The organism is Saccharopolyspora aridisoli, from assembly GCF_004348445.1.
Classification (GTDB): Bacteria; Actinomycetota; Actinomycetes; order Mycobacteriales; family Pseudonocardiaceae; genus Saccharopolyspora; species Saccharopolyspora aridisoli.
In genome coordinates, this window is sequence record NZ_SMKV01000044.1 from 1 (window position 1) to 42,113 (window position 42,113).

A 42,113-nucleotide genomic window follows, 5' to 3' on the forward strand; every position below is an offset into this window, starting at 1 on the left:
GCGTGGCCCCCACCCCGCCGTCGGTTCCCCGGCCGCTGGCGGGGTCCCCGCAGCCCCGGTCGCAGCCGTGGATCCCGCCGCAGCAGGTGCGAGCCGCGCAGCCGAACCTGCCCGCGCAGTCCGGCTCGTGGCACGGGCGGCAGGCACCGAGCTCCGCCAACACGTCGCCGGAGCAGCCCGCGTCCAAGCGCCGCGTCGGTCGGACTGCGGTCATCGCGGGTGCGGTGACGCTGGTGCTGGTCGCAGGTGCGGCGGTGTTCGGTTACGCGGTCGGCAACGGGGACGACACTCGATCGACCGTCCAGCGAGGCCGCTCGGCCGGCAGCGCTTACCAAGCGCTGCAGGCCGAGCTCGCCGGTTGGGCGGACCGCTCGTTCACCACCTCCACCTACCAGGGCACCACCTTCGCCGGTCCTCTGATGGCGGGCCACGTGCTGCGGTTCGACCAGGTGGACTTCGGGCCCTTGCCCGCCACCGAGGTCGCCGCGCGGTTCCGCACCGCGGTGGCGCCCTCGGCCCACGCGACGATCTCGATCCGGCTGGTCAGCCCCAACGGCGAGGAGGTCGGCCGAATCAACGTGGCCGACCTCGGCCGCGACAGCGCTTGGAAGACCGTGCCCGTCGAGCTCGAGCGCGGTGTGACGGGAAAGCACACGGTCTACCTGGTCATCAGCTCGGAGGTCGGCGGCGAGGCGCTGCAGCTGGACTGGGTCCAGTTCCGCCACTGAACCCCGGGCAGATACCCTGACCAGCGATGTTGGTGTTGACCGAGCAGGAGTGGCGCGAGCGCCAGACAGCCCACCGCGAGCGGGTGGCCCGGTGGACCTCGCCGCACCGCCGACGTCAGCACCACCAGCGCAAGCATCCGGTGTTGGACTTCCTGTTCACCTACTACTCGTTCCGCCCGGCCCGTCTGGAGCGCTGGCAGCCTGGGGTCGGCGTGGTGCTGGAGAACGGCCAGCAGTTCCTTTCCCGCAAGGGCTTCACCGAAGCGCCCGGCGGTGTCGCGCTGGACCGGGCGGCGCTGACCGACAAGCGGCGCGACTCGGCGGAGTTCATCCTCGGCCTGCTCAGCGCGACCGCGTCCCGCCCGGCCCGGCTGGGCTGCTTCGGGCTGCACGAGTGGGCGATGGTCTACCGCACGGAGCCGGGCGACGTCCGGCACAGCGGCTGGCCGCTGCGGTTGGGGCACGAGGGCACCGATGAGGTCGTGGAGTCGATGCCGATCAGCTGCACCCACCACGACGCCTTCCGGTTCTTCACCCCGCAGGCCCGTCCGCTCAACGAGCTGCAACCCTCGCGATCCGACCAGGTCAGGTTGGAGCAGCCGGGCTGCCTCCACGCGAACATGGACCTGTTCAAGTGGGCCTACAAGCTCGACCCGTTCGTGCCCGGGGAGCTCATCGCCGACTGCTTCGCACTGGCGGTGCGGGTGCGCGAGCTGGACATGTGCGCGAGCCCCTACGACCTCTCGGAGCTCGGCTACGAGCCCGTGCCGATCGAGACCCCGCAGGGACGCGCCGACTACGTCCGGCGGCAGCGCGAGTTCGCCGAGGAGGCCGCGGGATTGCGGCAACGGCTCATCGACACCTGCCGCGACATCCTCACCTGGGCTGCGCCGAGTTCGGTTTGAACGATCCTCTGGGGTTTTCGGCCCGGTCGCTAGTGCTCGGCGGCCAGGGTGCCGACGGCGCCCGCTGGGGTTCCCGTGTTCCGGGTGCCGTGGAGGACCGGCTCAGCGCCCACGCCATGCCGACGGCCACCGTCAGCCCCGCGAGCGCCTGCGCGGCGACCGCGGCGGCCACCGGCTCGGCCGGTGATGCCAGCACCGCCACCAGGACCACCGCTCCCGCCAACCAGGACGCCGCGACCTCCCGATGCCGGCCGCGCGCGACCAGTGCCGCGTGCAGCACCTGCGCTCCCATCAGCAGCACCGTGCTGCCGACCAGGCACACCAGGGTCAGCGTCGACAGGGGAACCCGCGTTCCGAACAGCTCTCGCAAGGCCCAACCGCCGAGGCCGAGAACGCCCAGGAGCCCGGCCGCTCCGAAGGCGAGCGCCACCGCCATGCCCTTTCTCACCGCCGCCCGGAAGCGACGTCGTTCCGCGCGCGCCTGCGCATCGGTCAGCGCCGTCAGCAGGAACGCCTGCACGGGCGAGAACACGAACATCGGCATCCTCGTCAACAGGAGTCCGGCGGCGAAGGCCGCCGCCAGCGCGGCGTCGTGCAAGCGCGTCGTCACGATCACGACCGACAGGTTGGCGATCACGTAGGACAGCAGCGTCGCCACCGCCAGCGAAGGCAACCCACCGGACATCTCCGGCCTCGAACCGGCGTTGACGGCGGCATCTCCCAGGCTAGGGCGCACCATCGCACGCCTCCGCCTCACGACGAACAGCCCGCCGATGAGCGCGCTGCACCCGGTCCCGGCCGCGAAGGTGGCCGCGTACCACGTCACCGGAACCGGGCCCGCGACCCACGCGGAACCCACGAGCAGGAGACGTCCGATCCCCTCGGCTCCCAATGAGGCCGCGTAGCCGCCGGCATCGTCCAAGCCTGCCAGCACGCCGCGCACCAGCGACATCATCGCGGTGAGCGCGGTGTTGGCAGCGGCCACGGCCAGCAGCCCGCTGTGGCCCGCCAGCGCGTCCTCGACCAGGAGCGGTGCGCAAGCCACGAGTGCGAGCAGTCCCGCGGCCAGCAAACCGGTTCCGCGAATCGACGTCCGCACCAACGACTCTCGCAACGACCGACCCAACGCGACCGCGTGCGCGGTGCGGCGGCTGGCCTCTTGCTCCAAGGCGAGGAAGACACCCGGACCGAGGATGTTGACGACCATGTACAACGCGGACACCGCCGCCGCCTCGGACGGGACGAACAGGTGGCCCGCCAACGCGACGAACGCGTAGCCCGCCGCTCCGACCAGAACGGTTCCCACCGCGAGCGCCACTGCCCCCGACTGCTCACCTCCGGTCACGGGTTCGCACGCTACGCGCGCAAGCACGTCCCCGCAGAACTCGCGCGCCTTCCGCGGTTCCGGCATCCCCCGCTCGACTCACCGCTCGACCGCACCGCTTTACACCTTCCTCGTTCGAGTCGCTGCGCGGCGTTCGGGAGCATCACGTGTTTAGGTGGTGTGCCACCTCCCGGTTTGCGGCTCGCGCTCGGCGCCACCCACGCTCGCAAGTACCAGGCGGCAGCGGTCGAGCGGAAAACCCTGGTATCGGAATTAGTTTCGTTTTTTCTCGGAGGCAACTCGTGCGCGCTTTGGTGACAGGCGGGGCCGGTTTCATCGGCTCGCACCTCGTGGATCAGCTCGTTCGCAACGGCGATGAGGTGTGCGTGGTCGACGACCTCAGCCGGGGAAGCGCGGACAACCTGGCTGAATCACTCGACACCGGCAGGATCAGCCTGCACCGCGTCGACGTCTGCTCTCCCGAAGTCGTTTCCCTGGCACGAGAACATCGCCCGGAGGTCGTCTACCACCTCGCCGCGCAGATCGACGTCCGCGCCAGCGTCGCCGACCCGATCGCGGACGCTCGCGCCAACGTCCTCGGCGTCGTCAACGTCGCCGAGGCGGCTCGGGCATCAGGCGCGCGCAAGGTCGTCTACGCGACCTCCGGCGGCTCCATCTACGGGCACGCCAAGTCCATTCCGACCGACGAATCCGCTCCTGTGCAACCGTTCTCACCGTACGCGGCGTCGAAGTTCGCTGGCGAGCTTTACTTCGACACCTACCGGAGGTTGCACGGCGTGGAGTGCACGCACCTGGCGATGGCCAACGTGTACGGACCCCGACAGCTCTCGCTCGGCGAGGCGGGAGTCGTCGCCGTGTTCGCCGGCGCGATGCTCGACGGCGCGCCGACCGCGATCTACGGCGACGGCCGCAACACCCGCGACTACGTGCACGTCCACGACGTCATCCCCGCGTTCATCGCCGCCTCGGGAGAGCGGGGTTCGGGAAAGCGCTACAACGTCAGCACCGGCGTGCCGACCTCCGACCGCGAACTTCACTCCATCGTCGCCGAGGCGACCGGTGCTTCCGACGAACCGGCGTTCCTGCCCGCGCGGCAGGGCGACGTGCGGGCCTCCGTGCTCGACTGGTCCCGCATCGGCCGCGAACTCGGCTGGAAGCCGCAGATCGACCTCGTCACCGGCGTCGGCAGCGTCGTGGAGCACCTGCTGTCGCAGAGCGACATCGCGGTTCCGGGACCCCGGCACCGCCTGTCCGAAGACGTCTCGCGCGACGCTTCAGGAGGTCCGATCGCGCTCTTCGTCGAGGGCGACCGCTCGCGCCAGCCGCGAGAACCGCACCCGTAGTTCCTTGAACCGCAGGTAGGTGTTGAGCGAGAAGAACGCGAACGCCGTCACCAACCCGTACAACAGCAGGTCCGAGCCCCGGCCCACGCCGACGGCGGCTGCCAGCAAAGTCAGCGTGTCCGGGCGCAGCACGGCGAACACGCCGAACGCCAGGAACATGATGAAGCCGATTCGGACCGCGGCCGTCACGTACGTCGTTCCGTGGTGCCGGAGGAAGAACACCAGCAGCGCCGTCACGGCGACGACCAGTATCACCTGAATTGTCATCTGAATTGCTCCGTCTTGGTCCGCACCACCGTCTCGAACGCGATGTTGACCGCGTTGAGCAGTGACTGTCCCTTCGCCATGGAATAGGCCGTGTACCGAATCGTCACCGGGCTCTCGGCAACCCGCCAGCCCAGACGCCGGATCATGCCGATGATCTCGGAGGCGTGGCCCATGCCGTCGCAGGTGATCTCCATCGTGTCGGCGACCGATCGGTTGAACGCTCGCAACCCGTTGTGCGCGTCGGAGAGCCGCAGGCGTCGCAGGCTCGGGCTGAACCGCACGACCGTGCGCAGGACCAGTCGTTTGAGGATCGGTACGGACGCTGAGCCATCGCCGAACCGGGTGCCGATGACGATGTCCCAGTCGCCCGCTGCCAACTCGTCGAGCAACCGGACCGCGTCGGACACCTGGTGCTGACCGTCGGCGTCGAAGGTCAGGAACCACCGGGCGCCCGGCCGCGTTCGCGCGAACTCGACCCCCGTCTGCAGCGCGGCACCCTGCCCGAGGTTCACCGGATGCCGCACCACCACGGCGCCGGACTCGCGGGCCAGGGCGGCCGAATCGTCGGCGCTTCCGTCGTCGACGCACACCACGTTCGGGAACGTCTTCCTGAGCTCGGTGACCACCTCGTGGATGACGGTCGCCTCGTTGTACATCGGGATGATCACCCAGATGTCGTCCCGTGCAGTCATCGCGTTCCCCTCCGTCCGTCGGGCGGCAGCGCCGACGAATCCAGGTTGGAGCTTTCAGAGCAGGACGACAGCGCGAACAAGGCCAGTCCACCCTGCCGTTCGACCAATCGAAAACCGGGCAGTCGTCCTGGATCTCGAACCCCGGGGTAGTCATCGACCCTGGGATCGGTCGGCCAGAAGTGCACCTCGCCCACGAGCAGGTAGCGCACTCCCAGCTTCGCCGCGATCTGGCACGCGCGGGGGTCGGATGCGGCGAAGACGAGGTTCTGCGCCAGGTAGTCCTGCTCGGCGGTCTGCTTCCGGCCGTCCAGCTGTCCGAACAGGACGCGACGGCCCTGCAGCGGCCACAGCAGCGCGCTGCCGTCCCACGGGTTGTTGGCGACCACGGCGTCCGGCTCGATGCGGTGGCGGATCCGTGCGAAGAACTCCGCTTCCTCGGGGCTGACCAGGTTGGTCGCCGGTGCGTCCTCGGGCGCGAAGCTGCTGTGCACGACCAGCGCGGTGCGGCCGAGGTGCATGCCCTTGGTGGCGCCCGCGAGCACCAGCGCGATCAGCAACGTGGTGGCGCCGACCGGCACCGCGACCCGGAGGTCGATCCGCTCCCGGAGCCGCTCGGCGATCACGACGGTGCCCAACACCGCCAGCGGCACACCGGTGATCGGCAGCATCGCCGCGATCCGCCACGAGTCGCTGTACCAGAAGCCGGTCAGCACCATCGTCCACGGCGACTGGACCGACGCGGCCATCACGAACAGCGCCGCTGACACGGCGTGGGCCGCCGTCAGCCACCGCAGCGCCGGGTCGCGGAGCGACCGCGCGACCCCCACCAGGACGACGGCCGCTAGCAGCCACTCCGCAGGACGTCCGTGCGTGGCGTGCAGCAGCACCTCGCCGACGGCTCCGGTCGTGGTGGTGGTCGGCGCCCACCACACGGCCGCGACCTCCCGCCCCAGCGGCGTCGCGCGCAACCCGGTCAGCAGCAGCACCGGCACGACCACCGCAGCGGCCACGGTCCACCCGGCGCGAACGACGCGGCCGTGCGCGCCGTGCTCGCGCGCCCGCTGCGCGGTCGACACCAGGACCAGGACTGATGCCAGCACGACCAGGCACACCACCGTGTTCGGGTGGGCGAGCGCCATCCCCACGAGCGTCACGGGGAGCAGCACGAGCGCGCGAGGCCGGCCGACCGCGTCGTCGACCGCGCGGCCCGTCACCGCCAGCACCAGTCCCAGCGCCACCGGGACGAGGCTCATCCCCAGCAAGTTCGGCCACAGCACTCCCCACTTGAGCAAGCCCCACGGGAACGCGGTGAAACCCACCGAGTAGAGCCCCGTGACGGCCAACGTCCCCGGTCTCGGACCGAACACCTGGCGCGCCAGGAAGACGCACGCCAGCGGCCACACCACGACGGCGACCACCCCGGCGACCGCGTTCGCCCCGGCCGGGACCGCTCCACCGACCGTGGCGAGCACCAGAGCGGTGACGTCGTGCCACGCGGCCGGGTAGAACCGGGGCGGTGCCCCCGGCACGCCCAGCGCGCCCAGCGTCAGCGACGACGCGGCACCGGAGTCCCGGATCGCGGCGAGCGCGGTGTAGTGGAACACCGCGTCGAAGCTCTGCGACAACGCCGCCGGGGTCCGCAACGCCAGCACGAGCGCGATCCCGCCCAGCAGGGCCGCGGCCAGCACACCTCCGGCAGCGCAGGCACGCACCGTTCTCCGCTCCGGTGCGGGGCGTCGGCCGACCAGCCCGTTCACCGCGAGCGCGAGCAGCGTCGCGAGCACGACCGCACCCAGCGCCACGACCGGCGACCACCGCACCGACGCGGCCTCGGCGACGACCGCAGCCACCGACAGCGTCGCCACCGCCAGAGCCGGTGCCGCAGCCCACACCGCGCATCCCCGCAGTCCGATCGCCGAGGCGATCGGCAAGCCCGTCGGCACCAACCACACCACCGCCGCTGCCCAGAGCGGAGCCGCGTGCAACCAAGCGTCGGTCATCCTCACCTCGTCGAGTTCACGTCGACGGGAGGTCGTCCGGCCGGCGGGCCCGCGTCGAGGGCGCGGATCGCGTTCAGGTCCACCGAGTACACGGCGACCGTGCCGCTGCGGAACGCGGGACGGACCTCGGGCAGCGTCTCCAGGTTCAGCAAGCCCGGTGCCAGCCCGTACGGCGGCGCGGAAACCCAGTTATCGGGCGCTCCCGCCGAACTGATCGTCGGTGTCTTGGTGTCCACGTAGACCCAGGCGATCTCGAGGTCGGTCAGAACGCGCCGGATGTCGCGCTCGGTCCGATACCGGTTGAAGTCCTCCAGCAGCGCGTAGCTCGGCGGCCAAGCGGCCGCGCCCAGCGTCAGCACGTTCACCACCGGCACCCCGCCGAGGACGTAGAGGTAGGTCGACCCGTCGTTCGCGGAGTTCAGCACGCGCTGGCCGGGGAGCACGCGAGGAGCGAGCCACCGGATCGCGGCGAGATCGTCCGGCGACACCCGCACGTACGGCGTCGGACTGCTGAACCGGCTGGCGACCGTGGACTGGGCGATGCGCAGGTAACCCGGCAGGACGGTCGTTGCGTAGACCGCCGCCAGCGCCGTCACCAGCGCGACCGCTGCCCACCGCCCCGCCGAGGGGCGCAGCAACGGCAACCGGGGCAGCCGACGCACCACCACCGCCGCCGTGAACACCACTCCCAGCGCCGCGATGACCGGTACGAACAAGTTCAGGTGGCTGGAGATCCGGAACGTCGCGTTGTAGAAGTAGCGGGTGATCCCGGCTTCCCAGCCGCGACCGGGACTGACGTACATGGCCACGACGACGACCGCCCACACCCCCCACGTCGTCACCAGCCCCCACGGCGCACCCCTGACCAGGATCGCCACCAGGCCGGCCAGCAACAGCAGCATCACCGCGAACTGCCCGGTGCCGAACGGCACCGCGTCACCCGGGAACCCGTCGTAGGGGACCGCGAAAACCCGTCCCACCGCCTGCGTCACCGACTCGGCCGGCTTCTCCGGTGGGAAGGTGGTCACGGTCGCGCGCTGCGACAGCACCGCGGCGAGTCCCGGCAGCGACAGGACCCCCGCCACCACGACGGCAGCCCCCACCGCGCGCACCCGGTCCAGAGCGAAACTCGCTCCGCCCCGGACGAACGACTCGCCCGCGCACCAGGCCACCACGCTCACCCCCACGGTCACGCCGGCGCTCGGGTGGACCGCCACCGCGCCCGCGCACGCGAGACCGGCCACGAGCACCGGCGCCACCGCCCGCCGCATCGTCACGAGGACGGTGAGGATGCCCGGCGCCATCGCCAGCGCGGTCGCGTTCGGCAGCATCCCGCCGACGTGGTTGAGCAGGAACATCGGCTGCTGCAGGCCGATCGCCACGACCGCGGCCATCCCCCCGGCGACCATCGCGAGTCCGAAGCCCATTCGCGCGCGTCGGGCTGCCAGCACGGTCAGCGTCGCCACCGAGACCGGCCACACCACGGCGCAGACCACGACGGCCACCGCGTTCAACCCGACCACGGCATCCCCGGCGAACCGGGCCACGGTTGCCGAAAGCAGGTGCAACCCGGCCGGATACGGCTGGGCGGGTGATCCGGTGAGCAGGTCAGCCGGAAGCAGCTGCCAGGGCGCGCCCCGACCCGTGCGTTCGATGAACGCCGTCAGCATCGTGTGCACGACCATGTCGTGCTCCTGCGGCACGGTGCGGAGCGAACCCATGCCCGCCAACCACGACCGCATCCCGGCCGCTATCGCGGCCGCGACCAGCACGACGCCGCACGCCGCTCCGACCACCTCGACCGGCCGACGCCGCAGGTGCCCGGTCGACGACCTGCGAGGGCTCCGCCACCACACCACCACGCCGATCAGCGCCACCAGCCCGACGACCAGGCCGAGCGGACCCGGTCCGAACGGCACGCCGATCAAGGCGCAGCCCATCGCGGTCACCGATGCGATCACGCACGAGATCGGCGGCGCCACCCCGGCGAACCAGCTCACCCGCCTCACCCGGGCCGCCAGCAGCACGATCGCGCCGGGAGCGAACAGCACCAACGTCGCGACCGCGAGCACCCACAAGCTCTCCACCGTGGCCCACCTGCGTTGGCTGCGTCGCCGGGTGACTCCCGGCGACGTACGTAGCACGTCACCGCAATCGATGACGGCTCTGAACACGGCGCGGGCAAGCTAGGTCAGAGCACTCATGATCGCAGTCTGAAAACCGGTGCCCGGACGAGTGATCGTGCTTTCGCGGGCACCACGGTCCGAAACTAGCGTCGCGACGGAGGCGCCGCGCAAGGAAGTTCCGTTCACTACTCCAAAGAGTGATCGAGCGTTCGCGGGCTCCCCGCTTCGAAACTAGCGTCGCGACGAAGGCGCCGCGCAAAAAACTTCCGCTCACTACTCACAAAGAGGGTATCGATGGCCGAGACGCTGGCCGATCGCTCCGCACCGGAACGCTCGCTCCGCACGACGATGCGGCACCGATCGGCTTGGGGGGCGATCCTCTCCGTCGGCTGCGGCACCGCGTTGATCGCCGTGCACGCGCGCGCCTACGGTTCCTGGCTCATCGACGACGCCGCCATCACGTTCGCCTACGCGCGAAACCTCGCTAGCGGAGCGGGACTCGTGCTCCAGCCGGGCGCGATGTCGGTCGAGGGCTACTCCAACCCGACGTGGCTGGCGCTGCTGGCCCTCGGCCGGGCATGGGGCCTCTTCGATTCCGGAACACTCCTCGGATCTCCCGATTACGTCGTCTTCCCGAAGCTGTTGGCACTCGTCTGCTGCGCGGGAGTGCTCGTGTGCACCTACGTCGCCGCTCGGCCGCTGACCTCCCGGGCGGCGTGGGCTCCGCTGGTCGCGGGCGCGGTGCTCGCGGCGCTGCCGTCGTTCGTGATCTGGAGCTTCTCGGGGTTGGAGAACCCGCTCTACGCGCTCATCACCGCGGCGCTGGCCACGCTGCTGCTCCGAGCCGGACTGGCCGGAACCCTGCTGCACCCGCACATCGCCGCGGCGTCGGGAGCGCTGGCGGTGCTGGCCGCGATGACGCGACCCGACGGCGCCGTCCTCGCCGCCGCGTTCCCCTTGCTCGCCGCGCTGTCCGCGCGCAGCGCGGCGATCCGCGCGATCGCGATCTCCTGCGCGTCGTTCATCGTCCCCTTCGGACTCTTCGTCACCTGGCGTTTCGTCCACTTCGGGCTCCTAGTGCCCAACACCGCTGTCGTCAAGGGCGGAATCGCGCTCGGCGCACCTCAGCTGGACCGGCTGGGCGAACTCCTCGCCTACCCCGGGTGGCCGGCCACCGCCGCGTTCCTCCTCGGCGTGGCCCTGCTGGTGCTCCGCCGCGACCACCGCACCGCGCTTCCCGCGATGCTGATCCCGCTGGCCCTCGCGGTCATCGCCTACACCCTGCTGCCGCAGGACTGGATGAGCCAGCAACGCTTCGCCACCCCGGTGTGGACGCTCGCGGCGCTGACCACCGCGCTCGTCGTCACGGCCGGCCTCGCCGGTCACCGCAGACGATGGCGCGTCGCACTGGTGCTGGTCGTCGTGCTCGCCGGACTCGTCGGCGCGCCTCGGCTGCATCGCGATGCCGCGGCGTTCCGCGCCGCTCCCGATGTGCCGCTCTGCTCGATCGCCGAGCGCTACGGTCACGTGCCCGACCGCTACGCCGACCTGCTCGGCCTGCGCAGCGGGTCCCTGCTCGTCCCCGACGTCGGTGGCACGGCGTTGACCAGTCGACTCCGCATCGTCGACCTCGCCGGGCTCACCGACCCGGCGATCGCCGGGCACCACAACCGAGGCGACATGCGCGGACTGCGCGACCACGTCTTCGAGCACGCACACCCGACGATCATCCACGCGCACGGGCACTGGAGCGCGGTCACCGGCGTCCTCGGCGATCCGCGACTGGCCCGCGACTACGTTCTCGTCCACGCCGACCAGGTCCTGGCCCCCAACCAGGACTGGATCCGCCGGGAAGCCGTCCCCGACCCCGGAGTGCTAGCGGTGCTGCGCGCCGACGCCGGGCGCCGCATCGACGAGATCAACCACCGCGACGCCACCACCCCGACACGCGCGTGCGGACCCGTGCTCCGGGTCGGCCGCTGACGTCCCGCGCCCCGGCGTGAGCCGTCAACGCGGTTCGGGTTGGGCGCGGCGCCTGGTGAGCACCGCGAACACCACGACCGCCGAGGCCGACAGCGCGCCCATCACCAGGCCCATCGGGACCGCGGTGTCCGAACCGGCGATGCCGACCAGCGGGGAGATCAGCCCGCCGATCATGAACTGCAGCACGCCCAGCAGCGCCGAGGCGCTCCCGGCCGTTTCGCGGTGCCCGGCCAGGGCGAGGGCGGTGGCGTTCGGGAACACCAGGCCGATGCTGGCCACGGTCACGAACAGGGCGGGCAGCAGCGCGAACAATCCCAGCCCCAGGACCGTCGAGACCGCCACGGCGAGGCCGCCGAGGGCGTTGCAGCTCAGCCCGACCGCCAGCAGCCGCCGCGAGTCGACCTTGCCGACGAGCAGCCCGTTGATCTGGCCCATCGCCACGATGCCGATGGAGTTCACGCCGAAGACCACGCTGAACATCTGCGGCGAAAGGTGGTGGACGTCCTGCAGCACGAACGACGAACCGGAGATGTAGGCGAACATGGCGGCGAAGGCCAGTGCCGCCGACAACGCGAAACCGGTGAACATCCGGTCGCGCAGCAGTCCGCCGAAGGTGCGCAGTGTCTGCGGCAGGCTGCCGGGGCGCCGGTGCTCCGGCGGCAAGGTCTCAGGCAGTGCCACCAGGGCGGCGACCAGCAGCGCGGCACCGATCGCGCACAGCGTCACGAACACCCCGCGCCACGAGGTGATTCGCAGCAGCTGTCCTCCCAGCACCGGCGCGAGCACCGGAACCACGCCGTTGACCAGCATCAGCAGGGAGAAGAACTTCGCCAGGGCGACACCGGAGAACAGGTCGCGCACCACGGCTCGTGCGATCACGATGCCGGCGGCGCCACCGAAGCCCTGCACCAGCCGCAGCGCGGCCAGCGCGTAGGCGGAGGGCGCGAGCGCGCAGGCCAGCGAGGCGAGGGCGAAGACGACGACACCGATGAGCAGGGGGCGGCGTCGGCCGTAGGTGTCTGACAGCGGGCCCATCACCAGCTGGCCCAGCGCGAGCCCGATCGTGCAAGCCATCAACGACAGCTGCACCTGGGAGGCGCCCGCGCTCAGCTCGCCGGAGATCGCTGGGAGCGCGGGGAGGTACATGTCCATCGACAGCGGCCCGAACGCCGACATCCCGCCCAGGATCAGCGCGTACTTCCCGCGCGACTGCTCTGACATCCACCCTCGATCGTTCGCACCGCGAATCAGTTCGGCTCAACGGTAACCTGCGGCGGAGCGACCTCGCGATGAGTCGTTCATCGCACCAGGGCGCGGTTTTGGTCCGAACAGACCGGACGAAGAGGACTTCGATCGTGGACGGTACGAACCAGAACCGCCCGGGGCCCGTGCTCAACGGCCCCAGAGCGGCCCTTGCCAGGTGGAGGTGGACCGCAGGTCGCGCTTGAGGAGCTTGCCGCCGGGGTTGCGCGGCAGCGGCCGCTCGCTGAGGTGCAGGAACTGGGGGATCTTGAAATCCGCCAGGTGGTCCTCGAGATGAGTCAGGAGCCGTTGTGCGTCGAAGCCGTCATCGGCGACGATGACCGCGCCGACCTTCTCCCCCATCACGTCGTCCGGCACGCCGACCACCGCCGCCTCCACGACGCCGGGCGCGGCCGCCAGCGCGTTCTCGACCTCCACGGAGTAGACGTTCTCGCCGCCGCGGTTGATCACGTCCTTGGCGCGGTCGACGATGTAGACCAGCCCGGCGTCGTCGACGCGGGCGAGATCACCGGTGCGCAGCCAACCGTCGACGAACGTCGACGCCGTGGCCTCGGGCTTGTTCCAGTAACCGGCGACGACGTTGGGCCCGCGGATCAGCAGTTCGCCCACGCCCGTGCCCGGGTCGGGTTCGTCCACCGCCACGTCGACCACGGGTGCCGGGAACCCGACCGAGTCGGCGTGGGCGACCGAGTGCTCGTGCGGCAGAAACGTGGAGATCGAGGAGGTCTCGGTCAGTCCGAAGCTGTTGCCCACCCGCGCCCGCGGGAACGCCGCCTTGATGCGCTCGACCAGCGCGGGCGCCATCGGGGCACCGCCGTAGGAGACGTGCTCGACCGAGGACGTGTCGAACTCAGCGAAGTCCGGTTGCTTGAGCGCGAGCGCGTAGATCGCGGGCACCGTGGTGAACAGGTTGACCCGCTCCTCGGCGATGATCCGCAGGAACTGCCGCACGTCGAAGGACGGCATCACCACGGTCGATCCGCCGTAGGAGAGCTGCAGCAGCAGCTGCGTGTTGCACCCGGTGACGTGGAACAGCGGGACCGACACGAGGTTCCGCGTCCGCCACCCGTTCTCGACGTCAATCCCCTTCACCCGGCACACGTTCTCCACGTTGGACAGGAAGTTCTCGTGGGTGGTCATCGCGCCCTTGGGGCGCCCGGTGGTGCCGCTGGTGTAGAAGATCGCCGCCACCTCCTCCCGGGAGAGGTCGTCGACGGCGAAGGGGGGTCCGTCCGGCAGCGGTTCGCCGGGGTGGAAGGTGAACGCCGCGCCGGAGTCGGCCAGCACGTAGTCGACCTCGGGCTTGGCGAAGCGGGTGTTGACCGGTACCGCGATCGCGCCGGCCAGTTGCGTGCCGAGGAACGCCAGCACCCAGTCGACCCCGGCGGGACGCGAGTTGGCGACGCGGTCGCCGCGGGAGATACCGTCCGCGCGAAGTCCACCGGCGATCCGCGCGGCGCGGTCCCACAACTCCCGGTAGGTCAGCCGGCCACCGCCGACCTCCACCAGCGCTTCGCGGTCGCCGAACCGCTCGACCGTGCCCCGCAGCATGTCCACCAGTGACTCGGCCAGCCCGGTGTAGTGGGCGATGCCCCGTTCGTCGCGTTCGATGCCGGACCTGTCGAACATCGCTTGACCTCCCCGTCGCGCGGACCGTGATCACGGTCACTCGCCGGATGGCGGGGGTCAAGCGGTCACGGCACGCGGAACCCGAACGGAAGTTCCAGCCGGTGCGCTGCGAGCAGCTCCTCGTCGGCGAGCAGTTCGGCGGTGGAGCCGTCCGCGACCACCCGGCCGTCGTCGATGATCACGCTGCGAGGGCACAGCTGCAGCGCGTAGGGCAGGTCGTGGGTGACCATCAGCGTCGTCCCGCCCACCGCGAGCAGCACCTCGGCCAGCTCGCGGCGCGCGACCGGTTCGAGGTTCGCCGAGGGTTCGTCGAGCACCAGCAGTTCCGGGCGGCACGCCAGCACCGCGGCCAGAGCCACGCGCTTGCGCTGGCCGCCGGACAGGTGCAGCGGTGAGCGGTGGGCGTGCTCGTTCATCCCGACCGCATCGAGGGCGTCCTGGACGCGCTGTTCGAGCTCGGCGCCGCGCGCCCCGAAGTTGGCCGGTCCGAACGCGACGTCCTCCCGGACCGTCGGCATGAACAGCTGGTCGTCGGGGTCCTGGAAGAGCAGGCCGACGCGGCGGCGGATCTCCTTGAGGTGCCGGGGCTCCACCGGCAGCCCACCCACGGTGATGCTGCCCGCCGTGGGCCGCAGCACGCCGTTGAGGTGCAGGGTCAGCGTCGTCTTGCCCGCGCCGTTGGGGCCGAGCACGGCGACCCGCTCCCCCGGCTCGACCCGCAGGTCGACGTGGTGCAGCGCGCGATGCCCGTCGGGGTAGGCGTGCGCCAGATCGGTGATCTCCAGCGCGGGTGCGGTCACCGCTTCGCGGAGTCCGACGGGCTGCTCGGTCACGCGGTCCACAACGACACCCCCAGTACGACGGCCGCTGCGGCGGGCGCGGCCAGGCCCGTGCTCCAGGTCTTCCACGAGGTGCGGCGAGCCGGTTCCAGCTCGGGCATCTCGCCCTCCCAACCGCGCGAGAGCATCGCCAGGTGCACCCGTTCGCCGCGCTCGTAGGAGCGGATGAACAAACTGCCGACGCCGCGCGCGGTCGCTCCGGCCTGCCACAGGAACCTCGGGTCGTGACCCCGGGAGATCCGCGCGATCCGCATGCGGCCGGCTTCGGCGACGATCACCTCGGCGTAGCGCAGCATCAGCGTGATGATGGTGATCACGATCTTCGGCGCGCGCAGTCGTTGCAGGCCGAGCACGATCTCGCGAGGCGCGGTGGTGGCCGCCAGCAGCAGCGAGGTGCCGAGTCCGAGCGTGCCCTTGACCATGATGTTGAACCCTGCCAGCAGCCCCTCGGTGGACAGCGCGAGGCCGGCGACCTCGGTGCTCGGGCCGCCCGCGGTGAACGGCAGCAGCAGCGCCAGCACCACGAAGGGCACCTCGATCAGCAGTCGCGCGGCCAGCCAGCGTGGCGGGATGCCCGCGACGGCGGCCAGCGCGGCGAGCAGCAACGCGTGGCCGCCGAAGGCCCAGAAGATCTCGCGCGGCGTGGCCACCACGCACAGCACCAGCAGGAACGCAGCGGTGATCTTCACCTGCGGGTCGAGCCGGTGCACCGCCGTGTCGCCGGGCAGGTGCAGGGCGTCGGCGTGCCCGGTGCCCACCTACGCCTCCTCTGACCCGGAGCGGCGACGCAGTCCCCAGAACAACCCGCCCGCCGCGAGGAGGGTGACCACCGCGCCGATGACCCCGGCGACACCGGTGAACCTCTCGTCACCGCCGATGGCGTAGTCGGCCAGCGGGCCGTCGGCCAGGGCGTGGTCGCCGGCGTGCTGGGCGATGCAGTGGCCCTCCAGCGACTCGCCGCGCTCGGTCTGCACGACCGAGCAGCCCTGCTGGGTGACGGCGTCGAGACCGTCCGGGTCGGAGTCGGCGAAGTAGGCGACTCCCCCGGCGACGGCGAGCACGACCAGGGCGAAGATCAGCATGAACCGCTTCATCGGGCGACCTCCTCGCGCCGGGCACCGCGCAACAGGTGGACCAGGTCAGGCCGGGCCGAGGCGACGGCGCCGACGGTGGCAGCGGTGATCAGACCCTCGCCCAGCCCGATCAGGCAGTGCACGCCGATCATCGCCACCGAGACCGTCGCCAGGCCGAACCCGGCGGCGCCGCCGATGGCGTACTCGACGAGGAACCCGCAGGCGGCGACCACGGTGTTGACCCACGCCGCGATGAACGCGGTGACCAGCAGACCGGCCCGGCTGCGGGTGGCCACCTTCCTCAGCGCCAGCGCCACCAGGTAGCCGACTGCGGTGCCGATCAACGCCATGTTCGTGATGTTCGCGCCGATCATCGTCAGACCGCCGTCGGCGAACAGCAGTGACTGGACGACCAGCACGATCGCCACGCACAGCGCCCCCACCCAAGGACCCGCCAGGATCGCGGCCAGCGCACCGCCGAGCAGGTGCCCGCTCACGCCAGGCAGCACCGGGAAGTTGATCATCTGCGCGGCGAAGACGAACGCCGCGACCAGACCGGCCATCGGGGCCGTGCGGTCGTCCAGGTCGGCCCTCGCGCGCACCAGCGCCACCGCCAGACCGGCTATCGCCACGACGGCGAACAGGACCGCCGTGCGGGCGTCGAGCAGCCCGTCGCTCATGTGCATGGCGAGCGTCGTGGTCGGCACTGGACTTCCCCTCCTGCGAACCGGTGCTCCCCGGTGGAACAACCGCCGGTCAAGGGTAGTTGCCGATCACCCGCTATCACCAGGTCCTGGCAAGAGGTGCTCGTCGCAATCAGACCCGAAAAAAGCCGTCGACCCGGGCACAACACCCGGGTCGACGGCTCAAGTCCTGATCGAGTCAGTCCCGCACGGCCAGTGCCAGTTCGCCGTTGCTGTCCTTCTCGGCATCCAGGGTCTTGTCGCCCAAGAGCTCCGAGACCTCCTTCTCCAGGAAGATCCGGACGCCGTTCTCCTCGATCACCTCGTCGCCCTCCTGGGGTTCCTCGGCGATCGACGCCTGCAGCCCCTGTCCGGCCGGCGCGATGCGCAAGCCCGAGCTGGCCGGAGAGTCGCCGCCGACGAGGACGAGCTTGATGACCTCAACGGCGCTCTCACTGATGGTGAGCATGGTGCTCAACTCCTCTCGGAGCCGGTCGGTTGATGAAACCACCGTGTCATCGTCGCGACCGGACGCGCAAACCGACCCGCCGACTCAGCCCTGGTACGCCGCCAACGGCGGGCAGGAGCAGACCAGGTTGCGGTCGCCCTTGGCGCCGTCGATGCGCCGGACCGGCGGGAACACCTTGATCGCGTCCGTGCCCAGCGGGTAGGCGGCCTCCTCGCGGGAGTAGGCGTGGTCCCACTCCTTGGCGAGGCTGGCCGCCGTGTGCGGGGCGCCGACCAGCGGGTTGTCGTCGGCGGGCCACTGACCTGCGACGACCTTGTCGATCTCGGCGCGGATGGCGATCATCGCCTCGCAGAAGCGGTCCAGCTCGGCGAGGTTCTCGCTCTCGGTCGGCTCGACCATCAACGTGCCCGCGACCGGGAACGACATCGTCGGCGCGTGGATGCCGTAGTCGGCGAGCCGCTTGGAGACGTCGTCGACGGAGATGCCGCTGGTCTTGCTGATCTGCCGCAGGTCGAGGATGCACTCGTGGGCGACGAGGCCGCCCGCACCCGTGTAGAGCACCGGGAAGTACTCGCTCAGCCGACGCGCCACGTAGTTGGCGGCGGCAACCGCGGTCAGGGTCGCGCGGCGCAGGCCGTCGGCCCCCATCATCCGCACGTAGGCCCAGGAGATCGGCAGGATCGAGGCGCTGCCCCACGGGGCGGCGCTGATCGGGCCGACACCGGTGGCCGGACCGGCGGCGGGCTGCAGCGGGTGGTTGGGCAGGAACGGCGACAGGTGCTCGCGGACACCGATCGGGCCGACGCCCGGCCCCCCACCACCGTGCGGGATGCAGAAGGTCTTGTGCAGGTTCAGGTGCGAGACGTCGGAGCCGAACTTGCCCATCCGGGCCAGTCCGATCAGCGCGTTGAGGTTCGCGCCGTCGACGTAGACCTGGCCGCCCGCGTCGTGCACCAGCCCGCAGACCTCGCGCACGGTGTCCTCGTAGACGCCGTGGGTGGACGGGTAGGTGATCATGATCGCGGCGAGGTCCTGCGCGTGCTCGCCGACGAGCTCGCGCAGGTGGTCCATCTCGATGTTGCCCTGCTCGTCGCAGCGGACCACGACCACGCGCATCCCGGCCATCACGGCGCTGGCGGCGTTGGTGCCGTGCGCGCTCGCCGGGATCAGGCACACCTCGCGCTCGGCCTCACCACGGCTGTGGTGGTAGGCGCGGATGGCCAGCAGACCCGCGAACTCGCCCTGGCTGCCCGCGTTGGGCTGCAGGCTCACCGCGTCGTAGCCGGTGACCTCGGCGAGCCACTCCTGCAGGTCGGAGACCACCTTGAGCAGACCTTCGGCGTCCTGCGCCGGCGCGAAGGGGTGCAGCGAGGAGAACTCGGACCAGGTGATCGGCTCCATCTCCGCGGTCGCGTTGAGCTTCATCGTGCACGAGCCCAGCGGGATCATGCTGCGGTCCAGCGCGATGTCCTTGTCCGACAGCTGCCGCAGGTAGCGCAGCAGCGAGGTCTCGGAGCGGTGGGTGTGGAACACCGGGTGCGTCAGGTACTCCGACGTGCGGGCCAGCGCGCCCGGCATCGCGTCGTCGGTCTCGACGTCGAGCTGTTCGACGTCACCGGCGGTCACGCCGAAGGCCTCCCACACCACGGCCAGGTGGGCGCGGGTGGTGGTCTCGTCGCAGCTGATGCCCACGTGGTCGGAGTCCACGCGGCGCAGGTTCACCCCGCCGCGGCGCGCGGCCGCCAGCACCTCGTCGGCCTTGCCGGGCACCTTGGCGACCACGGTGTCGAAGAACTCACCGTGCACGACCTCGACACCGCCGCGGCGCAGCTGCTCGGCGAGCACGCTGGCCATCCGGTGCGCGCGGGTCGCGATGGCCTTCAGCCCGTCCGGACCGTGGTAGACCGCGTACATCGAGGCGACCACGGCCAGCAGCACCTGCGCCGTGCAGATGTTGCTGGTGGCCTTCTCGCGGCGGATGTGCTGCTCGCGGGTCTGCAGCGCGAGCCGGTACGCCTGGTTGCCCTCGACGTCGACGCTCACACCCACCAGGCGGCCCGGCAGCTGCCGCTCTAAGCCCTTGGCGACGGCCATGAACCCGGCGTGCGGACCGCCGAAGCCCATCGGCACGCCGAAGCGCTGCGTGCTGCCCACGACCACGTCGGCGCCGATCTCGCCGGGCGCGCGCAGCAACGTCAGCGCCAGCAGATCGGTGGCCACCACGACCTTCGCGCCCCGCTCGTGGATCGCGGCGATCAACGCCTCCTGGTCGCGCACCGCGCCGGAGGCACCCGGGTAGGACAGCAGCGCCCCGAAGAACTCGCCTTCGGGCAGCTCACCGGAGGTCAGGTCGGCCACCACGACCTCGATGCCCAGCGGCTCGGCGCGGGTCTCGATGACCGCGATGGTCTGCGGCAGCGTGTCTGCGTCGATCAGGAAGCGCGGCGACTTGGATTTGCCCGCGCGGCGCACCAGGGTCATGCCCTCGGCCGCAGCGGTGGCCTCGTCGAGCATCGAGGCGTTGGAGACCGGCACGCCGGCCAGGTCGGCGACCACGGTCTGGAAGTTCAGCAGCGCCTCCAGCCGGCCCTGTGAGATCTCCGGCTGGTAGGGCGTGTAGGCGGTGTACCAGGCAGGGCTCTCCAGCACGTTGCGCAGGATGACCGGCGGGGTGACCGTGCCGTAGTAGCCCAGGCCGATCATCTCGGTGTGCGGGGTGCAGCGACCGGCCAGGTCGCGCAGCTCCGCCAGCGCCTCGGTCTCGGTGGCCGGTTCCGGCAGCGACAGCTGCAGGTCGCCCTCGCGGATGGTGTCCGGGACGGCCTTGTGACCCAGCTCTTCAAGGGAGCCGACGCCGATGACGTCGAGCATGCGGGCCAGTTCGGCGGGCATCGGCCCGACGTGGCGGTCAGCGAACGGCCTGCCGTGCTCCAGCGCGGCCAGAGGGATGCGGTCGTGGTTCGCGTCGGTCATCGCCAAAACCTCAATCATCGCGGCGAACAAAGGGCGGCAGCGGACGCTGCTCTCCCCCTCTGTCCCCGTTCGCGAAGCGAACGCCTGAGAGCTTCACCCGGCGGACCGGGCTTGCACCGTCGGCGGGGCTCACCCTGCAGGTGTGCCCGCTTTCCAGAGGTATCTCGCCCGTGCGGTCCAGGTGGCCTGAGAGGTTGTCGGGGAGAGTTGCTCCTTCGGCGCCGGTCCTGGTCGGACCAGACTCTCCCGCACGGGGTCGGCGATGGCGCTCAGACTACCCGATCAACACCGTCTATCAGACCATCAATGTCGCCTACCGCACAGCTGGCGGACGCCGGTCGTTCAGCCGGTCTCCGCCTGTCGGTCACGGCGGCGAGCCGCGAGCTCGTCGTTGATCGCCGACTCGATGTTCTCGCCACCGTCGGCGCGCTCGGCCGGGAACTCGTGGATGGTCCCGCTGATCTCGCGCATCGCACCGCTGACCGCGATGCCGAACACTCCCTGGCCGCCCTGCAGCAGATCGACCACCTCCTCCGCGGAGGTGCACTCGTAGACCGTGGTGCCGTCGCTGAACAGCGTCAACTTCGCCAGGTCCTGAACGCCGCGCTTGCGCAAGTGCTCCACCGCGACACGGATGTTGTGCAGCGACACCCCGGTGTCCAGCAGGCGCTTGACGACCTTGAGCACCAGGATGTCCTTGAACGAATAAAGCCGCTGCGAACCCGACCCGGCAGCACCGCGGATGGACGGTCCGATCAGCTTCGTGCGCGCCCAGTAGTCGAGCTGCCGGTAGGTGATGCCCGCGATCTGGCAGGCCGCCGGCCCGCGGTAACCGACCAGTTCGTCCGGGGCAGAGGCGTCGGGGAACAGCTCACCCTGCTCCGCAGCATCCGAGGTCGCTGCTTCCTCCACCACGCCTGCCTCCCCTCGTCCGGCCCGAAGCCGACGACGACGATCACCAGCACCCGGACCTCTGGCGGTCCGGGGCCGCGAAGCCGTACACCGGCTGAATCACACCGGGGCAATTCGCGTGACTCCGAAGGTATGCCCGCTCAGCAGGCGGGTCAACGCGACGCGCGGGCCGCGCGCGCTCTCGTTACCGGAGCAAGAACCCGGCCCCCGGGCTGCTGCTGCAACCCGGGGGCCGGTGTGGTCTGTTCGGACTAGTACCGGGAGCGTCGATCCTCAGGTGTCGGCGCCGCGGAAGTCCTCCGGGGAGACGGAGTCGAGGAACTCGCGGAACTTCTCCACCTCGTCCTCCTGCTCGTCCGGAATGATCAGCCCGGCCTCGTCGAGGACCGACTCGTCGGCGTGGATCGGCACTCCGATGCGCAGCGCCAGCGCCACCGAGTCGCTCGGCCGCGCGGACACCCGCACATCACCGTCGAACACCAGCTCGGCGAAGAAGGTGCCCTCCTGCAGGTCGGTGATCCGCACCTGCTCGAGGTCACGTCCCAGGGCTCCGATGACGTCCTTGAGCAGGTCGTGCGTGAGCGGCCGCTGGGGCCTCACGCCCTGCTGCTCCAGGGCGATGGCCGTCGCTTCGACCGACCCGATCCAGATCGGCAGGTAGCGCTCACCCTGAGCCTCGCGCAACAGCAGGATCGGCTGGTTGGCTGGTAGTTCAACTCGCACGCCGACGACGCGCATCTCACTGCTCATCGTCACATCGCCTCCTCCAGCGCGCCGAAGCGTGACATCCTCGTCGAGGGTCCCGCACCGACGCCTCCGACGCTACCCGCGTTGCGGCGGACACGCCCTTCCATCGGCGGTCCCGGCGGACCACCACCGTCGCGGTCGTCGTTGTCGGGGCTCACGGCCCGGACCGCTGGTGAGCTCGTCGTTGAGCAGTACCCAGCACGATACACCGAGCAGGGCCCGGCCGAAGCCGCCGGAATGCCCTGCTGCGCTGTGAAAACCGCTTGTGGCGCCGGGAAATTCCCGGCGGAGGGGACGAGGTCCGCGCGCGAGCGGCGCAGCTGCCTCATGCGTCAGCGGGGCGACGCCTCGTGTGGCGTCGCCCCGCTGACGGGTTGAAAGCCTGTTCGACGGCCTCAGCGGCCGCCCTGGCCCCCATCGATCGGCCCGGTCAGGAACACCAGGCGGAACTTGCCGATCTGGACCTCGTCACCGTTGGCGAGCACCGAGGTGTCCACCGGTTCCCGGTTCACGTAGGTGCCGTTGAGGCTGCCCACGTCGACCACCACGAAGTCGTTGCCCTCGCGGCGGAACTCGGCGTGCCGCCGGGAAACCGTCACGTCATCGAGGAAGATGTCGCTGTCCGGGTGCCGGCCGGCGCTGGTCGTCTCCCGGTCCAGCAAGAACCGCGAACCCGCGTTGGGGCCACGCTTGACCACCAGCAGGGCGGAACCCGCCGGCAGCGCATCGACCCCGGATGCGGAGGCAGGTTCCGGGGCCGCGCTCTCGGTGCTTTCCGGCTCCGAGAGGAAGGGCTTGAAGACCGAGGTGGTCTCCGGTGACTGCTCCGGCGGAACGTCGCCGAAGCCGCTGTTTTGGCTCACCTGAGCTCTCCTCTACGCGGATAGATCGTGCCAAGTATGCGCCCAACGTACCGTGCCTGGACAGCCTCGGAACGAGCGACTCCCGTCATCGTCCCACGGATTCGATCCGGCGGGACGATCATGCCTGGTCGATCAGCTCCCGGTAACCCTCGGCGTCGAGCAGACCGGCCAGCTGCTCCGGGTCGGCGAGCCGGAGCTCCACCATCCAGCCCTCGCCCGCGGCGTCCGCGTTGACCAGCTCCGGATGGTCTTGCAGCGCGGCGTTCGCGGCGGTGATCTCACCGGCCACCGGGGCGTAGATGTCGGAGACGCTCTTGGTCGACTCCACCTCGCCCATCGAGTCCGCGGCGGCGACCTGCTGCCCGACCTCGGGGAGCTGGACGAACACCACGTCGCCCAGCTGCTGCTGGGCGTAGTCGGTGATGCCGATGCGCACGGTGTCCTCGCTGACGCGCTGGACCCACTCGTGCTCTTCGGTGTACTTGATCTCCGGGGCCGCCACGGTGGTCCCGCCCTTCATCCGCTGTTGCAACGTGCCGAGTGATCGGCGCGGCGAGCGTATTCACCGGCCACCGAGGGCCGCAAGGCGACGCGCAGCCGGGATCAGGCGCGTGCCCTGGTCCCGCGCACGGCGGCGGCGACCTGTCCGAGGTAGAGGATGCCCGCCCACAGGTACAGCGCCCCGCCCCAGGCGGTGAAGGCGTAGGCGATGGGCCGGACCACGTCGGATCCGGTGAAGTCGTCCTGCACCAGCAGGAGCAGCGGGAACGCGTACATCAGGCAGAACGTGGCGGCCTTGCCCAGGTAGTGCACCTCGGGTGGTTCGTAACCGTGCCAGCGCAGCACCGGCAGGCACAGGGTGAGCACGACGTCGCGGGCGACGAGCGCGACCGCCATCCACCACGGGATGACGTCGCGCAGCACGAAGGCGATCAGGGTCGCGACGATGTAGAGGCGGTCGGCCGCGGGGTCGAGCAGCTCGCCGATGCGGCTGTACTGGTTGAGCCAGCGGGCGAGCTTGCCGTCGAGCCAGTCGGTGGCTCCGCTGATCACCAGGACCAGCAGCGCGAGCAGATCGGCCTGCGGGCCGAGCAGCAGCCAGAGGAACACCGGCACGCCGGCCAGGCGGATCACGCTGAGCAGGTTGGGCAGCGTCCACCAGGGATCCGCCCACACGTCGCGGGCGACCTCGCGGATCCGGTCCAGACCGGGATCGCCCGGCCCCGGGTGGTCCTGTCCCACTTCGGCCCGCGGCCCGCTCGTGGTGTTCTCCGTGGTGCGCTCGGCGTCCTGCACCACGAGCCTCCCCTGAATGGTTGTGCGCACCGCCCCGCAACGGGTGCACACCTGTGCATCCTTACCCGATCAGGGTCTCATATGGCCAGCGCAACCCACGTGGCGGCCAGCCGGAGGCGGGACAGCCTGCGGCGCGGGAGGAACACCGCGATTCAACCGCGGGTGCGACTCCAACCCCGGCGGCGCAACTCGGCATCGGTGAGGAACCGGGCTCTGCCGCGATCGTCCACGCCCGCCCAGCGGGCGCCCGCGGTTCCCTCTCGGACGTAGGAGTGGCCGCCGCTCCAGACCACGCTGCACGGCGCGGTCGGTAGGTCGTTCGGCTCGTCGGCGGTCGCTGTGGCCCTGGGAGGCTCTGCCGGTTCCATCGTGCTCATAGGTTCGTAGCACCTCCGATTCATTTGTCGGCGCGGGACACCTCGGTGTTAGCCCGGCCATCGGCTCGTCGCCGATTGTGGGGCCTGCGAGTCGCACTGTCGCGCCGGAAGCGCACCCCCAGCGCCCAGCGGCGCGGCGGCGTCGCCGAACCACATCAGATGTGAGCGCGACCGAATTCCGTTCCCCCGTTCGTCCGATCGCCGATGTTTCGCTCCTGACGAACGCCTTTCGGCCGAACGGCCGCGCGGCCCTGGCGCCGAGATCGGATCTGAGGTAGTACACAGGCGGTGCCACAGCGGACGCGGGAGGCAGTCGCAGCGATGGGTGAGTACGCGGAGAACTACCGGCGGAGCCTGGCCGACCGCGAGGGTTTCTGGCTCGACGCCGCGCGGGCGATCGAGTGGGACCGCGAGCCGACCCGGGCGCTGGACGATTCGGCCGCGCCGATGTACCGCTGGTTCCCCGACGGCGAGCTCAACACCTGCTTCAACGCGCTGGACCGGCACGTGCGCGACGGGCGGGGCGAGCAGCCGGCGCTGATCTGGGACTCGGCGATGACCGACGTCGTGCAGACCTGGACCTACCGCGAGCTGCTCGACCGGGTCGCGCTCTTCGCGGGAGCCCTGCGCGCGCAGGGCGTGGCCAAGGGCGATCGGGTGGTGCTGTACCTGCCGATGATCCCCGAGGCGGCGATCGCGATGCTGGCGTGCGCGCGGATCGGCGCGGTGCACTCGGTGGTCTTCGGCGGCTTCGCGTCCAAGGAGCTGGCCGCGCGCGTCGACGACGCCCGGCCGAGCGTGATCGTGGCGGCCTCCTGCGGGCTGGAGCCCAACCGGGTCGTGGAGTACAAGCCGATCGTCGACGAGGCGCTGCGGCAGACCGAGCACCAGCCCGGCAGGGTGATCGTGCTCCAGCGCGATCAGGCGCGCGCCGAGCTGGGCCCGCGCGACATCGACTGGCAGGAGGCGGTCGAGGGCGCCGGACCGGCGGAGTGCGTGCCGGTGGCCGCCACCGATCCGCTCTACGTCCTCTACACCTCGGGCACGACGGGCAAGCCCAAGGGCGTGGTGCGCGACAACGGCGGGCACGCGGTGGCGCTGCGCTGGTCGATGGCCAACATCTACGACATCTCCCCCGGTGAGGTCTTCTGGACGGCCTCGGACGTGGGCTGGGTGGTCGGCCACTCCTACATCGTCTACGCGCCGCTGCTGACCGGGGCTACGACGGTGGTCTACGAGGGCAAGCCGGTGGGCACCCCGGACGCGGGCGCGTTCTGGCGGGTCATCGCCCAGCACCGGGTCAAGGCGCTGTTCACCGCGCCGACGGCGCTGCGGGCGATCAAGCGCGTCGACCCGGACGGCCGGCTGCTCGCCGAGCACGACACCTCCTGCCTGGAAACGCTGTTCCTGGCCGGTGAGCGGCTGGACCCGGAGACCTACCACTGGGCTGCCTCGCAGCTGGGCGTGCCGGTGATCGACCACTGGTGGCAGACCGAGACGGGATGGCCGATCTGCGCGAACCTGCGCGGGTTGGAGCCGATGGCGGTCAAGGCGGGTTCGCCGACGGTTCCGGTACCGGGTTACGAGATCGCGGTGCTGGACCAGGCAGGTGAACCGCTGCCGCCGGAGACCGACGGGGCGATCTGCCTGAAGCTCCCGCTGCCGCCGGGCACGCTGCCGACGTTGTGGGGCGACGACGAGCGGTTCCGCGAGTCCTACCTGTCGCGCTACGAGGGCTACTACCTCACCGGCGACAACGGCTACATCGACGCCGACGGCTACGTGTTCGTCATGGGACGCACCGACGACGTGATCAACGTGGCCGGTCACCGGTTGTCGACCGGGTCGATGGAAGCGGTTCTGGCGGCGCACCCAGCAGTGGCCGAGTGCGCGGTGATCGGCGTGCACGACGAGCTCAAAGGTCAAGTGCCGCGCGGCTTCGTGGTGCTCAAGTCCGGTGTGGACATCTCGGCCGAGACGCTGCGCGAGGAGCTGGTGACGGCGGTGCGCGAGCAGATCGGCCCGGTGGCGGCGTTCCGCGACGTCGCGGTGGTCGACGGTCTGCCCAAGACCCGCTCGGGGAAGATCCTGCGCAAGTCGATGCGCGAGATCGCCGATCGAGGCGACACCGTCGTGCCCTCGACGATCGAGGACCCGTCGGTCCTGGACCAGCTGCGCCCCTCGCTGCGCGGGGACGGCTAGGCGACGTTCGAGGAGGCGGCGTAAACGCTGCTCCAGGTGGGGCACCCAGCCGCAACGCCGCGTTCTCCAGCGGTGCTGTGACGAGCACGCTGCCAACGCCGTGCACTGGCCGCACACCAGGAGTGGCTGCCGAGCCGCAGCCCCGCTCAGGGTCCACCGCCCGCACCCCTGAGCGGAGCAACCCTCGACATCTACCAGTCCGATACGACCGTTCGGAGGCTCCCGGCTCACGTTTTGGTCTATACCTTTGTTGGCACCGTTCCCCCGAGAATGGAGCCGACAACGATGAGCGCACGACCCCGATCAAGGGCGGCGAAGGCCGGGCTGGCAGTCGCCGGAGCTCTGCTGGTCGCCGGAACCGCGGTTCCGGCCGGCGCCGATCCCACCACCACGGCGGACCGCGCGGCCTCCACGATGGACACCATCGTGCCCGCCCCGGAGTCGGTGAAACCGAACCCGGCGGCCGACTTCGAGCTCACCGCCCAGACCGCGATCCTGGCACCCGGCGAGGCGGCCGGTGTCGGTGAGTACCTGGCGGGCGTGCTGCGGCCCTCGACCGGCTTCCCCGTACCGGTCAACCCCGCGCTGCCCGGGACCGGTGACATCGCACTGGCGCTGGACGGAGATCCCGCGCTGGGCCCGCAGGGCTACCGCCTTCAGGTCGCCGACGAGGCGGTGCGGGTGCACGCGACCAGCACCGATGGCCTGTTCAACGGCGTGCAGACGCTGCGCCAGCTGCTGCCCGCGGGCATCGAGAGCCCGACCGCGCAGCCCGGACCGTGGACGATGCCCGGTGGCGAGATCACCGACAAGCCGCGGTTCGGGCACCGGTCCGCGCAGCTCGACCCGGCGCGGCACTTCTTCACCGTCGACATGGTCAAGCGCTACATCGACCAGGTCGCCAAGTACAAGATCAACAAACTGCACCTGCACCTGACCGATGACCAGGGCTGGCGGCTGCAGATCAACAGCTGGCCCCGGCTCACCGAGTTCGGCGCGCAAACCGAGGTCGGCGGCACGCCGGGCGGGTACTACACCCAGCAGGACTACACCGAGATCGTCAACTACGCCGCGTCCCGGCACATGACGGTCATCCCCGAGATCGACATGCCGGGGCACACCAACGCCGCGCTCTCGTCCTACGCCGAGCTCAACTGCGACGGCGTGGCACCGCCGCCCTACACCGGCATCGACGTCGGGTTCAGCTCGCTGTGCGTGAACAAGGACATCACCTACACCTTCGTCGAGGACGTCATCCGCGAGGTGGCGGCGCTGACCCCCGGCCCGTACCTGCACATCGGCGGCGACGAGGCGCACTCGACCACCGATGAGGACTACGTGGCCTTCATGTCGAAGGTGCTGCCGCTGGTGGAGAAGTACGGCAAGAAACCGCTCGGCTGGCACGAGTACGGCAAGGCCGCCCCGAAGGGCGACGCGGTGCTGCAGTTCTGGGGCACCACGAACGGCGATCCGCTGCTCAACGAAGCCGTGGCACGGGGCAACGAGGTCCTGGCCTCGCCGGCGAACAAGACCTACCTGGACATGAAGTACGACGAGAACACGCCACTGGGCCTGCAGTGGGCCGGGTTCATCGAGGTCGCCGACGCCTACGGCTGGGACCCGGGCAGCTACCTGCAGGGCGTGCCCGAGGAATCGGTGCTCGGCGTGGAGGCCCCGATGTTCAGCGAAACGCTGGAGACCTCGCAGCACATCGAGTTCATGGCGTTCCCGCGGCTGCCGGCCATCGCCGAACTCGGCTGGTCCCCGAAGGGCGCGCTGAACTGGGAGTCGTTCAAGAACCGGTTGGCCGCCCACGGACCGCGCCTGGCGGCCTCGGGTCAGGACTTCTACCGGAGTCCCCAGATCCCCTGGCAGGAATGAGGGTTTCCCGGCGGTCGAGCGCGCGGAACGTCCTTCGCACCGAAGGGCGTTCCGCGCGCGACTCATCCGTTGACCGCGGGTTCGAGCACCTTCCACCAGTCCGCGAGGGTCGGGCGTTCGGCGAGGTCGGCGAAGGTGATCTGGACGCCTTGCCGGCGCCACTGCTCGACGAGGGTCATGATCCGCACCGAGTCCAGGCCCCAGTCGATGAGGTCCTCGTCGTCGGCGAGTTCCGATGGGTCTTCGTAGAGCAGTTCTGCGACCTGCTCGCGGACCGCTTCGAGGGTGAGCTTCTCCGGCATGGTTCGGATTTCTCCTGCTGGGTCGTTCGGGTTCAGGCGACTTCGGACTCGTGGGCGACGAGGTCGCGGGACAGGTTGCGGGTGGTGTCGACGACGCCGCAGTTGCGGGCGGCGTAGGAAACGGCCATGTCGTGGTCGGCGCGCGAGAAGTCGGCGACCGCGTCGGCGACGAAGAACGCCTGGACCTCTTGCTGGAAGGCCTCCGCAGCGGTCATCAGGCAGCCGATGTGCGCGTAGATGCCGGTGATGATCAGCTGGTCGCGGGCCCACTCCTGCATCCGGCGGCGCAGGTCCGTGCGCTGGAAAGCGCTGTAGCGCCACTTGGTCAGCTGGACGTCATCCGCTCCGGGCGCCAGCTCGTCGATGATCGCCTCCATGGCCGGGTCGGCGACCCCCGGGCCCCACCACTCCAGTTGCAGTCCGCGCTGTTGCTGGGTTTGGCCGCCCGGCTGGGCGCAGTAGACCACCGGAACGCCTGCGGCGCGGGCGCGTTCGCGCAGCAGCGCGATGTTGGGCACGACCTGGTTCAGCGGCTCGGCGCCGGGGGTGAAGGCGTTGACGAAGTGCCGCTCCATGTCGTGGATCAGCAGCACCGCGCGTTCCGGGGCGGGCCGCCAGGAGACCTTGTTCGCCGGCAGCTCGCCGTCCTGCGGAACGGTGTAGGGTGCGATGCTCGGAAGCGCCACGGGCCTCCCCCTTCGATGTTCTCTCGTGAGAAGTCGTTGTCAGCGGCCGAGTTCGGGCACCAGCTCGCGACTGATCGCCTCGCGCAGGTCGCGCTTGGAGACCTTGCCGACGCCGGTCTGCGGGAACTGCTCGACGAACACCACGCGGTCCGGGACCTTGTAGCCGGCCAGGCCGCGCTCGCGGACGAACTTGATCAGCTCGCGCGCCTTCGGCCGCTCACCGCGCGGGACGACGAACGCGCAGGTCCGCTCCCCCAGGTAGTCGTCGGGCATGGACACCACGGCGGCGTCGTGCACGGCGTGGTGGGCCAGGAGGTGGTTCTCGACCTCCTCGGCGGCGACCTTCTCGCCGCCTCGGTTGATCTGGTCCTTCGCCCGGCCTTCGACGACGATGTTGCCCTCTGCGGTGAACCGGACGACGTCGCCGGTGCGGTAGAAGCCGTCGGGGGTGAAGGCCCGCGCGTTGTGCTCATCGGCCTTGTAGTAGCCGCGGATCGTGTAGGGGCCGCGGGTGAGCAGATGCCCGGTGTCCCCGGCCGCGACGGGTTTGTCCTCGTCGTCGACCACCAACACCTCGTCATCGGCCGAGATCGGCCGCCCCTGGGTGGTCACGATGATCTCCTCGGGGTCGTCCAGCCGCGTGTAGTTGACCAGGCCCTCGGCCATGCCGAACACCTGCTGCAAGGTGGCTCCGAGCACCGGGCGGACCCGCCGGGCGACCTCCTCGCTGCACTTGGCCCCGCCGACCTGCAGCACCTCCAGGCTGGACAGGTCGTGCGCGGTGTCGGCCGCGGCGTCGAGCCACAGCAGCGCCAGCGGCGGCACCGCGGCGGTCAGCGTCACCCGCTCCCGCTCGACGAGCGGGAAGACCTCGTCGGGGCTGGGCCGCCGCGCGAGCACGACCCGGCCGCCGGCGTGCAGCACGCCGAAGGCGCCGGGCGAGCTCATCGGGAAGTTGTGCGCGGCGGGCAGCGCCACGAGGTAGACGGCGTCCTCGGTGACGCCGCAGAGGTCGTTGCTGGCGCGGATGGAGTAGATGTAGTCGTCGTGGGTGCGCGGGATCAGCTTGGGCACACCTGTGCTTCCGCCGGAGAGCTGCAGGAACGCGATGTCGCTCGGCGTGGGCTCGTCCAGCTCCACCGGTTCGGCGTCCACATCGGACAGCGCGGTGAACTCGCCGGCGTCGCCGACGACGAACACCTGCAAGCCCTCCTGGTTCGCGGCGATGCCGGAGGCCAGCGCCCGGTGGTCGAACCCGGCCTCGGTGTCGACGGTGATGTAGGCGGCGGCGTCGCTGAACTCGCAGAAGTAGGAGATCTCGGTCATCCGGTGCGAGGGCAGCGCGAACACCGGCACCGCGCCGAGCCGGAACAGCCCGAAGCAGACCTCGAAGAACTCGGCGACGTTGGGCAGCTGGACGACGACCCGGTCGCCCCTGCCGATGCCGCGCTCGCGCAGCCCGGCCGCCAGCCGGTCGGCGCGGCGGTCCAGCTCGCCGTAGGTGGTCCGGCGTTCGCCCTCGACGACGGCCACGCGGTCGGGGTGCTTGGTGGCGCGCACGCGCAGCAGCTGGCCGAAGGTGTAGCCCTGCCAGTACCCCGCGGCGCGGTAGCGCTCGGCGAACTCGTCCGGCCAGAGCGTCACGCCGGGCAGATTTGCGATCATGATCGGCTTCTTCCCCTCAGACTGCCTGGCTCAAGCCCATCGCGGTGAGCGCGGTGCGGAACTTCGCGGAGGTCTCGGCGAGCTCGTCGGCCGGGTCGGAGCCCGGAACGATTCCGGCACCGGCGAACAGCCGCATCTCCTGGTCCTCGACCTCGGCGCAGCGGATGGCCACCACCCACTCGCCATCGCCGGCGGCGTCGCACCAACCCACCATTCCGGCGTAGTAGCCACGTTCGAACGGCTCCGTCTCGGCGATGACCTCGCGAGCGCGGTCGATCGGGGCCCCGCACACCGCCGGGGTCGGGTGCAGCGCGTCGGCCAGGTGGAGCGAGGTCGTGGAGCCGTCGCGCAGCTCGCCGGTGATCTCGGTGGCCAGGTGCCACATCGCGTTGGTGCTGACCACCGTCGGCGCCCGCGGCACGTGCAGTTCGGTGCAGAACGGACGCAGCGCCTCGGCCACGGCTTCCACCACCACGGTGTGCTCGCGGTGGTCCTTCTCCGAGGCCGCGAGCTCGGCCGCGCGTCGCTGGTCCTCGTCCGGGTCGGTGCTGCGCGGCCGGGATCCGGCCATCGGGTTGGAGCGGACCTTCCTACCGCGCCGGGACACCAGCAGCTCGGGGCTGGCGCCCATGAAGGTGCGCTCCAGAGGGGGCTGCGGGCCGTAGGTGTCACGGGTTCCGTCCTCGCCGCGACGCGGCAGGTCGACGGCGAAGGTGTAGCTGGCGGGGTCGGCCATCGCGAGGTTGCGCAGCACCTCGCGGACGTCGATCGACCTCGCCGAGGTCAGCTCCAAGCTCCGCGCCAGCACGGCCTTGGTGAGGTCACCGCCCTCCATGCGCCGCAGCGCCCGCGCGACACCGCGCTCGTACTCCTCGGGCTCCGGGACCGGCCGCACGGAGCAGGCTGCGGTGGAGACCGGTTTCCGCTGCGACACCAGGGCGTTCAGCGGTTCGGCGCGCACGACCTCCTCGGGCATCACCAGGTGCGCGGGCAAGGTGCCGCCGAAGGGCACCGCTCCGACCACCATAGGGTTGCGGCGGCCGAATTCGACCGCGCCGTCGAGGAATTCCTGCATCCTGGCGGGTAGGTCCGAGCGCGCGCACTGGGTCTTGGACATGGTGGCACCGACGCCTCGGGTCAGCAGCACCCCGCGCGGACTGGAGAACAGGAAGGACTGCCCGTGCTCGTAGGCGGCCAGCAGGCGGGCGGCGGCGTCGTCGGCGAGGGCGTCGTCGGCGAGGGCGTCAGCGGCGGCGTCGATGCGCCCGTCGGTCTCGATCGTGGTCATGACAACCTTTCGGCGGATCGCGGAGGTCAGGCGCGCATCGTGGCGCCGCCGTCGACGTACAGGTCGTGCATCGTGATGTGCCCGGCCTCGTCGGAGGCGAGGAAGACCACCGCGTTGGCGATGTCGTCCGGGGTGGCGAGCTTGCGCAGCGGGATGCCGGCCTTGTAGGTCTCCAGCGAGCCGGCGATGACCCGGTCCGGGCCGTTTCCGTCGGTCCACATCCCGCGCTGCATGTCGGTGTCGGTGGAGCCGGGCGCGACGATGTTGCAGCGGATGCCGTACTCGGCCAGCTCCAGGCCCAGCGACTTGGTGAACATCGTGGCGGCGGCCTTGGACGCGGCGTAGGCGGCCATCGAGTGGCGCGGCACGCCCGCGGCGTTGGATCCGACGGTGACGATGGATCCCCGGCGCCGCGAGATCATGTGCTTGGACACCTCCCGGCACATGTTGAACACACCGGTGGCGTTGACCGCGAAGGTGCGCTGCCACTCGGCGTCGGTGAGCTCCTGCACCGTCGCGACCTGCAGCACGCCTGCGACGTTGGCGAGCACGTCGATGGGGCCCTGCTCGGCTTCGACGCGTGTGACCACTTCGGTGACCGCGGCCGGGTCGGCCACGTCGGCGCGGTAGGCGCGCACCCGATGCCCTTCGGCGGCGAGCTCCTCGGCCGTCTCGGCGGCTGTGCCCCCGTTGCGATCCACTGCCGCGACCTCGGCTCCCAGCTCGGCGAACGCTCTCGCCACAGCGGCACCGATCCCCTGGCCGGCGCCGGTCACGATGGCGACCTCGTCGCTGATCCCCGTACGGTTCATCTCGCCCTTCACTCAACTGAGGCTAGCCTAACCTTCGTCAGGCGAGCCTGAGTTTAGAACATGAAGCGGACGCGAATCTCCCGCCATTGAGGTGGCATTGATCACCGACGACGCACGGTCAACGGGCGAATCCGCTGCTCGCACGGGAGCAACAAGCGGATACCGGACGATCGGGTGGGTCAGCGGGCGATTCCGCGGGCGAAGCCGAGTTCCAGCAGGTCCTGCGGACGGAGCCTGAGGTGTTCGGCGAGTTCGGGAACCTCGGAGGGCGCGCGCTTGAGGATCGCCGCGGCGGACTCCGGGGCGATCACCGCGAAGTAGGCGTCGGCGGTCACCCAGGTGTTCTCGGGCGCCGCCAGCGCCAGCGCGCCGCCGGAGCCGCCTTCCCCGATGACCAGGGTGGTCACCGGCACGCGAGCGTCAGCGACGGCGCCGAAGACCTCGGCGATGGCCGGGCCGACACCTCCCCGCTCGGACTCGGCGTCGTTGGCTGCGCCGGGGGTGTCGACCAGGGTGAGCACCGCGATGCCGAGCTGGTCGGCGAGCCGGATCAGGCGTGCGGCCGTGCGGAAACCGGCCGGGGAGTTGCGGGCACCGGACTGCGCGGCGAAGGCCACCGTGCGCCCGCCGTGGTCACCGAAACCGCAGATCATTCCCTCGTCGCGACCGCCGGCGCGGTCACCGCTGATCTCGAACCTGGCGCTGAAGTAGGCGTCCAGGTAGCTACCGGCGCGGGGACGGTCGGCCGCACGAGCTCGCTCGACGGCCTGGATGCCCGTCCCCGGCAGCCGTTCCGCGCCGAGCGCGGCAGGGAGCGGAGCGGGTTCGGGCGGGCGGGTCAGCCGGGCCGGGTGCAGCAGCGACACCAGCTCGGTGAGCACCCCCGGCAGGTCTGCCTCCTCGACGACGCGGTCCACCTGGCCGTCGGCGAACTTGCCCTCGGCGCGGAAGTCCTCGCCGTCCTCCCCCGCCGAGCGCACGCGGGCGCCGCCGAAGGAGATGCGAGCACCCGGGGCGGCCAGCACGACGTCGGCGGCCGCGCCCATCGCGGCCCACATGCCGCCGGTCGTCGGATCGCGCAGCACGGCGACGTGCGAAATGCGGTCCTGCCTGGCCAGCTGGCACGCGCTGGTGATCGCCTGGAGCTGCTGCAGCGCGCGGATGCCCTCCTGCATGCGGCTTCCACCGGAGGCGATCAGCGAGATCACCGGGAGCCGCTGCTCGCGGGCGTGCTCGAAGGCGGCCACGATGCGCGCGCCGGTGTCCTCACCGACCGAGCCGCCGAGGAAGGCGAAGTCGAAGGCGATCAGCACGGCCTCCCACTCACCGAGCCCAGCCCGGCCGCACAGCACCGATTCGTCGGTGTCGGAGCGGCCGGACGCGCGGGCGCGCTGGTCGGCGTACCCGGGCCAGTCGAGCGGGCCGTCGGCGCTGGTGCGCCGCGACGGCGGCTCGAACTCCACGAAGCCCTGGCCGATGCTGTCGACCAGCGCGCGAACCGCGCTGTGCTCAGCCATTTCCCGGCCCCTGCAGGACCTTCTTCTGGACCTTGCCCATCTCGTTGCGCGGCAGCGCGTCGCGGAAGCGGACCTCGCGCGGGCGCTTGTGCGGGGTGAGCAGCCGGGCCACGTGGTCGACCAGCTCGGCGTCGGCGACCTGCTGGCCGGGGGCGAGCACCACCCAGGCGATGATCCTCTCCCCCAAGTCGGCGTCGGCCTCCCCGGTGACGGCGACCTCGGCCACCGCCGGGTGCTCCAGGAGGCAGTTCTCGATCTCGCCCGCGCCGATCTTGTAACCGCCGCTCTTGATGATGTCGGTGGCCTTGCGACCGACGATGCGGATGTAGCCGTCGGGAGCGCGGGTGGCCATGTCGCCGGTGCGGAACCAGCCGTCGGCGAAGGCGGCATCGGTGGCGTCCGGGCGGTTGAGGTAGCCGCTGAACAGGTTGGCGCCGCGCACCAGGATCTCGCCGACGGTCTCGTCATCGCTCGTGGTGATCTCAGCGCCCTGCTCGTCGACGAGCTTGAGCTCGACGCCCGCGAAGGGCTTGCCCACGTAGCCGGGGCGGCGGTCGCCGTCGGCGCGGACACCGCAGTTCATGATCGTTTCGCTCATGCCGTAGCGCTCGACGACGCGCTGGCCGGTGAGCCGCTCGATGCGCTCGTGCTCCACCGCGGGCAGCGCCGCCGAGCCCGACACCAGCAGGCGGGCCTTGCCGACGGCCTGACCGATCTGCGGGTCGTTCTCGGCGTCCTCGGCGAGCCGGTGGTACATGGTCGGGACGCCGAACATCATCGTGGCCGGGCCGGAGAGCTCCTCGGCGATCGCCTTCGAGGAGAACTTGCCCAGGTGGTGCACGGCTCCGCCGAGGCGGACCGGGCCGAGGGTTCCCAGGATCAGTCCGTGCACGTGGAACAGCGGCAGCGCGTGCGCCAGCACGTCGTCCGAGGTCCACTCCCACGCCTCGGACAGGGCGTCGAGGTTGGCGCTCAGCGCGCGGCGGGGCAGCACGACGCCCTTGGGCGGGCCGGTCGTGCCGGAGGTGTAGACGATCAGCGCGGGCGCGTCGTCGTCAGCTTCGGCGGGCAGCTCGCCGCCACGCGCGGTCACGTCGATCTCGGCGACCTCGACGTCGCCGAGTCCGGCAGGCGGGGTGAAGCCGGGTTCGGCGAGCAGCAGTTCGGGCTCGCTGTCGCCGAGGATGTGGGCGAGCTCCCGCTCCCCCACCTTCGGGTTGATCGGCACCACGGCGACCCCGGAGCTCAGGCAGCCGATGACGGCCGCGGCGGTCTCCAGCGCATTGGTGGCCCACACCGCGATGCGGCGCTTCCCGGCGACGCGCTCGGCGATCGCACCGGCGAGACCGGCCAGTTCCCGGTATGTCAGGGCCCGCGCGCCGAAACGCAGCGCCTCGGTGTCGTCGGGTTGGCGCAACTTCGGGAACAGCACCTGGTCGGCCATGGCCACCTCCGGGTCCTCACCGGGCAATTTCTCACCGGCGGACCCGCACCGCCCGGCGAGCCGGCTCGGGCAGTGGTCCACTGGCTGATCCAACTTTTGCCGTCTGGGACGGAACGAGTCAAGAGGATGTGGCAGAATTGGCTCAGCCAGTTTGCCTCTTTCCGATCCAGGAGCGCGCCGGTGTCCGATTCCTTCCGCCCGCTGAACCGCCCGCGCCTCTACGAGCAGGTCGTCCAGCGGTTGCGCGAGCACGTGGCGGACTCGGGGCTGCGCACGGGCGATCGGCTGCCCCCGGAACGCACCCTCGCCGAACAGCTCGGCGTGAGCCGGGCGTCGGTGAAGCAGGCGATCGTGGTGCTGGAGGTGCAGGGCCTTGTCGAGGTCCGGCACGGCGGCGGGACCTACCTGCTGCGCGAGTCGCTGGAGGTCGAGCCGGTCGAGGAACTCGTCGACCGCAAGCGGCGGCTGCCCGACGTCCTCGACGCCCGCGAGGGCATGGAGACCAAGCTGGCGGAGCTGGCCGCCCAGCGGCGCACCGACGAGGACGTGGCCGAGATCGACGCCGCGCTGTCCGCGATGCGCGCCGAGATCGAGGACGGCGAGATCGGCCAGGACGGCGACCGGCGGTTCCACGCCGCGGTGACCGCCGCCGCGCACAGCGCACTGCTGGCCGAGTTCATGCGCACCATCGCCGCGGAGATCGCCGAGAGCCGCAACGAGTCGCTGCGGCAGCCGCGCAGACCCCTCAAATCGCTGGCCCAGCACGAACGCATCGCCGATGCCATCCGCAACGGCGACGCCAAGGCCGCCGCCTCGGCGATGGCCCGCCACCTGCGCACGGTCAGCCGGGTGCGGCTGCTGGACTGGGACCCCGAGGGCTGATCGCCGCTGCACCCGATAGGCTGCCGCAGGTTTCTCTCGTGGGGGTCAGCGCTTCGGTGATCGGGTGGTTGTTGGGCACGGCTGGCACCGCTGCCCTGGGTGCGGTCTTCCCGCTGGTGAACATCGAGCTCTACCTGCTCGGAGTGGTCCCCACCGTGCAGAGCGTGCCGTGGTGGGCCTTCGCGCTGGCCGCCGCGATCGGCCAGGTCGCCGCGAAGACCCTGTTCTACCTCGCGGGCAAGGGCGGTTTCGCGCTCGGCGAGCGGCTGAGCAAGCGGGTCCAGCAGGAGCGCACCGGGCGCTGGGCGGCCTGGGTGGAGCGGTTCCACCAGCGCACCCAGGAGCACCCCTGGTGGGGCATGACCGTGCTGGCGGTCAGCGCCGTTCCCGGCATCCCGCCGTTCAGCCTCATGTCGTTGCTCTCCGGCGCCGCCGGACTACCCCTGCTCGGTTACCTCGCGGCGAGCTTGGTCGGACGCATCGGCCACTTCCTCATCGTCGCAGGCGCACCCGAACTGGTGAGCTGGCTGGGTTCCTGACCCGAAGCGGTGCGTGCATAGTTCGACCGCCCGATGGGAAACCACAGATCGTTCCGCGTTTCCACACGAGGGGAGCCGATCTCAATGGCCGACGGCGATGCCAAGCACGAGCAGCTGGACGGGGTCCGCGCCGATCTCACCGACACCGAGCTGACCACGCAGCAGGGCGTACGAGTCGATCACACCGACGACTCGCTGCAAGCCGGTGAGCGCGGTCCGACGCTGCTGGAAAACTTCCACTTCCGGGAGAAGGTCACCCACTTCGACCACGAGCGGATTCCCGAACGAGTGGTTCACGCGCGAGGCGCGGGTGCCTACGGGCACTTCCAGCCCTACGACGGCTGGCTGGGCGAGCACACGGTCGCGAAGTTCCTGACCGACCCGAGCGTGCGGACTCCCCTGTTCGTGCGCTTCTCCACCGTCGCGGGCTCGCGCGGTTCGGCCGACACCGTGCGCGACGTGCGCGGTTTCGCCACGAAGTTCTACACCGAGCAGGGCAACTACGACCTGGTCGGCAACAACATGCCGGTGTTCTTCATCCAGGACGGCATCAAGTTCCCGGACTTCGTGCACGCGGTGAAACCCGAGCCGCACAACGAGATCCCGCAGGCGGCCTCGGCGCACGACACGTTCTGGGACTTCGTGTCGCTGCAGCCGGAAACGCTGCACACGGTCATGTGGCTGATGTCCGACCGGGCGCTGCCGCGCAGCTACCGGATGATGCAGGGCTTCGGCGTGCACACCTTCCGACTGGTCAACGCCCAGGGCAAGGGCACGTTCGTGAAGTTCCACTGGACGCCGTTGCTGGGCAGCCATTCCCTGGTGTGGGACGAGTGCCAGAAGATCGCCGGGGCGGACGCCGACTTCAACCGGCGCGACCTGTGGGACGCCATCGAGGCGGGCCAGCACCCGGAGTGGGAGCTGGGCGTGCAGCTGGTCGACGAGTCAGACGAGTTCGCCTTCGATTTCGACCTGCTCGACGCCACCAAGATCATCCCCGAGGAGCAGGTGCCGGTGCGGCCGGTGGGCAAGATGGTGCTCGACCGCAACCCGGACAACTTCTTCGCCGAGACCGAGCAGATCGCCTTTCACACCGCCAACGTGGTGCCCGGCATCGACTTCACCAACGATCCGCTGCTGCAGGCCCGCAACTTCTCCTACCTGGACACCCAGCTGATCCGGCTGGGCGGGCCGAACTTCGCCCAGATCCCGGTCAACCGCCCGGTCGCGGAGGTCTCGACCAACCAGCGCGACGGCTACGGCCAGCAGCGCATCCACAGGGCGCGGACGAGCTACACGCCCAACAGCCTCGGCGGCGGATGTCCCGCGATCGCCGATTCGGAGGTGTTGCGCCACTACCAGACCAGGGTGGACGGCGACAAGATCCGCAAGCGCAGCGAGAGCTTCACCGATCACCACAGCCAACCCACGCTGTTCTGGAACAGCATGGCCGAGTGGGAGAAGGACCACATCGTCGACGCGTTTCGCTTCGAGCTGGGCAAAGTCGGACACCGGCACGTGCGCGAGCGCGTCGTGGCCGAGCTCAACCACGTCGACCACGACCTGGCGGTGGCCGTCGCGCACGGCATCGGCGTCGACCCGCCGGCGGGCGTGACCGAGAACCACGGCCGGAGCTCCCCGGCGCTGAGCCTGGCCAACTCCCGCACCGGTTCGATCGCGACCCGCAAGGTCGCGGTGCTGGTCGCCGACGGGGTCGACGCCCCCGAGGTCGAGCAGATCCGGCGTGACCTGTCCGAGCGCGGCGCGACCGCCGAGGTGCTGGGCGCCAGCCACGACGGGCGAGCGCGGGGCACCGACGGGTCCGACGTGGACATCGACGTGGCGGCGCGCACCGCGATGTCGGTGGTCTACGACGGGGTGATCGTGCCGGGCGGTAGCGAGAGCGCGCGGACGCTGGCCGCCGACGGGCACGCCGTGCACTTCGTCGCCGAGGCCTACAAGCACCACAAACCCGTCGCGGCCAGCGACGAGGGGCTGGAGGTGCTGCGGCGAGCAGGCATCAGCACCGACGGAGAAGGGGCCGACCGGGGCGTGGTGCTGGCTGCCAGCACTGGCGGCACGCTGCCGGACCAGTTCGTCGAGCAGTTCGCCGCCGCCCTGGGCAAGCACCGGGAGTGGGACCGCGACACCGCCTCGATGCCCGCCTGATCAGTCCTCTTCGCACCGTTCGCGGGGGGTCCGCGACGATCACCTGCAGGCCCCCCGCCGTGCACCGAGAGTCACGCGAGTGCCAGCAATGTCACACTGGCGCGAGTGCGACCGAGCCATCACGGGCGACAACTTCTAACGTGCGGCTCCGTGAACATCCTGCGAACGATGCCGTCGAGGACATCCTCACCCGGGGCGAGCGCAGCGGTCTGGTCCGCCCGGCTCACCGGTGAGGAACTCGTCGGGTTCGGCATCGGAATCATCATCGGCACCGGCGTTTTCACCCTCCGCGGCTGGCGCTGGGCCTGGTGATCTACTTCGGCTGCGGCCGCAGGCACGCGCACCTGGGTCGGCCCAGCGGTCAGCCGGCCGGGGACTGACCGACAGGAAGGGCGGATGGGCGCTACGGTCGAAGGTGCCCGAGCCCATCATCTTGGAGGTTCGATGAATCCCGAGACGCCCGAGGCCGACGCCGTCGAGCAGTCGCGCCGAGCCGAGGACCTGCCCGAGGAGGACGGGGCCGTGCCGGCGGAAGTGCCGCTCGACGCCGATCCGGCCGATTTCTCCGAGCAGGCCCGAGAGGTGCCGGTCGAGGAGGACTACGACCGCTGATCGGTCCGATGACGCCGGGTCCCTGCTGGTCAGGGGCCCGGCGTCGTCGTCATGGCAGGACCCGGGTGGGGTTGAGGACGTTGTGGGGGTCCAGCGCGGCCTTGATCGCGCGCGACGCCCACAGACCGGCCTCGTCGAGCTCGCGTCCGAGCCAGTAGCGCTTGAGCTGACCGATGCCGTGCTCGCCGGTGATGGTGCCGCCCAGGTCCAGGCCGAGCTGCATGATCGCGTCGAAGGCATGCTGGGCGCGCGCGGTCTCGTCGGCGTCGCCGTGGTCGAAGGCGACCACCGGGTGCATGTTGCCGTCACCGGCGTGCCCGGAGCACAGCACCTGCACGCGGTGCTCCTCCGCGATGCGCTGCAAGCCCTCCACCAGGTCGACCAGGTGACGGCGGGGCACGCAGACGTCGTCGACGAGCAGCGCCTTGCCCAACTTCTCGTGCGCGTCGCCGACCAGTCGGCGGGCCTGCATCAGCATCTCGCCCTCGGCGGCGCTGTCGGAGACCACGACCTCGGCCGCGCCCATCGCGCGCGCCACCCGCTCGAAGGCCGCGAGATCGTCCGGGGCGTCGGCTCCGCGGTCGGACTGCACCAGCAGCATCGCGGCCATGCCCTCGGGAAAGCCCAGGTCGGCGATCTGCTGGACGGCCTTGACCGAGGACGCGTCCATGAACTCCAGCACCGACGGCTGGTAGCCCTCCGCGAGGTAGCCCGAGACGGTGCGGGCCGAGCCGGCGACCTCGGGGAAGAACGCGACGGCGGTCAGCGGCTGGGCGCTGGCTGGGCGCAGCGCGATGGTCACCTCGGTGACCACGCCGAGGGTTCCTTCGGCACCGACCACCAGGCGGGTCAAGTCGTACCCGGCGACGCCCTTGGCGGTGCGGCGGCCGGTCCGCATCACCCTGCCGTCGGCCAGCACGACCTCCAGGCCGCGCACGAAGTCACCGGTCACGCCGTACTTCACGCAGCACATGCCACCCGCGTTGGTTGAGACGTTGCCGCCGATGGTGGAGATGCTGCGCGAACCGGGGTCCGGCGGGTAGAACAGGTCCTTCTCGGCGACGGCGGCGGCCAGCACCCCGTTGACGACTCCGGGCTGCACCACGGCCAGCTGCTCGTCGGGGTCGATGTCGAGGATGGCGTCCATCTTCTCCAGTGACAGCAGCACGCAGCCGTCCAGGGCGTTGGCCGCACCCGACAGGCCGGAGCGCGCGCCCTGCGGAACAACCGGGACCCTGTTCTCGTGCGCCCATTCGAGCACCGCCGCCACGTCACCGGTGTCGTAGGCCCGCACGAGCGCGGCCGGGGTCCCGGCCGGGCAGAACGTGGCCCGGTCGCGGCTGTGCGCGGCCAGCACGTCCGGATCGTCGAACACGCGGCCCTCGGGCAGCAGCTCCCGCAGCGCGTCGGTGGAGATCATCGCCTCGTCTCTCCCAGGCTTCGAACACAGGTCCTACCACCGCGAACCTAGCCCGCCGAACGCCAAAAAAAAAAAAACATCTTAATAGGTACTCATAGAATTGCGAAGGAATTATATTCTACAAACAGTACGTTACTTGGAGTGCAGACTGCAAATACAATGTTAAATTTACCTGATTTTC

At 70.6% G+C, this 42,113-nt stretch carries 38 protein-coding genes and 1 riboswitch; of the genes, 11 read left to right on the forward strand and 27 right to left on the reverse strand.

Going from position 1 to position 42,113, the window contains the following annotated elements; translation table 11 throughout:
* Both E1161_RS23915 and E1161_RS23920 read left to right on the forward strand, forming a co-directional pair.
* Positions 1–728 (forward strand): carbohydrate-binding protein (locus E1161_RS23915; RefSeq protein ID WP_165939921.1); only part of this gene is annotated, 728 nt, incomplete at its 5' end.
* Between the two features lie 26 nt (positions 729–754).
* Entirely contained in the window at positions 755–1,633 is an 879-nt protein-coding gene (locus E1161_RS23920; RefSeq protein WP_132626984.1) for a 3-methyladenine DNA glycosylase, read from the forward strand.
* On the opposite strand, the gene E1161_RS23925 is transcribed toward E1161_RS23920, so the two are convergent.
* A complete protein-coding gene (locus E1161_RS23925) occupies positions 1,605–2,978 on the reverse strand; it encodes a hypothetical protein (RefSeq protein ID WP_132626985.1) in 1,374 nt (457 codons plus the stop codon). The two genes, E1161_RS23920 and E1161_RS23925, sit on opposite strands and share 29 nt — an antisense overlap.
* Before the next feature lie 293 nt (positions 2,979–3,271).
* Between E1161_RS23925 and E1161_RS23930 the strand changes: the two genes are divergently transcribed.
* Positions 3,272–4,321 carry an NAD-dependent epimerase/dehydratase family protein gene (locus E1161_RS23930; RefSeq protein ID WP_328591310.1) on the forward strand — a complete coding sequence of 350 codons (1,050 nt, stop codon included), beginning with the start codon at positions 3,272–3,274 and terminating at the stop codon, positions 4,319–4,321.
* Here E1161_RS23930 and E1161_RS23935 read toward each other — a convergent pair.
* From E1161_RS23935 to E1161_RS23950, 4 genes are read right to left on the reverse strand one after another with little or no spacing between them, the layout of a single operon-like run.
* Positions 4,253–4,588 (reverse strand): DUF2304 domain-containing protein, encoded by a 336-nt coding sequence (locus E1161_RS23935; protein ID WP_132626987.1) that lies wholly within the window; start codon positions 4,586–4,588, stop codon positions 4,253–4,255. The two genes, E1161_RS23930 and E1161_RS23935, sit on opposite strands and share 69 nt — an antisense overlap.
* On the reverse strand, positions 4,585–5,280 hold the full coding sequence (locus E1161_RS23940; RefSeq protein WP_132626988.1) for a glycosyltransferase family 2 protein: 696 nt from the start codon (positions 5,278–5,280) through the stop codon (positions 4,585–4,587). Before E1161_RS23940 ends, E1161_RS23935 begins: the two co-directional genes overlap by 4 nt.
* Entirely contained in the window at positions 5,277–7,280 is a 2,004-nt protein-coding gene (locus tag E1161_RS23945; RefSeq protein ID WP_132626989.1) for a DUF6541 family protein, read from the reverse strand. Before E1161_RS23945 ends, E1161_RS23940 begins: the two co-directional genes overlap by 4 nt.
* 2 nt (positions 7,281–7,282) lie before the next feature.
* On the reverse strand, positions 7,283–9,367 hold the full coding sequence (locus E1161_RS23950; RefSeq protein WP_132626990.1) for a DUF6541 family protein: 2,085 nt from the start codon (positions 9,365–9,367) through the stop codon (positions 7,283–7,285).
* A 333-nt stretch (positions 9,368–9,700) separates the two neighbouring features.
* On the opposite strand from E1161_RS23950, the gene E1161_RS23955 reads away from it, so the two are divergent.
* On the forward strand, positions 9,701–11,389 hold the full coding sequence (locus E1161_RS23955) for a hypothetical protein (RefSeq protein WP_132626991.1): 1,689 nt from the start codon (positions 9,701–9,703) through the stop codon (positions 11,387–11,389).
* Between the two features lie 24 nt (positions 11,390–11,413).
* Here E1161_RS23955 and E1161_RS23960 read toward each other — a convergent pair whose 3' ends face one another.
* The 14 genes from E1161_RS23960 to E1161_RS24025 form a co-directional block, all read right to left on the reverse strand.
* A complete protein-coding gene (locus E1161_RS23960) occupies positions 11,414–12,610 on the reverse strand; it encodes a Bcr/CflA family multidrug efflux MFS transporter (protein WP_132626992.1) in 1,197 nt (398 codons plus the stop codon).
* A 171-nt stretch (positions 12,611–12,781) separates the two neighbouring features.
* On the reverse strand, positions 12,782–14,281 hold the full coding sequence (locus E1161_RS23965) for a class I adenylate-forming enzyme family protein (protein WP_132626993.1): 1,500 nt from the start codon (positions 14,279–14,281) through the stop codon (positions 12,782–12,784).
* Positions 14,282–14,346: 65 nt separating this feature from the next.
* Positions 14,347–15,123, reverse strand: coding sequence for an energy-coupling factor ABC transporter ATP-binding protein (locus E1161_RS23970; protein ID WP_132626994.1), 777 nt, complete (start codon positions 15,121–15,123; stop codon positions 14,347–14,349).
* Positions 15,111–15,878 carry a cobalt ECF transporter T component CbiQ gene (gene cbiQ, locus E1161_RS23975; protein WP_132626995.1) on the reverse strand — a complete coding sequence of 256 codons (768 nt, stop codon included), beginning with the start codon at positions 15,876–15,878 and terminating at the stop codon, positions 15,111–15,113. Before cbiQ ends, E1161_RS23970 begins: the two co-directional genes overlap by 13 nt.
* The gene (locus E1161_RS23980) at positions 15,879–16,214 is read right to left on the reverse strand and encodes a PDGLE domain-containing protein (RefSeq protein WP_132626996.1); all 336 of its coding nucleotides are present in this window, start codon (positions 16,212–16,214) and stop codon (positions 15,879–15,881) included.
* The gene (locus tag E1161_RS23985; protein WP_132627011.1) at positions 16,211–16,879 is read right to left on the reverse strand and encodes an energy-coupling factor ABC transporter permease; all 669 of its coding nucleotides are present in this window, start codon (positions 16,877–16,879) and stop codon (positions 16,211–16,213) included. The genes E1161_RS23980 and E1161_RS23985 overlap by 4 nt, the downstream gene beginning before the upstream one ends.
* Positions 16,880–17,075: 196 nt before the next feature.
* Positions 17,076–17,345, reverse strand: a complete 270-nt coding sequence (locus E1161_RS23990; protein ID WP_125089038.1) for a HesB/YadR/YfhF-family protein — start codon at positions 17,343–17,345, stop codon at positions 17,076–17,078.
* Positions 17,346–17,429: 84 nt separating this feature from the next.
* Positions 17,430–20,318 carry an aminomethyl-transferring glycine dehydrogenase gene (gene gcvP / locus E1161_RS23995; protein WP_132626997.1) on the reverse strand — a complete coding sequence of 963 codons (2,889 nt, stop codon included), beginning with the start codon at positions 20,316–20,318 and terminating at the stop codon, positions 17,430–17,432.
* Positions 20,319–20,481: 163 nt separating this feature from the next.
* A riboswitch (glycine riboswitch) is annotated at positions 20,482–20,577 on the reverse strand.
* An 83-nt stretch (positions 20,578–20,660) separates the two neighbouring features.
* Positions 20,661–21,233, reverse strand: coding sequence for a MerR family transcriptional regulator (locus E1161_RS24000; RefSeq protein WP_132626998.1), 573 nt, complete (start codon positions 21,231–21,233; stop codon positions 20,661–20,663).
* A gap of 270 nt (positions 21,234–21,503) precedes the next feature.
* A complete protein-coding gene (locus tag E1161_RS24005; RefSeq protein ID WP_132626999.1) occupies positions 21,504–21,980 on the reverse strand; it encodes a bifunctional nuclease family protein in 477 nt (158 codons plus the stop codon).
* A 392-nt stretch (positions 21,981–22,372) separates the two neighbouring features.
* A complete protein-coding gene (garA, locus tag E1161_RS24010) occupies positions 22,373–22,840 on the reverse strand; it encodes a glycogen accumulation regulator GarA (RefSeq protein WP_132627000.1) in 468 nt (155 codons plus the stop codon).
* Positions 22,841–22,958: 118 nt separating this feature from the next.
* The gene (gcvH, locus tag E1161_RS24015) at positions 22,959–23,360 is read right to left on the reverse strand and encodes a glycine cleavage system protein GcvH (protein ID WP_165939923.1); all 402 of its coding nucleotides are present in this window, start codon (positions 23,358–23,360) and stop codon (positions 22,959–22,961) included.
* 83 nt (positions 23,361–23,443) lie between these two features.
* Positions 23,444–24,139, reverse strand: coding sequence for a CDP-alcohol phosphatidyltransferase family protein (locus tag E1161_RS24020; protein WP_132627013.1), 696 nt, complete (start codon positions 24,137–24,139; stop codon positions 23,444–23,446).
* 149 nt (positions 24,140–24,288) lie between these two features.
* The gene (locus E1161_RS24025) at positions 24,289–24,513 is read right to left on the reverse strand and encodes a hypothetical protein (RefSeq protein ID WP_408012053.1); all 225 of its coding nucleotides are present in this window, start codon (positions 24,511–24,513) and stop codon (positions 24,289–24,291) included.
* Between the two features lie 288 nt (positions 24,514–24,801).
* Here E1161_RS24025 and E1161_RS24030 point away from each other — a divergent pair, with 288 nt between their 5' ends.
* Complete coding sequence (locus E1161_RS24030) at positions 24,802–26,715, forward strand: propionyl-CoA synthetase (RefSeq protein WP_268951420.1); 1,914 nt, start codon at positions 24,802–24,804, stop codon at positions 26,713–26,715.
* A gap of 285 nt (positions 26,716–27,000) precedes the next feature.
* Complete coding sequence (locus tag E1161_RS24035) at positions 27,001–28,596, forward strand: beta-N-acetylhexosaminidase (RefSeq protein ID WP_132627002.1); 1,596 nt, start codon at positions 27,001–27,003, stop codon at positions 28,594–28,596.
* 62 nt (positions 28,597–28,658) lie between these two features.
* Here E1161_RS24035 and E1161_RS24040 read toward each other — a convergent pair whose 3' ends face one another.
* The 7 genes from E1161_RS24040 to E1161_RS24070 all read right to left on the reverse strand — a co-directional run bounded on the left by E1161_RS24040 (position 28,659) and on the right by E1161_RS24070 (position 36,310).
* On the reverse strand, positions 28,659–28,898 hold the full coding sequence (locus E1161_RS24040; RefSeq protein WP_132627003.1) for a phosphopantetheine-binding protein: 240 nt from the start codon (positions 28,896–28,898) through the stop codon (positions 28,659–28,661).
* A 32-nt stretch (positions 28,899–28,930) separates the two neighbouring features.
* Positions 28,931–29,584 (reverse strand): isochorismatase family protein, encoded by a 654-nt coding sequence (locus tag E1161_RS24045; protein WP_132627004.1) that lies wholly within the window; start codon positions 29,582–29,584, stop codon positions 28,931–28,933.
* A 39-nt stretch (positions 29,585–29,623) separates the two neighbouring features.
* Complete coding sequence (locus tag E1161_RS24050; protein ID WP_132627005.1) at positions 29,624–31,249, reverse strand: (2,3-dihydroxybenzoyl)adenylate synthase; 1,626 nt, start codon at positions 31,247–31,249, stop codon at positions 29,624–29,626.
* A 16-nt stretch (positions 31,250–31,265) separates the two neighbouring features.
* The gene (gene dhbC, locus E1161_RS24055; protein WP_132627006.1) at positions 31,266–32,537 is read right to left on the reverse strand and encodes an isochorismate synthase DhbC; all 1,272 of its coding nucleotides are present in this window, start codon (positions 32,535–32,537) and stop codon (positions 31,266–31,268) included.
* Between the two features lie 26 nt (positions 32,538–32,563).
* Positions 32,564–33,349: a 2,3-dihydro-2,3-dihydroxybenzoate dehydrogenase gene (locus E1161_RS24060; protein WP_132627015.1), complete on the reverse strand. Its 786-nt coding sequence runs from the start codon at positions 33,347–33,349 to the stop codon at positions 32,564–32,566.
* Positions 33,350–33,528: 179 nt separating this feature from the next.
* The gene (locus E1161_RS24065) at positions 33,529–34,866 is read right to left on the reverse strand and encodes a carboxyl transferase domain-containing protein (RefSeq protein ID WP_132627007.1); all 1,338 of its coding nucleotides are present in this window, start codon (positions 34,864–34,866) and stop codon (positions 33,529–33,531) included.
* Positions 34,859–36,310, reverse strand: a complete 1,452-nt coding sequence (locus E1161_RS24070) for an acyl-CoA synthetase (RefSeq protein ID WP_132627016.1) — start codon at positions 36,308–36,310, stop codon at positions 34,859–34,861. The genes E1161_RS24065 and E1161_RS24070 overlap by 8 nt, the downstream gene beginning before the upstream one ends.
* A 180-nt stretch (positions 36,311–36,490) precedes the next feature.
* Here E1161_RS24070 and E1161_RS24075 point away from each other — a divergent pair, with 180 nt between their 5' ends.
* The 5 genes from E1161_RS24075 (at position 36,491) to E1161_RS27375 (ending at position 40,512) form a co-directional block, all read left to right on the forward strand.
* Entirely contained in the window at positions 36,491–37,192 is a 702-nt protein-coding gene (locus tag E1161_RS24075; protein WP_132627008.1) for a FadR/GntR family transcriptional regulator, read from the forward strand.
* Positions 37,193–37,230: 38 nt separating this feature from the next.
* Positions 37,231–37,731 (forward strand): VTT domain-containing protein, encoded by a 501-nt coding sequence (locus E1161_RS24080; protein ID WP_235875269.1) that lies wholly within the window; start codon positions 37,231–37,233, stop codon positions 37,729–37,731.
* Between the two features lie 78 nt (positions 37,732–37,809).
* Entirely contained in the window at positions 37,810–39,900 is a 2,091-nt protein-coding gene (locus tag E1161_RS24085; RefSeq protein ID WP_408012058.1) for a catalase, read from the forward strand.
* 168 nt (positions 39,901–40,068) lie between these two features.
* Complete coding sequence (locus E1161_RS27370; protein WP_207920377.1) at positions 40,069–40,212, forward strand: hypothetical protein; 144 nt, start codon at positions 40,069–40,071, stop codon at positions 40,210–40,212.
* Between the two features lie 132 nt (positions 40,213–40,344).
* Complete coding sequence (locus E1161_RS27375) at positions 40,345–40,512, forward strand: hypothetical protein (protein WP_165939922.1); 168 nt, start codon at positions 40,345–40,347, stop codon at positions 40,510–40,512.
* 49 nt (positions 40,513–40,561) lie between these two features.
* Here E1161_RS27375 and E1161_RS24090 read toward each other — a convergent pair whose 3' ends face one another.
* Positions 40,562–41,932: an FAD-binding oxidoreductase gene (locus tag E1161_RS24090; RefSeq protein WP_132627010.1), complete on the reverse strand. Its 1,371-nt coding sequence runs from the start codon at positions 41,930–41,932 to the stop codon at positions 40,562–40,564.
* Positions 41,933–42,113: the final 181 nt, after the last annotated feature.

Excerpts from the sequence above, each read along its gene's own strand:
- E1161_RS24040 (WP_132627003.1), bottom strand. The coding sequence starts at position 28,898 with ATGCCGGAGAAGCTCACCCTCGAAGCGGTCCGCGAGCAGGTCGCAGAA.
- E1161_RS23990 (WP_125089038.1), bottom strand. The coding sequence starts at position 17,345 with ATGCTCACCATCAGTGAGAGCGCCGTTGAGGTCATCAAGCTCGTCCTC.
- E1161_RS23965 (WP_132626993.1), bottom strand. The coding sequence starts at position 14,281 with ATGTTCGACAGGTCCGGCATCGAACGCGACGAACGGGGCATCGCCCAC.
- E1161_RS23955 (WP_132626991.1), top strand. The coding sequence starts at position 9,701 with ATGGCCGAGACGCTGGCCGATCGCTCCGCACCGGAACGCTCGCTCCGC.
- E1161_RS24025 (WP_408012053.1), bottom strand. The coding sequence starts at position 24,513 with ATGAGCACGATGGAACCGGCAGAGCCTCCCAGGGCCACAGCGACCGCC.
- dhbC (WP_132627006.1), bottom strand. The coding sequence starts at position 32,537 with ATGACCACGATCGAGACCGACGGGCGCATCGACGCCGCCGCTGACGCC.
- E1161_RS24035 (WP_132627002.1), top strand. The coding sequence starts at position 27,001 with ATGAGCGCACGACCCCGATCAAGGGCGGCGAAGGCCGGGCTGGCAGTC.
- E1161_RS23985 (WP_132627011.1), bottom strand. The coding sequence starts at position 16,879 with ATGCACATGAGCGACGGGCTGCTCGACGCCCGCACGGCGGTCCTGTTC.
- E1161_RS24005 (WP_132626999.1), bottom strand. The coding sequence starts at position 21,980 with ATGAGCAGTGAGATGCGCGTCGTCGGCGTGCGAGTTGAACTACCAGCC.
- E1161_RS23935 (WP_132626987.1), bottom strand. The coding sequence starts at position 4,588 with ATGACAATTCAGGTGATACTGGTCGTCGCCGTGACGGCGCTGCTGGTG.
- E1161_RS23920 (WP_132626984.1), top strand. The coding sequence starts at position 755 with ATGTTGGTGTTGACCGAGCAGGAGTGGCGCGAGCGCCAGACAGCCCAC.
- E1161_RS24090 (WP_132627010.1), bottom strand. The coding sequence starts at position 41,932 with ATGATCTCCACCGACGCGCTGCGGGAGCTGCTGCCCGAGGGCCGCGTG.
- E1161_RS24065 (WP_132627007.1), bottom strand. The coding sequence starts at position 34,866 with ATGGCTGAGCACAGCGCGGTTCGCGCGCTGGTCGACAGCATCGGCCAG.
- gcvP (WP_132626997.1), bottom strand. The coding sequence starts at position 20,318 with ATGACCGACGCGAACCACGACCGCATCCCTCTGGCCGCGCTGGAGCAC.
- E1161_RS23960 (WP_132626992.1), bottom strand. The coding sequence starts at position 12,610 with ATGTCAGAGCAGTCGCGCGGGAAGTACGCGCTGATCCTGGGCGGGATG.
- E1161_RS24060 (WP_132627015.1), bottom strand. The coding sequence starts at position 33,349 with ATGAACCGTACGGGGATCAGCGACGAGGTCGCCATCGTGACCGGCGCC.
- E1161_RS24050 (WP_132627005.1), bottom strand. The coding sequence starts at position 31,249 with ATGATCGCAAATCTGCCCGGCGTGACGCTCTGGCCGGACGAGTTCGCC.
- E1161_RS27370 (WP_207920377.1), top strand. The coding sequence starts at position 40,069 with ATGCCGTCGAGGACATCCTCACCCGGGGCGAGCGCAGCGGTCTGGTCC.
- E1161_RS27375 (WP_165939922.1), top strand. The coding sequence starts at position 40,345 with ATGAATCCCGAGACGCCCGAGGCCGACGCCGTCGAGCAGTCGCGCCGA.
- gcvH (WP_165939923.1), bottom strand. The coding sequence starts at position 23,360 with ATGAAGGGCGGGACCACCGTGGCGGCCCCGGAGATCAAGTACACCGAA.
- E1161_RS23980 (WP_132626996.1), bottom strand. The coding sequence starts at position 16,214 with ATGAAGCGGTTCATGCTGATCTTCGCCCTGGTCGTGCTCGCCGTCGCC.
- E1161_RS24070 (WP_132627016.1), bottom strand. The coding sequence starts at position 36,310 with ATGGCCGACCAGGTGCTGTTCCCGAAGTTGCGCCAACCCGACGACACC.
- E1161_RS23940 (WP_132626988.1), bottom strand. The coding sequence starts at position 5,280 with ATGACTGCACGGGACGACATCTGGGTGATCATCCCGATGTACAACGAG.
- E1161_RS23945 (WP_132626989.1), bottom strand. The coding sequence starts at position 7,280 with ATGACCGACGCTTGGTTGCACGCGGCTCCGCTCTGGGCAGCGGCGGTG.